Source organism: Acinetobacter sp. KB005 (genome assembly GCF_049949095.1).
In the GTDB taxonomy this organism is placed as follows: Bacteria; Pseudomonadota; Gammaproteobacteria; order Pseudomonadales; family Moraxellaceae; genus Acinetobacter; species Acinetobacter calcoaceticus.
This window is the reverse complement of sequence record NZ_CP188191.1, coordinates 402914-460584: the sequence shown is the minus strand read 5'-3', so window position 1 is coordinate 460584 and position 57671 is coordinate 402914. Positions and strand designations below refer to the sequence as shown.

Here is a 57671-nt window from a genome sequence, read left to right as displayed (position 1 = left end):
ATGGGATTAGAGCCAATAAGAAAGTAGCAATGGTGAGTACCATTGGGTTTGGTACACCCGCTACGAAATAACTTAATCCAGCTAAAACGGCTTGAGCAATTGCAGTTAAACCTACACCATAGACTACGGCACGAGTCGTTTCAGAAATCGTATCAAGATAGTGATGAACACGAAGGCCTATCACCATTTCTAAAGCTTTGCTCACCTGAGACAAAATCAGTTGCCCATCACGGTAGAAGAAAAAGAGGCTAAATACGGCAAAACCAAGTTTGACAATATTTTTACTAATTTCACCGAGCAGCACACGACCATAGCTTAAATGGCTTTGTACCCAAGCTGCAATATTTTGAATGGTACTATTAGGATCGTTATTTAACTCATTGAGTGTGCGAGAAATTTCTTTTCCAACAAAAGGAAGATCGCGAATAAAATCAGGAACGCTTAAATGACCTGAAAAAACCTGACGTTGTAAATCAAAATATAAGTTGCGGCCTTCATGCTGCAAAATAAAAATAGCGCATGTAAAAGGTATGCCAACAACCAAAATGACCAGACTAATCATTAGTGTTGCATTTAAAGTATTACGGGTTTCTCCAAAAAAACGCTGAATTCTTAAATAAATAGGCCAAGTCATATAAGCAATGATGGCAGCCCAAAGAACAGGAACAATAAAGTATTTCAGGATATTAAATCCTAAAAAAATCAAAATAAAAAACAGCCCAAACAATAAAACGCGCTGTAAAGTAGGAGCGTATGGATGCACGAACAATATTTCTCTAATTTTCTACGTAGAATAAAGTCATATTAACTGAAAAATAACCTGAGGCAAATTTTAAGGCCGTAATGTAAAGAACCTTATACAACTCTTTTTAGAGGCTAAAATTCACTTAAAACCACTCAGCTTTGTCTTCAACTAACTTGTTTAGAACGGGTTGCCATTGATCTTGAATACTAATAAAGTTTTTTTGTGGTTTATCAAAAACACTTAAACCTTGCATAGCGAGGCTACCATAAGCACTGCGTTCGGAAATCCATGCAACAGGTTCTTGTTCAATTTTTTCAAAAAACTGTTGAATATCTTTTGAGCTTGCACTGTTCGGTTTTACACGATTAGCAAGAAGTAAAATTTGTACTTTGCCTTTACGAATACGTTTAATATCTTGTAAATGCTTCAAAAAGCGACGAGTACTGTCTATATCAAAAAATGAAGGCTGAAGTGGAGTAATAATGGCATGAGCTTCGCTGATGAGTTGTTCAGCGTGTTCACCTGAAAGTGCACCAGGTGCATCAATAATTAAATAGTCCAGATGTTTAGGCGCATCACCAATTGATTTTTCATGACGCCAGTCTAAGCTCTGAATCGTTGCGACGGTATCAGGGCGTTGTTTTAACCACTGTAAAGCCGATTTTTGGTTATCGGAATCTGCTAATGCTACTTTATATCCTTTTTGTGCCAATGCCGTTGCCAACGTAATGGCCGTCATGGTTTTTCCGCATCCGCCCTTCTGATTTGCAATAAGTATCGTTTTCATAAATTCAATTATTTTCAGCAGCACATTTGTTTATGTTTTATACCTTAGCATCTTTTTATGTGAAGGAGATGACCGCATTTGACAAAAGTTTAAGCTGTTTCGTTATTTTAGATATGATTAGATCTGCAATGTTGATCTGTGCTTGTTAAGGAAAGTTTATGTCTGTATGGCTTGCCATGCTAATTGGAGCGGGTATTGGTATTATTATCACTACTATTATTTTATCAAATACTCGCAATGGCCGAATTAAGGCTGAATATGAGCAATATATTGCTGAACTTGAATTGGAGCACCAACAAGCTTTGACTCAAGCACAAAAGCGAAGCGTGAATACAAGTCGTGCGGTGTTGAAAGGGAAAATGGCAGAACAATTCGCTCCTATTTTGCCAGAATTTCAGTATCTACCGAGCGATGCAAAATTCATGGGCGATCCGGTGGATTATATTATTTTTGATGGATACACCGATTTTCGAGATGGTGATGGAACGGCGGAAGACATTAATATTATTTTACTTGATGTAAAAAGCGGTGGGGCAAGGCTGACCAAAGGCCAACAGGCAATTGCACAAGCTGTGCAACAAGGAAACGTCCGTTTTGAAACTTTAAGAGTGGATTTTGAAGATTAAATTTTAATTTTGAGAGCACAAAAATAGACGAAATTAATCTGTATTGTTACTAAATTCCGATATTTTTTTCATGGCTTGCGACTACTATAAATTGAAGATCTATTTAATTTGATCTAGCAATATTCGAGGTATAAAGCGATGAAAAAACAACGTTTGATGATGGGCTTACTGGCTGCTATTGGCATGAGTTCAGCATTTGCATCGACCTCAAGTGAATATAATATTGCCAACGGTCTGAGTCCCATAGAAAAAGACCAATCCATTTCTGTATTACAGCCTTTTCAAGGAAATTTCAGAATCTTGGGTTCAAAAGTTTATCAAAATGATGAACAAGCTAAGTTTTCACCTATTGACTATGCGGTAAGCTGGGGTTTGTTTGCTCAGCCTGAGATTGCGCGTCATATTTCAGTAAAACAATATGACCGTTATCTAAACTGGAAAATTCCTAAATTACCTGTTCCAGCAGATCAGGCGATGCAAATGGTGTCTAACATGCACATCATTCCTGCGAACCCGCAAATCGCCCAACAGATTAAACAGGTAAAACGTGGAGATTTGGTTTATTTAAAAGGTGATCTGGTCGAAATTAAAGATAAAGATCTAGTCTGGAAATCGTCGCTTACACCAACTGATACAGGTGATGGTGCTTGTGAACTATTTCGTGTGCAATCTATTCATTGGGTTGAAAAGCAAAATATATAATTTAAAAAAGCCTTCATAAATATGAAGGCTTTTTATTAAGGAATGTAGTACTTATTTCTGTTGCGTTGCTTTCCAATATTTTAATTGATTTTGTGCTTGTAAATAGTCAGCAAGATCATTGATCTGCTCATCTTTAGTCGCGTGCTTATCACTCAAGTGTTTTTCTTGGTTTTCCCAATATTGGTAGAGTAGGCCTTGTATATAACGGCCTTGCTCAGTTTTTAAATCCAAATCTTTTAACATGGTCAGAGAAGAGCGCACATTATCAAGCGTACGCTGTTGCTCAAACTCTGTTGTTAGTGTTCCAGCTTCATGCATTTTTGTTAATTCATTTTCCATCTCGTCGCTCATTTCTGTAAAGCGGCGGTCATAATCCTCTAGTAGCGCAATATCGTGTGCATCCTCAGCAGTGACAGGGAACGTCTTAACAGGTCTTTCATTCAGTTTTTCCAAAACCTGATCGGTAGATGAGGTGGCAGAAGGTTGTTCCGTCTTAGCAGGCTCATCCGCTTTTTTACAAGCAGTAAGAAATAGGCTAGAGCAAAGCAAAGACATTAATATGATTTGAGGTGTTTTCTTCTTCATAACTTTCAACCAAACCTATTCACTAATTATTTAACGGGTAACGTACTTTTCTGAAAGTGATATGCATACGTAACATATGGAAAATCAATCTGATCTTGAGGACCTAATCCCGTAAAATCATAAACAATTTTTTCAAACTGTGCTTTGAGTTGTAATTGATCTTTTTCAGTCATTGCAGCAATAAAACTTGTTGAGAGTAATCGCTTGCTCACCACTTGTTCGACGCTACCTCGTTGTGACTGTGTAAACGTTTGTAGACTGTCAAACACAAATAAATTTTGTTGTTCAAATACGATTTTCCACTTTTCACTATGATAACGGGGTGTCTCTCCTTCAAGTGGAAGTAGAAAATCAGCTAAAGCTTTGACCCAATCCGTACGCTCATCGCGTTGATTCCAAACCAGTCCTAAATGTCCTTGTGGTTTTAATATCCTATACATTTCTGTTAGGGTATCTATGTTGTCAAACCAATGAAAAGATTGCGCACAAATAATGGCGTCAACTTTATGGTCTGCTACAGGAATAGAATGGCTAAAAGCCTGTAATGTTTTGATATCAGGATAAACGTGTTGAAGCTGCTGTAACATCTCGCCAATTGGCTCAACTGCAATAATATCTGCATGTGTTTGTTTTAAGTAGGGTAAGAATTTGCCAGTACCCGATCCAAGATCGATAACAGTAGAGTTTTCCTGTATTTGGAGGCAATTTTGCAGCCAACTCACTATTTCTGCGGGATAATTAGGCCTAACTTGCTGATACAGTTCAGCAGCTGAGCTGAAGCCTTTTTGAGCGGCAGGATGTAAGGATTGTGTCATATTTTGCGCTTTTTAATCTGACTGGCATCTATAAAATAAGATACTCCGCAATCATAAATTGGCAAAACACCTATTTTGTTTCATTTTTGACGTTGTATGTGGGAGCAAATTTTCTTTCGGTGTGAGCATGGATAAGCAAATTATTTTTGAAGACGAACACATTAGAGCCATTTTTTTACCAGGCGATTCTAATACATTGGTTCTCTCTTTTGGCGATTTGATTACCCGAGCGAGTGGCTTATCTATCAATGCTGAAAAGTCCCTAATTAAATACCAATACAATGTTATTGGAATAATGCCAAAACAAAAATCATGGTTTCCTCAAGCGAGCATGATTGAGCTGGCGAAAACAATTTCGCCTGTTCTTCAGGGTTTTAAAAATATTGTGGGTTATGGCGGTTCGATGGGCGGCTATGCAGCAATCAAATATTCTAATTTATTGAATATGAACCGTGTGATTGCATTTGTACCTCAATATTCAATTGATCCTGACCATGTTGAAGATCGACGCTATGCTGAGTTTTTTGATGCGGTAGCAAACAAAGACATGCAGATCCAGCTGCAAGATGTGGATGCAGCGCGTGAATACGTCATTGTTTATGACCCTTATTTCTCGATTGACCGCGAACATTACCTAAAAATAAAAGAGCTATTGCCAAACTTACATACGATTCATTTGCCATTTACTGGTCATGAAGCATTGTCAGTATTAGCAAGTTCAAGTTTATTGCATGATTTTATTGAACATGAGTTTGACGAAATTTATTTCTATCAACAGGTTCGTAAAGTCAAAAAGCAAAGTAAATTTTATTTCCGTAATGTACTTGCACATGTTCTTTCGCATCATGACGACATGTTGTTAAAGATATTACGCCAAAATGATTTTCAGCTAGATGAACGTTATTTTGATAATCCACTTAAACAGGCTATTACCCGTAGCCTTATGAAAGCAAAGCAGGCAACTGAGTTAGACTTCCAAAAACTGGGTATTAAGGTACAACAAACTCAGCAAGAGGTGAGTTATAAAGAGGGATTACAGAATAGCTTTAATTCAATTTTGGTATTCAACCTCATTAATTCAAAGTTTGAGAGTTATGCTCTAGATGTTCTGTTGGCAAATAAATCTTATTTGATTCCAATTGTGGCTGAACACACTGGTGTAGTGCACATTGAATTAAATAATGAAACTTATTTGTTAGGGATGAATGATCGTAAAGTCATTAAATTGTTCAAGAGCAAAGAACCTTTAACATCTGACATGAGTCCGTTTGTAATCAAAAAATATTCCGACTTTTTTGCAATTAGCTATAAACAATTAAATTTATCTTGTGATGAACATGGGATGTGTGAATTTATAGAAGGTTCAATCAAGCCTACTGAACAAATGATCTCAATCACCTATTAAACCTTTCTGTTGGTTAAATAAAGCTCAAGTCTAAAGATTTGGGCTTTATTTTTTGCTTAAAAAATATTTTTTCATTAATTTATTTGTATATTAAATTCAAAGTCATTATTTAAATAAATGATGTGTTTGTTTTGTGGATGTCTGGCGTATTAAATACAAGCATTATAAATTAGGTGAAAAAATATCATGCTTTAAAGTAAATGATATTTGCGTATGTATAAAATAAATAAATGATCCAAGGCTAATTAAAATACAACTATAACTTTAAATTTTAATAAGTATTTGTTTTTTATTTATATGTTATTTATGTGGTGATAGGTTGTTTAAAATAAGTTCACTATTCAAAGATAATTGCATATTTATTTTTTTATCCTAAAATGATTTTTTACTAAATTGTCGTTACAGTTTTTTATATGCAATCATTAAATTATCGGAATAATGATGCATCGCAACATGGAAGTTCTGCACCTTTGAAACGAGCAATGAGTACTCGACATTTGGTGATGATCTCCCTTGGCGGTGCCATAGGTACAGGTCTTTTTTTAGGTTCTGGTGATGTAATTTCTCAAGCAGGCCCAATCGGGGCAATTATTTCTTATTTTTTGGGTGGTTTAATCGCCTACACCGTAATGCTATGCCTCGGTGAACTTGCAGTTCATGTACCTGAATCGGGTTCTTTTGGAGAATATGCCCGCCGTTATATCGGTCCAGGCACAGGATATATGATTACTTGGCTGTACTGGTTAACTTGGACGGCCACTTTGGGGACTGAGTTTACCGCCGCGGCTTTACTGGTTCAGGAGTGGTTTCCAACTACTTCGGTTTGGGCTTGGACTCTGTGTTTTGGTGCCCTAGTTTTTATTCTGAATGTGAGTTCAACTCGATTGTTTGCCGAGTCTGAATTTTGGTTGGCACTTGTCAAAGTTATCACGATTATCTGTTTTATTGGTTTGGGGTTGCTGGCAATTTTTGGTTTTATCCCTTACCAAGGGCATGAGACAGCGCCACTATTTAGTAATTTGACAGCACATGGTTGGTTCCCTCACGGTTTATTTCCAATTTTTGCAACTATGCTGATCGTTAATTTCGCATTTTCGGGTACAGAGTTAATTGGTGTGGCGGCTGGTGAGACTGAAAATCCTGCGAAGACAGTCCCAAAAGCGATTAATGCCGCCATTTGGCGTCTACTAATTTTCTTTGTTGGTACCATTGTTGTGATTACTTCGCTATTGCCATTTGAGCTTGCAGGTTTGAATGCAAACGAAGTAAGTAATAGCCCTTTTGTGACTGTGTTTAATTACATTGGTATTCCTTATGCGGAAGATATTATCCGCTTTGTAATCATTACGGCTTTACTCTCAGCTGCCAATTCTGGTTTATTTGCTGCTTCACGTATGATGTGGTCACTTTCAGTAAAAAACCAATTACCAAAAATATTTTCAAAGCTTACTCCTTCAGGAACACCGATTGTTGCTATTACTGTGACGATGTTTGGTGCAATACCTGGGTTGCTTTCAGAGCAGTTTGCCCCTGAGACGATCTTTAAAAATTTATTGGGTGTTGCAGCATTTACCATGGTGGTTGTTTGGATTGCAATTTGCGTATCTCAATTTAATTTCCGTAGACAGTGGTATAAATCTGGGAAAACTGCAAAAGATTTACGTTTTGCTGCTCCTTTATTTCCTTTGACTCCAATTGTGGGTGGTCTGTTCTGTGCTGTTACTTGCATTAGTATGGTGGTCGATCCTTCGATGCAAGTCGGCTTTATCTGTTGTATTGTTTTTATTCTTTTATGTTATGCGAGCTACTTCATTTTTTATCACAAGAAAGATGGGGTACAGAGCTAAGCATTGTATCCTTTTACAAGCGTAGTCTAAAGGTCCCATTTGGGGCCTTTTTTATGGTATGTAGGAAATTAAAAAGGATGGATTCTATATATTTTTTTTAAAAATGAATTTTTATTTTTAATCATGGAAACAAATGTTGTTTTATAAATTCACCATTTATCGGATTTTTATTAATATTTATTTATTATAAATATTTGATTAAGTCTATGTTTAGTCTTGTTATTTAATAAGGTGGTGTTTTTAGTTTTTTAGAATAGCAGGGTGGAATAGGATTAATATGGATTTAATGTGGAGAATAGATAATTTTTTGATGGTTTTTGAAAAGATTGAATTTTATAACTAATTGTTATTTATGGTTAAAAATATTTACATTTTTTATATTTATGGAAGTTTATTTTCTATAAGTTTTTTTTATTAGAGTTAAGGATTTTTTAATATTTGTTGTTTTTTTATTATAAATGTCAGTTCGATTTGATTATTTTTTCTCTGCTTATTTATTTTAAAATGTTCTAAATGAGCTTGCTCTATGCTATATTTATTGGAAGATTTTATATCTATGTTGCGGCTTAATTTTAAGCAGTATGTGTGGAAATAATTAATCTGTAGGATTATTGAACAAAGTTTATTTTAAAAAGACTAATGGAGGGATCTATCGATTAGTCAAAAAAATTTTATGGACTCATGGTTTTTGTAAATCATAGTTCTTTTTAACTCCCAAACGGTTATGTCACTTCTTTTGTATTCATATTTCAGCCGGCTGGTTTTAGTGGGTTGTGGCTAGTTTTTTGCTTTTATAAAACTCTCTTTATAAACAGCAATTTAGACAAAAGAAAACTTGTAAAAGATATCGGTATATAAAAGTAGATCGTACTTTTAGTACCAACAAATGGAATTTAAAAAATCTGATGCTTTAGAAGAGCAAAAGATTTAGTAAATAAACTAAGGCACTGTTATTTCAGGGTTTTAGTTGCTAAATAATAAAGATTACAGATTTATCAAATCTGAGTCTATGAAGGTATATAGGAAAAAAGATGTCAGATCTTTCATACGTAAACGAACACAGCGATGCTTGGCAAACTTACTTGGCACAAATTGACCGTGTTGCTCCGTACTTAGACCACTTAGCTGAGTTTATCGACACTTTAAAACGTCCAAAACGTGCACTTATTGTAGACGTGCCAATTGTAATGGATGACGGTTCTATTCAGCACTTTGAAGGCTACCGTGTACAACACAACTTGTCTCGTGGTCCTGGTAAAGGCGGTGTTCGTTACCATCCGAATGTTGATTTGAACGAAGTTATGGCGTTGTCTGCATGGATGACAATTAAAACTGCTGTTTTGAACTTGCCATTTGGCGGTGCAAAAGGTGGTATCCGTGTTGATCCACGTAAATTATCTAATCGTGAATTAGAGCGTTTAACTCGTCGTTATACGACTGAAATCGGTCACATTATCGGGCCTCAAAAAGATATCCCTGCTCCAGACGTTGGTACAAATGCCAATATCATGGGTTGGATGATGGATACTTATTCTACAAGCCAAGGTTACACAGTAACTGGTGTTGTAACTGGTAAGCCTGTTCACTTAGGTGGTTCTTTAGGTCGTGTAAAAGCGACTGGTCGTGGTGTATTCGTTACAGGTCGTGAAGTAGCTGCAAAAATCAACTTACCAATTGAAGGTGCGAAAGTCGCTATTCAAGGTTTTGGTAACGTAGGTAGTGAAGCTGCTTTCTTATTTGTTGAATCAAAAGCGAAAGTTACACACGTTCAAGACCATACAGGCACTATTTTCAATGCTGATGGTATTGATCTTGAAGCGTTACGTGATCACGTAAATGCAAATCAAGGCGGTATTGGCGGCTTCGCTGGTGCGCAATCAATTGCTGATGAAGATTTCTGGACAGCAGAAGTTGACATTATTGTTCCTGCTGCATTGGAAGGTCAAATCACTGTTGAGCGTGCTCAAAAACTTAAAGCTAAGTTGATTTTAGAAGGCGCAAACGGCCCGACTTATCCTAAAGCTGAAGACGTATTAGTTGAGCGTGGCATTGTTGTAGTACCTGACGTTGTATGTAACGCCGGCGGTGTAACTGTAAGTTACTTCGAATGGGTTCAAGACATGGCGAGCTACTTCTGGACTGAAGAAGAAATCAATGAGCGTTTAGACAAATTGATGGTTCAAGCTATGGATGACGTTTGGAACACAGCGAACAGCAACGCTTGTACTTTACGTACAGCAGCTTACATCTTGGCATGTGAGCGTATTTTAAAAGCTCGTAAAGAGCGCGGTATTTTCCCAGGCTGAATCTGCGGAAATTACTTTTAGGAAAAGTGGTCTGAGCAAATATTAAGGATGTTATAGGGTTATTTGTTCAGCCCCTTTTTCTGAATTATTCAAAATTAAGTGTTATCGAATATATTAAATAAATACTGAGGTAAGCATGGAACAGCCAATTTCTGTAACTCGAAGCAACTTTAACGACTGGATGGTTCCAGTTTTTGCACCGGCAAATTTCATTCCGGTACGTGGTGAAGGTTCACGTATCTGGGATCAAGAAAATAAAGAATATATCGATTTTGCAGGCGGGATTGCAGTAAACGCATTAGGTCATGCGCATCCAGTGGCAGTAAATGCTTTAACAGAACAAGCAACAAAACTTTGGCATGTAGGCAATGGTTATACAAATGAACCTGTTCTACGCCTTGCAAAACAGCTCACTGAAAATACATTTGCAGACAAGGTATTCTTCTGTAACTCAGGTGCAGAAGCCAATGAAGCTGCATTGAAACTAGCTCGTAAAGTCGGTCTAGACAGCGGCGTTGCTGGTAAAAGTGGCATTGTGGCATTTAAAAATGCTTTCCATGGTCGTACTTTATTTACCGTTTCAGCAGGCGGTCAGCCTAAATATTCACAAGACTTTGCACCGCTTCCAAATGGTATAAACCATGTTGCCTTTAATGATTTAGATGCAGCAAAAGCGGTGATTAATGAACAGACTTGTGCGGTTATTGTTGAGCCGATACAAGGTGAAGGTGGCGTTATTCCGGCTGACATCGAATTTTTAAAAGGTCTGCGCGCACTGTGTGATGAGTTTGGTGCCTTACTTATTTTTGATGAAGTACAAACTGGTGTAGGTCGTACAGGTTCACTTTATGCCTACATGAACACTGGTGTTATTCCAGATGTTCTTACAACTGCAAAAGCACTAGGTGGTGGTTTCCCCGTCGGTGCGATGCTAACGACAGATAAGTTTGCACCGCATTTTTCAGTCGGTACCCACGGTACAACTTATGGTGGTAACCCATTAGCAAGTGCGGTTGCAGGTGCAGTATTCGAATTTATTAATACACCTGAAGTCCTTGAGGGTGTAAAGCATCGTCATCAGTATTTCCTCGATGCCTTGAATACTTTAAATGCTGAATATCAGATTTTTGAAGAAATTCGTGGTCAAGGCTTACTCATTGGTTGTGTATTAAAAGCTGAGTATGCAGGAAAAGCTAAAGATATTACGACTTGGGCTGGTGAGGAAGGATTACTTGCTTTAATTGCAGGTCCGGATGTTGTTCGTTTTACTCCGTCTCTCATTATTCCTGAACAAGATATTGATGAAGGAATTGCTCGTTTAAAAAGAGCATTGGCAAAATTGGCTAAATAAAAAAAAGGAAGCTAGCCATGATGATTGTCCGTCATGCCGAGTTTCGAGACCTTGAAGATATTTATAAATTAGCAGGTAAGTCGGGTGTAGGCCTGACTTCCTTGCCACAAAATATGGATACACTTTCGGCTCGAATTTCACGTACTCGCAATACTTTAAATGGCAATGTCCATAAAAGTGAACAAGGCTATTTATTTGTTCTTGAAGATACAGAAGCTCAACGTGTTATTGGTTTAAGTGCAATTGAGGTTGCTGTAGGACTCATGGAGCCTTGGTACAACTTTCATGTTGGAACACAAGTACACGCTTCAAAAGCACTAAATGTTTATAAGTCATTACCAACCTTGTTTTTAAGTAATGACAGAACAGGTAGCAGTGAACTCTGTACATTATTTTTAGATCCAGAGCGTCGTGAAAACCAAAACGGTAAATTCTTATCGAAAATCCGTTTTATGTTTATCGCTGCCTTTAAGCAATATTTCGAGAAAAAATTAATTGCCGAAATGCGTGGTTTCTCAGACGAAAATGGATGTTCTCCATTTTGGGATGCGATTGGTCACCATTTCTTTAATATGGATTTCTCAACTGCCGACTACTTAAGCGGAATTGGGCAAAAAGTATTTATTGCAGAGCTTATGCCACGTTTTCCGGTCTATGTAGATCTCTTGCCAAAAGATGCGCAAGAGGTGATTGGAAAAATGCATCCACAAACTTTGCCTGCCTATCATGTACTTGAGTCGGAAGGTTTACGCTATCAGGGATATGTCGATATTTTTGATGCTGGCCCAACGGTTGAAGCCAATATTGATGAATTACGCGCAGTAAAAGAAAGTCAGTTATTAAACGTCAAAATTACAAGTGAAGCTGCGGTCGGTAAGACTCAATATCTCGTTGCCAATGATAATTATCATGACTATCGCGCAATGCTGATGAAGCTTGATCTTGTTGATAACACTATAAATTTAACGCATGAACAAGCTGAAAACCTCGGTGTACAAGAAGGTCATGTTGTTCGTGTGCTATCACTCAATCCAATGGAAGTATCCTGATGTCAAACTCTTTATTTATAAACGGTGTCTGGTTACAAGGCAGCGGCACAACATTTGAAAAAACAAATCCAGTTGATAACCAAACTGTCTGGTCGGGTGCTGAGGCTACTGCTGCTGATGTTGAGCAAGCTTGCCAAGCAGCACGTACTGCATTTCCAGCATGGGCACGTTTACCTTTTGTAGAGCGTGTGGCGATTGTTGAAAAATTTGCAGCTTTGCTTGAAGAAAATAAAAAGCACTTAGCGGAAGTCATTAGCCAAGAAACCAGTAAACCATTTTGGGAAACGTTAACTGAAGTTCAATCAATGATTGGTAAAGTTGCTATTTCAATTCGTGCTTATCACCAGCGTACAGGTGAAAGCTCAACTGAAATGGCTGATGGCGTGGCATCTTTACGCCACCGTCCACATGGTGTGCTTGCAGTTTTCGGGCCATATAACTTTCCGGGCCATTTACCAAATGGACATATTGTTCCTGCATTACTTGCAGGGAATGCTGTGGTATTTAAGCCAAGTGAATTAACGCCTTGGACTGCTGAAGAAACTGTAAAACTTTGGCAGCAAGCGGGTTTGCCAAATGGTGTGATGAACTTAGTGCAAGGTGGTCGTACCACGGGTGAAGCGTTAGCTGCTTCACATGAAATTGACGGTTTATTATTTACCGGAAGTGCGAACACAGGTTATCACCTACATAAACAAATGGCGGGTGCTCCTGAAAAAATTCTTGCGCTTGAAATGGGCGGCAATAATGCATTGATTATTGATGAAATTATTGATGTCGATGCTGTGGTTAATCTCACTATTCAATCTGCCTTTGTTTCGGCGGGTCAGCGTTGTACATGTGCACGTCGCATCTTGGTAAAAAATGGTCCAGAAGGCGATGCATTTATTCAACGTTTTGTTGAGGTTGCTAAAAACTTAAAAGTTGGTCGTTGGAACGACGAACAACAACCATTTATGGGTGGCGTTATCTCGTCAGTTGCCGCATCAAACATGATGCTTGCTCAGCAAAAATTGCTTGAGCTTGGCGCAAAAAGTTTATTGCCAATGACGCGTCCGCAAGAAGACAGTTCGTTACTTACCCCAGGCATTGTTGATGTAACAGGTGTGGCAGATATTCCAGATGAAGAATATTTTGGTCCACTTACGACCATTCAACGTTATGACAACTTTGATGAAGCATTGAAAATTGCAAATGCAACTCGCTTTGGTTTGTCTGTTGGTCTGGTTTCTCCAAAACGTGAATTGTTTGATCAAGTACTTATTGAAGCGCGTGCCGGTATTGTGAATTGGAACAAGCCATTAACAGGTGCTTCAAGTGCTGCGCCATTTGGTGGTGTAGGAGCATCGGGTAACCATCGTGCGAGCGCCTTTTATGCAGCTGATTATTGTGCTTGGCCAATGGCTTCACTTGAAAGTGACAGCTTAACCTTACCAGAAAAATTATCTCCAGGGATTGTGTTGCCTTAAACACTAGGGAAAGAAAAATGAAAGGATATGAAGTAAATTTCGATGGTTTGGTGGGACCAACACATCACTACGCGGGCTTGTCGTTTGGTAATGAAGCATCGACAAAAAACCGTAATAACGCCTCGAATCCAAAATTAGCAGCTAAACAGGGTTTGCTAAAGATGAAAGCCTTGGCTGACATGGGAATGAAACAAGGTGTGCTTGTTCCGCATGAGCGCCCACATGTTCCAATGTTACGCCGTTTAGGTTTTACAGGAGATGACATTAGTGTTGTTGCTCAAGCAATGCGTCATTCACCTGAACTCTTATCATCGTTAAGTTCCGCTTCGCCAATGTGGACTGCAAATGCGGCAACAGTTTCACCTTCGGCAGATAGCCAAGATGAACGTGTACATTTTACTGCAGCGAACTTAAATAATAAGTTTCACCGTTCGATTGAAGCGGAAACAACAAGCCAAGTTTTACAAGCAATCTTTAAAAATGAACGTCATTTTGTACACCATGAAGCATTGCCGCAAGTGGCTTTGTTTGGTGATGAAGGTGCAGCAAATCACAATCGTTTAGGTGGTGATTATGCTAAGCGTGGGGTTCAAGTTTTTGTTTACGGTCAACAACATTTAAATAATGGGTTGCTGGGACCAAAACGTTATCCTGCTCGTCAGACACGTGAAGCAAGCGAAGCAATTGCGCGTTTGCATCGTTTAGATGATGCACATACAGTTTTTGTTCAACAAAATCCGGATGTGATTGATCAAGGCGTTTTTCATAATGATGTCATTGCGGTCAGCAACCAACAGGTTTTATTCCATCATCAACATGCCTTTTTAAATCAAGATCAGGCTTTTGCTGAAATTCGTCAAAAAATGGCAAGCATCGGTGAAGACTTTATCTCGATTGAAGTTCCTGAAAATCGCGTTACCGTTGATGATGCAGTAGCAACATATTTATTTAATAGCCAGATTTTGACTCGTCCAGATGGTGGAATGACCATTGTTGTACCAGAAGAGTCTCGCCAAAATAAGGCAGTGTGGGGGTATTTGAACGATATGGTTCAGATGGGTACACCAATTGATGCTATTCAGGTTTATGACTTACGTGAAAGTATGCGTAATGGCGGTGGTCCTGCATGTTTACGTTTACGCGTAGCTTTAAATGAAACCGAGTTAAATGCTGTAAATCCAAAAGTATTAATGAATGATCAATTGTTTGGCACACTCAATCAATGGGTAGATAAACATTATCGTGATCGTTTAGCTCAAGAAGATTTAGCTGATCCGCATTTATTGATGGAAAGCCGTATGGCACTCGATGAGCTGACCAAAATTTTAGGTTTGGGTTCGGTTTATCCTTTCCAAAAATAAGGAGGAGGTGACATGCAAGATTTTCTAGCATTAACCTTACAAGGTGAGCAGCCTACAACACGTGAAGGAAAACAAGATAATTTTTCTTGGCGCTGGTTAGGTGAGGGAATTCTTGAATGTACGCCACATGCACAGTACGACAAAGCCGTCGTACTGTCAGCTGGAGTACATGGTAATGAAACAGCACCTATTGAATTGTTGTCTCATCTTTTCATAGATTTATTTGCCGGACGCTTAAACCTTGCTGTGAGGTTGCTGTTTGTATTGGGTAATCCATATGCAATGCGTCAAGGTAAACGTTATGTGCATGATGATGTGAACCGAATGTTTTGTGGTGGATATAAAACTCTGCCTGTGACCGAAGAATCAAAGCGAGCTGAGGTTTTAGAACAAGTTGTTACGACTTTCTTTCAAGAAAGTTCAAACCAAGCAAAACGTTATCACTATGATTTGCACACAGCTATTCGGGCTTCTTTATTGCCAACTTTTGCGTTGTTTCCATATCAAACGCATGCTTATGATGCGAATTTGACAGCGAGTCTTGAAGCGGCCGATTTAGATGCTTTGGTGTATCACAATGCGGTTGGTAAAACGTTTACACATTTTACCAGTGAGAATTTTAAAGCAGCCAGTGCAACTTTAGAGTTGGGCAAAGCTTTACCATTTGGACAAAATGACTTGAGTCAGTTTGCTGCAATTGATGAAGTTATTCGTCATGTCGTTTCTGAGCAAGCTTTACCAGCACGCAATAAAGCGAAAATTCGAGTGTTTAAAGTATCGGATTCTTTAATTAAAAAAGATGAAGATTTTCAGATGAACTTATCAGCTGAAGCTCCGAATTTTTCGACTTTTACAAAAGGTGAAATCATTGCGACACAACCTTCTGGTAATTATGTTGTTGAGCAAGATCAGGTCTGGATTTTATTTCCAAATCCAAATGTGAAGCTCGGTTTACGTGCAGGTTTAGTTTTAACTGAAATGAGCTGAATGATTGATTTTAAATAAATAAAAAAGGGCGATTAATCGCCCTTTTTGTGCATCACGTATTAGTTAGTACCGAAAAGACCTTTAATCCAAGATTTCTTTTCCGCTTTTTGTGTAGATGCTTGAGCATCTGCATTTACACTTGCATTAATTCCGACAGGAGCAACGTTAACACCAACATTTACACCAGTATTAGCATTGATTGCCGCTGGTTGAGCTGCATTTAACTTTGCCTGAGCATCTGCTTTAGTGTCTGCAACAAACTCTTTTTGCTCAGCTTGATTTTGAGCTACGCGAGTTTTTACAGCATCTACATGCGCTTGAGCATTAGCTTGTTTTTCAGCAGTAAATTCTTTTTGGTCAGCTTGTTTTTCTGCAACTTTAGTTTTTACAGCATCAAAACCTGCTTTTGTATCAGCTTTAGCCTCAACTGCTAGATTTTTAGTGCCATTTGCAGCTTTAGTCGCTACATTTTTAGTACCTGTTACTGCTTCGGTAGCAAAATGTTTAGTACTAGTTGCAGCTTTAGTCGCTACATTTTTAGTTCCTGTCGCAGCTTCGGTAGCAAAGTGTTTGGTACCTGTTGCAGCTTCAGTTGCTAAGTGTTTTGTACCATTTGCAGCTTTAGAAGAAAGTTCAGTCACTTTTCCTGTTGTTTTTTTAGTTGCTTTAACTGTAGTGTCAGCAGCAACATGACCCGCATGTTTTGCTGTGCTACCTACAGTATGTGCAGTATTTTTGACTGTGTTGGCTACGCCACTAACAAGACCGCCCGGTTGTACATTTACTTGAGCAGAAGCATCTGCATTAACGCCCGCACTTTGTGCAAAAATAGAAGCAGAAGCAAGAACACTTGCAGTAACGATAGCTGTTTTCATCATTTTCATTGCGATATCCTTCAAAGAATATACCCTTTTAGTGAGGTATTTCATAAACGCAAACGGATCATAGCTAACGCACTATGGGCTTGGGAACTCACTTCATCAAAACGTTACAACAGTGTTACGTTGAGTAAACAGACTAGGGATAAATTGTGGAGATTAATAAAAATTAATAATAAAGTGAAAAATAATGTTTATTTATTAGTTATTCTAATTAAGTTGGTCTAATTTTATCTTTTTATTTTTAAAAATTAAATTTCAAATTTTCTTGAAGTTTCTCTTCTTTTGATCAGGTACTTATATCTCTAATTATGATTTGAGTCTCACTATTTATTAGTGGGAACGGCATAGTTATTGCTTATTATGAGAATAAGATGCTTTTTAGCACTTTTTTGAACCATCTTCTGCCAGAAATATAAATGTACAGGGCAGAACAACATTTTTGCTTATTCGGGCGTGGATATTTCTACTTCTCTTGTGGGTATATATTTCATTCATTAAATTTTTCACATGAAATATATTTTAAGAAATACCTCTTTGTTTCGAATAATCAAAAATAAAAATAGATGTCTATAAACAAAAGAACAGAGATCTTAACTGATGAAAATTATTGCTTCCCTTCTTGTAATAGTCGGCTTGATCGCCGTTGTTCTCTATTTTAAGCCAACAAGTGGTGCATCTGATGTCTTCAATTCGGTTTTACATGAATCGAATTCGTCACAACCAGACACATCCTCTTTTCTTTCTAAACTTAAGGAGCCTACTCAAGCTAAAAATCTATCTTTAGATTCCACTCATCCTCAATCGGTGTCAGCTGATACCGTTCCTTTTTACAACACAAAAAGTGATCTTTCGATTCAACCGATTGATCCAGAAAAAGATCCAGCAAATGAAATAAAAGCGAAATAAGCAAATTGTTAGTTGAAAAACTACGGAGAAAATAATGCAAAGTAAAACGTTATTTCTATTAGGTCTATGTGCGATATTAAGTACAACTGCATCAGCCCTCCCTTTAGATTCTAAAGGTGCTAAGCAGCGGTTAAATCAGGCAGCAAAACAAAAAGTATTTCAGGGTAAAATCGATTTAGATGCTCTGGTCACTAACGATTCGAATGATTTAATTATTGAATACAATATTCCTTCGGTGAGCGTACCTTCTGGTTTAGAACGGCGGAGTTATATTGCAACAAATAAAAAGGATATACAGGCAAGATTTAACCGTGCTGGTGGTGTGCAAGTACTGAGGGACTACAATAATTTACCTTTAGCTTTTTATCGGATTAGTAACCGCGAAGCATTAGTCTCTTTATTAAATGACCCGAATGTTAAAGCGGTTTACCCAAATCGTATTAATCAAACCACGACCAATGAAAGTTTACCTTTAATTAACCAGCCACAAGTGAAAACCAATGGTTTCACAGGTGAGGGCTCTAGTGTGGCAGTGATTGATACGGGTGTGAATTATCTTCACTCTGATTTTGGTTGTACTGCAGTCAATACACCATCAAGCACATGTCGGGTGGTTTATTCTTTTGATAGTGCACCAGATGATGGGGCATTGGATGATGACGGACATGGCAGTAATGTTTCAGGTATTGTGTCTAAAGTCGCAACTAAAACTAAAATTATTGGTATTGATGTCTTTAGAAAAGTGAGGTCTCAAGGTAAGTGGGTCAGTACAGCCTATGATAGTGATATTCTTGCAGGGATTAACTGGGCCGTAAACAATGCACAAACTTATAATATTAAAGCGGTTAATTTAAGTCTTGGCGTTCCTGGCGTTAAATATACTTCAGAGTGTAGTGATAGTAGTTATGCAACGGCATTTGCCAATGCACGTGCTGCTGGTGTGGTGCCAGTTGTAGCCTCAGGTAATGATGCATTTGCAGATGGTATTTCATCTCCTGCTTGTGTTGCTGGTGCAGTGAGAGTCGGCGCTGTTTATGACAGTAATATTGGTGGTGTGTCATGGGGGAATCCAGTGAAATGTTCTGACCCAACCACAGCAGCAGATAAGGTAGCATGTTTTAGTAATGGTGGTAGCCTTGTGACTTTATTAGCACCAGGTGCAATGATTACCGCGGGTGGTTACACCATGGGCGGTACGTCTCAAGCAACACCACATGTGGCAGGTGCGATTGCTTTATTACGAGCGAATAGCGTGAGTCCAACAGAAAGTATTGATCAAACCATCAGCCGTTTAAAAACGACAGGTAAACCAATTACTGACTCAAGAACGGGCTTGGTTTTTCCGCGGATTGATTTACTGGCAGCAACAAATGGTTTAACCATTAATTAAATAGCTTATTTATAATTTTTTAAATTAGGTCCAAGAAATTTTAAATGGCTATAACTCGTTGCAAAAGAAAGCTTCTGCAACGAGTTTTTTTATGGAAAAGCCTTAATTACACTTTGCTAAATTAGCTGCATTAAAATTATTTTGGAGTTTTTTGAAGTTATTTTGAATTTCAGGATCTTGAATATTAAAGGTAGTAGAACTCTTAGTCGTAGAATTGGTTGCTTGATTTAATATGCCTGATTCATCAGGGTATTGTAGGGTCGAAGAAGTGGCTGAAATTAGACCTTTATTATTAAACGTCCAATGTTCGGTCACATGTCCTCCACCTAAATAACCTGTAAATTCAATCATACAAGCTTGATTATCTTGTTTAATGAGCTTGGCCACATTCCCTGTCGTAGACGGATAGGCTTTAATATTGGTGTCTTGCTCTAAAACTTGAGCTTGAGAATAAGAAGAAAGGGGCGTTGATGTTGCACATGCAGTTAATGCTAAGCAGCATAGTGTTGAAAAGAGAAGTTTTTGACTATTCATAAGGCAGATTCCTAGCTCTTTATAGTGAGTGGTATTTATGTCTAGATTGATATTTGTATTTTATATTAAAGCGCGAATTTATCGCGCTATCCAAGAAATTTAGTTAACCGTAGTGCTAGATTTACTTAACTCACCTTGTTCTATTGGGATGTTTTCACCGTTTCGGCTACTGGTAATATTTTGCTTAGCTTGATCTATTTTTGTTTCAGTAAAAGCTTTTGCTGTATCCGCTTTTTGTTGAACGACTTCTGCCTTTTCAGCAGTAAATTCTTTGGTGTTTTTCCACTTTTCACTAATTTTATTTGAGGTCTTTTCAGAAGCACCTTGAATATTGTCTCCTAAATTTTGTATGCCTTTTCCTGTTTTATATAACAGTACACGCCCTAGGCTTGGATTATCACCATAAGGTTGTGTTTTAGAAGCTATTTCATTCACTTGTTGAGGTTGTGTTGTTTCAGCAAATAAGCTTGATGAAGCCAATATAGAGGTCGCAATACATAGAGTTTTTAGGGTTTTCATTTTGGATAAACCTCCCCAACCAGAATCAAAAGATGAAGTGCTGATCTTACTGATAAAAATACAGCTTGTACTGCAATGAGATAAAACCCATACGATTTGATTACGATAAATCATCATTTCAAATATAATTAAATACCGTATCTAAATTTCTAGAATGATCTGGAGCCTCAAGTGATACAAAACATTGAATTAAAATGGTTATATGACCTGATTGTTCTAGAAAAATACCGAAATTTTACAGTCGCTTCTGATATTAGAAATATTTCTCAGTCTTCGCTGAGTCGTCGTATTCAAGCCTTAGAAAATAGTCTTGGTTTTGAAGTGTTTGATCGAGAAACTTCTCCTTTACAGTTAACGGAGCAGGGGAAGCTTTTTATATTGCATGCTAGAAATTTACTGGATGATTTTGAGTTTAATATAGATCAAATTAAAGGTGATAATCATGTGCGAAGCAAAGTCACGATTGCTTCTGCACATTCTTTGGCGGGATATATTTTTCCTAAAATTTTAGGGAATTTAAAAAATTACCAAGAAAAGATTTTTCATGTTGAAGCAATCAATGTGAATGAAACCGTAGATTCTCTTAAAAATGGTCAATGTGACTTTATTGCATCTTTTTATGATGATGACTTAATGAATCCACAATTTTTGTGCCATAAGTTGTTTTCAGCAAAACTTTATTTAGTCACGGCTCCAAATCATTTAGGTCGACCTAAATTTTCACTCGAAGACTCTTCAATTCCGCTCATGAACTATACCGATGACAGTTACATGGGGAAAAAGGTAAATAAATTTCTACAAGATCATCATTCGGCCAAGTTTGAGACAAATTTTGTGTCTTCAATGAGTCTATTACTTAAGGATATGATCAAAGGCGGTTATGGCGTAGGGTGGTTACCCGATTACAGCATTCAAGATGAATTAAAACAAAATCAGTTAATGATCGTACCAATGAAAGAGTCGGTACTATCTGTCGATATTTATTTATATCGCAGTAGTGCAAGGCTTAATGCAACTTCTGAAGGATTATGGAATTTTGTAAAGGCAATTGATTGGACCATTGCCTAAACTTAGTTATGCATAATTTGCATTAAATTTTATTTAATCATGCGGCTGATGCTGTTAATGAGTTCTGATACCACGCAATCGCATTTTTAATGAGTAAATCGGTCGCATCAACAAACAGTTCAGGATTGTCTTGGATACTGTCTTGTAAGATGAGCGGAATTTCAGTACATGCTAATAAGAATTTTATGCTTTTATTTTGTTTATAAAAATGAATAACCTCACTCATAAGTTGTTTTGATTTTTTGATATTTCCTGCTTTGTATTGATAAATACTTTGCATCACTTTGTGTTGCATCTCAACAGAAGGGGTAGAGAAACGAATATTGTTTTGGATGAACTGGCTTTGATAAAGCTGAGTGCTTATGGTGGCAGACGTCGCAAGAATACAAACTTCAGCAATTTGGCTGTCTTGAATAAAATGAACCGCAGATTCAATAATACTAATCATTTTGGTTTGGGTGCGTTGCTGTAACTGGTTAAACCAAAAGTGGGCAGTATTGCAGGGAATAATGATACAGCCGACCTGCGCTGCTTCTAAAATTTTAAGATATTCAGCCATTTTTTCGAGTGGTTTATCATCATGATTGATAATCGATTGTGTTCTATCTGGGATGTCTGGAATAGAAACCGTGATGACAGGAATATGCTCTTGATCGCAATGTGCTGGCGTATTTTTAATAATTTTATCCATGGCATCAATCGTGGCTTGTGGACCCATACCACCTAAAATTCCAATTGCTTTATTCATGTTGAATGACTCAAAAATACGTTATGTACTTAGCATCTGCTTCTTTTGAGTGAGGCCGTTGCAAAAAACGGATGGGTCATGCAGTTTATGTTTTTATAATTGATTCTTAATTTTTATTAGGATATTGTTTTATATCAATAAAATAAAAATATTTAAAATGCCGCGATGTGTTTTATGCATCATTGTTTTATGTAAAGCATAGCGTTTTACATAGATAATTTCATTCGAATGCACAGCTAAGCTATAAATTCTGACTTAATCAATTCTAAAAACATATCTCTCGCTTTGTGGTTACTCACATTTTTGTGCCAAAAAAACTGGTTCTGCATAAATGCAAGATGTTCAAATTTATAGCCTCGAATATTGGTTAAATTTTTATATTGCTCAAAAAGACTCTTTGGCACTAAAGACACACCGGAGCCTGCACTCACACAACCAATAATAGTGGCGTAACTGGTAATGCTGGTAATTGGAAGCGAGATATTTTTGAGCTTAAGCCATTCTTCAAGAGCAGCGCGGTAAGGGCAACCTTCAGTCCACATAAAAATTTCTTTACCAATCAGGTCTTCTTGGCAGTGGATTTCACCGAAAGATTCTGGGGCAATTAAAATAATTTCTTCTTGATAAATACCGAGTTTATTCAGCATAGGAAACTCAATATTACCAGCGACAATCGCACCATCGAGTTTATGCTGAGAAATATCAACTAATAGTTGTTTCCATGTGCCAGTAATAATTTGAATGGAAACTTCTGGATAGCGTTGATGATATTTCGCGAGTAAGTTAGGTAAACGGGTTGTGGCAGAAGATTCAATAGCGCCAATTTTTAATGGACCAGAGGGCGGTGCATCAGGATGAATGCTTCGTTTTGCTTCATCACAAAGCGCTAAAATTTTTTGGCAGTAATTAAGAAAGATTTCTCCAGATGGGGTGAGCTTTAAACTTTTCCCCTCCCGATAAAACAGAGGTGCGCCGAGTTCTTCTTCAAGTTGTTTAATGCGTGCCGTGATGTTAGATGGAACGCAATGCAACTGCAAAGACGCCTTGGTCATCGTGCCGCATTCAACCACGGTTTGGAACATTTTTAACTGAGCGATATCCATGTTTTATCATTCACTTTTAATGAATATTAGACTCAATATAAGTTAATTTTATTCAACTATCCATGCGCATATGATGAAAGAGTTCCATTTCATTAGCGTAGATTTAACATGGCAATTTCACTTGCTGTCGAAACACAGCCTCCGGCATTTAAGCTTTATTTGTGTATTGCTATTACCGTCTTTTGTTGGGGTTATTCACCTATTGGTGTACACAGTGCTTTGCATTCATACACACCGCAGCATATTGCCTTGCTTCGCTTTTTGATTGCATCTGTTTTCTTACTACTTTTGGTCATGAAAAAAGGCATTCAGCCGTTAAAGTGGAAAGATGTTCCGGCACTTGGTGTGTTAGGATTTTTCTCTGTAACGTTGCATCATTTACTTATAAATACGGGGCAGCAATATGTCAGTGCGGTTGCATCCAGCATTTTGAGTCAATCTATTCCGCTATTTACCTTTATTGTTTCAGCTTTCTTTTTTAAAGAGCAAATCCGTTTCAAACAGTGGTTGTGTATTTTATTAGGTCTTTGTGGCGCCGTTTTAGTGGTTAGCGGTGATCATGGTCTTGGTGTACCAAGCCCTTATAGTTTGTTGATTGTTTCGGCAGCAATTGCATGGGCGATTTACTTTAATTTATATAAAAAATTTGCCTTAAATTATGATGCGTTGAGCATGATGTGCTACATCATTTGGTTCGGAACCATTCCTTTACTGTTCTATAGCGCGCAGTTGTCTGTTGAAATTTTACATGCCACTTGGCAGGCTAATATGTCGGTTGTGTTATTGGGTATTTTCCCCAGTGCGATGGCTTATGTGCTTTGGGGATATGTACTTAAAAATATGCCGTTAACGATTGCATCGAATTTTTTATATTGCTCGCCGATTGTCGCAATGAGTTTGGCAGTTGTTTTTTTAAATGAAAAACCATCAATGATTGTGCTGTTAGGTGGTGTGATTATTGTAGGGAGTTTGGTGTGGATGAATTGGGGGAATCGGCGTACCATCGAATAAACTATAGATAAGCTATCAGTAGTTTAACCCTTCTATGTCATGTGCTACTTCCTTTAAGAGAATGAAATGATTGTTGTTACCTTGACCTATAAAAAACCATTAGCCGAAGTTGATGCTGTACTGAAAGGGCATATTGCATTTTTAGACCATTACTATGAGCAAAAGAAATTTTTGGCATCGGGGCGTCGAGAAAATAGGGTAGGTGGAGTGATTTTAGTTTTAAGCTCTTCGATTCAGGAGGCCGAAGAAATCATGAAAAATGATCCGTTTTATATTCATGATGTGGCTGATTATGATTTTATGTGGTTTGAGCCATCGAAAAGTTTAGAAGAAATTAAAGAGTTTGTTTAACGTAAAAAATAAAGGGATCTATAAAAGATCCCTTTATTTAGTAATAAGCTAATTAACCCTGCAACACACTCACATCAGCCACAGCAGTAAACAAGTTACGCAACTGAGCTAATAAACGTAAACGGTTTGCTTTTAGATCAGCATCATCTGCCATTACCATTACACCATCAAAGAAGGTATTGTTAGGTACACAAAGTATTACAAGCTCAGCATCTTTACTTAAACCATTTCCTAAAGCTCTGGCAAAAAGAAGAACAGCACAATAGCTCCAAAAATTCCGCTTAAGATCAGCCAGTCTTTTTTACGCATATCTGCAAGGCGAATCACCGAAAGATAAACACTGCTGAAAAAAACCAAAACAAAAACCAGCAAAACTAGCGGATTATTGAAGAAGAATTTGCTGATGCCAAATAGCACGAAAATAATGGTACTAGAAATCCAATACAACAGAGCCAAAATAAATTTGTTCACTGATAAATTACGAACAAAACGATCTAAACGAGGCAGAGTTACAGCTAGCATAATCAGCCCTGCAAAACCGCCTAGAATAGAGATAATCATAAAGAACAGGCCGCTCATATCTGGTTTGGTCTGTATATGAGGATATAGCTTCCATAGACCATAACCGAATGCCAGCAAAAGGGTGTGGCAAAGAACAAGGTAAGCATCTATACGATAAAACTTTTTAATTGAAGTGGGATTCATTATGATGACTGCTGATTTATTCTTAATATTAAAAAACCCCACTAATTTATAGAGGGGTTCTCATTAATTTACAACCAATTAAGGCTTAGCCTTGTAATACACTTACATCAGCGATAGCAGTAAACAAGTTACGTAACTGAGCCAATAAGCGTAAACGGTTTGCCTTCAGGTCAGCATCATCTGCCATAACCATTACACCATCAAAGAATGCATCAATCGGCGCGCGAAGTGCTGCAAGCTTAGAAAGGGCAGCAGTGTAGTCTTTTGCCGCAAGTAATGGCTCAACAACTGGAGTAACTGCTTGAAGCTCAGCAAATAATGCTTTCTCAGCATCTTCAACCAAGTTCGCTTCAACTACAGAACCTTCTGGTGCTGCTTCTTTTGCAAGAATGTTAGCAACACGTTTGTTTGCAGCAGCAAGTGCAGCAGCTTCAGGTAGTGCACGGAAATGGTTTACAGCATTTACACGCTTGTCAAAATCAAGTGGAGATTTTGGTGCAAGTGCTTGAACCGCTTGAAGCACATCAACAGCAACGCCTTGGTCTTCATACTTGGCACGGTAACGACCTTCCAAGAATGCAACAGCATCAGCACGCGTTTTATCGTGGTCTTTAACGATGTCGCCATAACCTTGAAGTGCAAGATTAACTAACTCTTCAATCGTTACATCTAATTCATTTTCAATGATTAAACGTAAGATACCAATTGCTGAACGACGAAGAGCAAACGGGTCTTTAGAACCTGTAGGTGCTTGTCCAATACCGAAAATACCAACAAGTGTATCTAAACGGTCAGAAAGGGCAATCGTTGTACCAGTTTTGGTTTTTGGTAAAACATCGCCAGCAAATTTTGGTAAATATTGTTCACCTAAAGCTTCAGAAACTTCAGTGTTTTCGCCTTCAATGCGTGCATAGTAAGTACCCGCAATACCTTGAAGTTCTGGGAATTCACCTACAAGCTCAGATGTTAAGTCGCATTTAGCAAGTAACGCAGCTTTTTCAGCGTCGGCTGGGTTTGCACCAGTGATTGAAGATAATGCAACAGCAAGTTTAGCAATACGTGTCGATTTATCCCAAAGCGTACCCAGTTGTGCTTGGAATACCATGTTTGCCAGTTTTTCTTTACGAGATGCAAGCGGTTGCTTTTGATCTTGTAAGAAGAAGAATTCAGCATCAGATAAACGAGGGCGAACAACTTTTTCATTACCTTCAATAATCTGGATCGGATTTTTAGACTCAATATTTGAAACAGTAATGAAGTACGGCTGTAATTTACCTTCGCTATTGATCAAACAGAAATACTTCTGGTTGTCTTGCATTGTCGTAATGAGTGCTTCTTGAGGAACAGCAAGGAAGCGCTCTTCAAAGTTTGCACGAAGAGCAACTGGCCATTCAACCAGACTTGTTACTTCATCAAGTAAGTCACTTGGAACAATCGCAGTTGCGTTAACTTCATCAGCTAACTTTTTCACTTGTTCTTGAATGGTTGCTTGACGTTTTTCAAAGTTTGCAACGACATATGCTTTTTCTAAAGCAGCTAAATAGTCATTTGCATGCGCTAAAGTCACAGCTTCAGGTGCATGGAAACGGTGACCATAAGTCACATTACCAGCTTTATGATCTTGAATAGTTGCGTCAACGATTTGGTCATCTTTCAGTAAGAGAACCCATTTAACTGGACGTACAAACTCGGTACGGCTTGCAGCAGAACGCATACGCTTAGCAATTGGTAAATTGTCTAATGCAGTTTGTAAAATCTGCGGAAGTAAAGCATCAAGGCTTTGACCTTTCACATCTTTTAAATAACAAACTTTTTCAACTTTACCTGCTTGGAAAGTTGAAAGCTGATCAACAGTAATCCCTTGACCACGCATAAAGCCTTCGAGTGCTTTAGTTGGTTTACCTTCAGCATCGTAAGCCGCTTGAACAGCAGGGCCATCAAAACGTTTTTGTGTATCAGCTTGAGCAGCATCGATATCAACAATTTTAAGCGCTAAACGACGTGGAGCTGCATAAGCTTCGATAGATGCGAAATTTAAGCCAGCATCTTTTAAGCCTTTTACCGTTTCTGCCTGTAATGCATCACGTAAGTTTTTTAAGCTTTTCGGTGGAAGTTCTTCACAGCCAAGTTCGAATAAAACAGTATGTTTGCTCATTAGTTTTTCTCCGCCTTTGCTGCTTCACTTTCAGCTTGTGCTTTTAGCTGTGCCAATACTTCATCACGTAAGTGTGGTTCTGCCATTGGGAAGCCAAGTTCTGCACGTGCTTGTACGTAACTTTGTGCAATTGCACGCGCCAAAGTACGTACACGTAAAATGTAACGTTGACGCTCAGTTACAGAAATTGCGCCACGTGCATCAAGCAAGTTAAAGGTATGAGACGCTTTAACCACTTGCTCATAAGCAGGAAGAGAAAGTTTTGCTTCAATTAAACGGTTTGCTTCTGACTCGTAAAAATCAAAGAGTTCAAATAGTTTTTCAACTGGAGCGTATTCAAAGTTATAAGTCGATTGCTCAACTTCATTTTGATGGAATACGTCGCCGTAAGTCACAGTACCGAATTGGCCTTTCGTCCAAACAAGGTCATAAACCGAGTCAACACCTTGAAGGTACATTGCAAGACGTTCTAAACCGTAAGTGATTTCACCTGTTACTGGGTAACATTCAACACCACCGACTTGTTGGAAGTAAGTGAACTGAGTTACTTCCATACCGTTAAGCCAAACTTCCCAACCTAAGCCCCAAGCCCCAAGCGTCGGAGATTCCCAGTTGTCTTCTACGAAACGAATATCGTGAGTAAGCGTATCAATCCCAATTGCTTTTAAAGAATCAAGATAGAGCTGTTGGATGTTGTCTGGATTTGGCTTAAGCACCACTTGGAATTGGTAGTAGTGTTGCAAACGGTTTGGGTTTTCACCATAGCGACCATCTTTTGGACGACGTGAAGGTTGAACGTATGCAGCATTCCAAGTTTCAGGCCCTAAAGCACGTAAGAATGTTGCGGTGTGGAATGTTCCAGCGCCCATTTCCATGTCGTAAGGTTGTAGTACGACGCAGCCTTGTTCGGCCCAATAGTTTTGTAGGGCAAGAATTAAGCCCTGAAATGTATCAATGTGCGAGATGGCGCGACTCATGTAGCATCCACGAATTTATGAGAAAAATTGCCCCTAAGTATAAGGATTTTGTAGGGGAGTGGCAAAGGCTAGTTTGGGAATTTCAGATTTGATCATTTAGCAGCTTTTTTCATACTTTTGAGTAGTAAAATCCAATAAGTGATAGCGAAAATTAAAGAAAAGAAACTGACCATAAATATGATTTCTATTGGAAGGATTTGCCATGGGGCGATAAATAAAATTGCTAAAATATTTGGAATTAAAAAGCTAAGAAAAATTGCGCTAACAAGAATAGAGAAGAAATTAAGGAAATTGAATTTCAATAAGAATAGTTGTAAAAAATAAACGGGTATAAAAACTAATATGTAATAAATGGCTGCAATAAAGAGTAGTCCGACAGGGGTGTTTAATAGAATCTCAAAAGAAAAATCTTTATGGATGATTAAAGAACTTAAAAATATGAATAAAGCAACTATGTATAAATAGATTGGTGTCATGACTAGACAATGCCAAATTTGATCTTTATCTGGATCTAAATTTTGAATGAAGATTTTTAAAAAATTAAAAGACATTTTTGTACCCTGTAATAAAGGTTTTTTTAGAAGATATAAGAGAAATTTTAATCTTGAGATTTTTCTGATTTTTTTATACTTCTGAGTAGTAATATCCAATATGTAATAGCGAAAATTACAGAAAAATAACTGAAGAAAATGATCATTTCTATTGGGGCGAATTCTAAACACATTAAACTAAGGATTAGCGTAGTCAGTATGATCGCACTAACAATAATTGAGAAAAAATTTATGAAATTATACTTTTGCAAGAAGAGTTGAAATAGATAAGCGGGAACAAATGCGAGTATGTAATAAGTCATTGCAACCATAAAAAGCATCAATGGCATATTCACAGCAGTTTTTAGAATTTCTAAAGTGAACCCTTCATATAGCATTATGGTGAAGATCCATAGAAACCAAGCAGGTATAAATAGATAGAGCGGGACTTTTAAAAGACTATATAAAATTTGATCTTTATCTGGATCTAAATTTTGAGTGAAGATTTTAAAATTATTAAAGATAGCTTTCTTCATATAAATCAATGTAAATTTGATTCTTATAATTATATATAACATGAATGCAAGTTAATGTATTTAAGAATGCGATCAAATCAAAATGTCTAATTAATATATTTCAGCTTATAAGGATTTTATATTCGATTAGCAGAGTGTTCATTCAATGTTTATGTTCTAATCTTTGAACATGGGCTAATAGGCAACTGTTACAGAATTTTTGTTATATTGAAGCATATTAAAAATTATAGAAGTGAGAGTAAGTTATGCTGAAATTTTGCTGCAAACTCATTGTTTTATCCAGTCTTTTTTGTAGTCCATGGCTATACGCACAAACCGACACTGATGAGCAAGATGAATATAACCAATGTGTTGATCAGACGATTAAAGAAATGAAGCTTGAAAGCATTAATAACATGGTCGTGCATAGCTGTTCTGAACAAGCTAAAAAGACTTATGAAGAAAAAATTGTTGCTTTGATTGATCAAATTCGTACACAAAGCGAAGAATATCAACAGCCAGAGCGTTACCAAGATATTTTAAAGTCTCAGAGACTTTGGAAAGCTTATGTAGATCAAGAATGTAATAATGCAGGTTCATACATTGGCTCACCGATGTATTCATATTGCCCAATGCAAGAGTATGCAGCGCGTGTAAAGCAACTAGAAGAATACGTTAATTAAGACGGATTATTTTAAACGTCACCTCATGACGCTTAGCGTACTTCACTAGATTAAATTTAAGAATGCAAAATGATATTTTTTAAGCGATGCCATAAATGAGTCGTTTGATATGTCTGATCGCATTCGAGAAAAACTACAGATTCTTGCTGATGCTGCTAAATATGATGTGTCTTGTTCATCAAGTGGCAGTGACCGTAAAAACAAAGATAAAGGCCTAGGCGATGCCAGCCATTCAGGAATTTGCCATAGCTATACCGAAGATGGCCGCTGTGTATCTCTCTTAAAAATTTTATTTAGCAACGTATGTATTTTTGACTGCGCTTATTGTGTTTCACGTCGTTCTAATGACGTCCAGCGTGCAGCATTTACGGTGCAAGAGGTGGTGGACTTAACCATTAATTTTTACCGCCGTAATTATATTGAAGGCTTATTTTTAAGTTCAGGTATTTTTAAATCGGCCGATCATACGATGGAGCGTATGCTTCAAGTCGTGAAGAAGTTGCGCCTTGAAGAAAACTTTAATGGCTATATTCACCTAAAAACCATTCCGGGAGCATCGCCTGAACTGATTCATGAAGCAGGTTTATATGCTGACCGGATGAGTATTAATTTAGAGATGCCGACCGAAATTGGGCTAAAGACTTTTGCACCAGAAAAATCTCATCAGGAAGTGCAAAAAGATTTAGGGTTAGTACGTGACAGGCTCATCCAGCTTAAAGACGAACGTCAAATTATTAAGCATGTACCGAAATATGTGCCAGCAGGGCAGACCACCCAAATGGTGGTGGGTGCTCATCAAGAGTCAGACCAAGATGTCTTGTTTATGGCAGATAAGCACTATAAAGAATTTAAGCTCAAACGGGTCTATTTTTCAGGGTACATTCCAATTAATACCGAAAATAATTACTTGCCAGCAGTGGGTTCTGCGCCGCCATTACTGCGGGAAAACCGACTCTATCAAAGCGATTGGCTCATGCGCTTTTACGGTTTTCAGGTCAATGAAATCGTCAATGAGAAATTCCCAAACTTAGATCTTGATGTAGACCCAAAATTAAGCTGGGCTTTAAGGCATCCTGAGCAGTTTCCAGTAGATCTAAACCGTGCAGATTATCAAATGATTTTGCGTGTACCCGGCATTGGGGTGAAATCGGCTAAGAAAATTGTGCAGGCTCGCCGTTTTGGTAAGATCCACATCGATTTACTTAAAAAGTTAGGTGTTGCCTACCAGCGAGCAAAATTCTTTATCCATTGTGAAGACAGTCCAAAATTTCAAAAAGAATTGTCTTCAAACTTTATCCGACAGCAAATTTTAACGCAGGGTTCATCGAAATATGTGCAGCAGCTTTCGCCACAATTAAGTCTTGGGTTTTAGTTATGTTTAATGATGAAGTCGCTTACTATTTTGATGGCTCAATGGTGGGGCTACTGAGCTGTGTTTTTCGTGCATTTCAATTCAAAGAATTACAGGTCAGACTTTGTTTAAATGATTCGGCTCAACATGGCTTATTTGCTGATAAAATTGAGGTTTCAAATAATGAGCAACATGCCGAACGTGTGTGGTCCGCGCTGCAAAAAAAGCTTTCTTCGTCTTCTTTAAGGCAATTTTATTTTGCCTATTTATCTGAGTCTTTAGATGTCTATCAGCATTTATTTAATTACTGTATTTACGTTTTTACTAGTCACTCATCGATAGAAAAAGATTATTCGCACCCAAGTGTTTTGGCAATTTCGCAGTGGACGAAAAAGGTCGGGCGAGAAAAGCATCGGATGGAAGCTTTTATCCGTTTTAAGAAAACCAAAGATGAGCTGTTTTTAAGCTTGGTACGTCCCGATTTTAATGTTTTACCGCTCATTCAGCCGCATTTTAAACGGCGTTATCAAGATCAGCGTTGGCTCATTTATGATGAGAAACGTAAGTTCGGTCTTTATTATGATTTAAGGGAAATACATGAGGTTTCACTCAAAGCACGCGACATCGATCGTAATTTAAATAACGGAAGGAGCCAAAGCTTTCAGCTGGAGTTAGATGAGCAAGAAGTCTTATATGACCAGCTTTGGAAAGATTATTTTAAGAGCGTGAACATTACGGAACGTCAGAATATAAAACTTCATGTGCAATATTTGCCGAAACGTTATTGGCGCTACTTAAATGAAAAATTAATTGAATATTAAAGTTTTAAAATAACAAAAGATAATTCAGCAGGGTTTCTTATCTTTGAAAGATATAATTTAAATGCATTTTATGTGGCTTTGAGCGTATACTTTTGCCCGTTATAAATAACGGCATATCCCCAAAGGTGTACTGTGAGTGTTATACAGCGAGAATGGTTACAGATTTTAAAACCAAATTTTAAGGTTTTGCCTTTAAAAGAACGGTTGCTTTGTGGTGTTGGAGCACTGTGTGGTTTAGCAATTTCTTCCTTAATTAGCTGGTATGTTTTAGGTGGAATTAATGCCTGGTACATTGCACCCATGGGAGCTTCATCTGTTCTCTTATTTGCTGTGCCAACTAGTCCATTGGCTCAACCATGGAATGTGATTGTTGGTAATACGCTAGCCGGAATTATTGGAGTTGCCTGTGCACAGTGGATTCCTGATTTAACCACTGCTTTTAGTGTCGCAGTAGGCTTTGCCATATTCTTAATGATGACCACTGACTCTTTGCATCCACCAAGTGGTGCAGTCGCGATTACGGCTGTGTTAGGCGGTGCTGCAATTCATAAATTAGGCTTTTATTTTATTTTTTATCCGGTTCTGCTCAACTCGTTACTTTTACTCGGTTTTGCCGTCTTTTTTAATAGATTAATTGGAAGACATTATCCAGTTACCGCACGTCTCAATGAGCGTAGTAAAGATCCAACACCGACTCAAAAAGTATCGATTCAACCGAAAGATATTGAATACGCTTTAGAGCACCACACTGAATTGCTAGATATTAGCCAGTACGATTTAGAAAAAATTATTTTAGATGCACAAGAACATGCCAACGAACGCATAGTCAATCAATATACCTGTCAGGATATTATGAGCCGTGATGTGATTAAGCTGCATGAAGATGATGATATTCATCAGGCATTGGATAAGTTCAAGCATATTAACCTTATGAGCTTACCAGTGGTAAATGCTGACAATCATCTAGTAGGAACTTTAGCTTTATATGAAGTTGTGGAATGGTTTAAAGGTGCAGCGGACCCAAGAAACTCTTGGCAGCATTATGTGAAACAGATTATGAGTCATAGAGTGGTGACAGTATTGCCAACACAGCCTATTCAAGATCTAGTGCCTTATTTTGTCGAAAAATCTTTTAATTATATTCCAGTGGTCGAAGAGCGGAAGTTAATCGGAATGATCAGCCGCGCAGATATGATTGCTGCTTTACAACAACAGTTAAACCGTAAAATATAATCTAAAAAAACAGAGCAAAAAAAAGCTACGGTTGATTAGGGGATGCAACCGTAGCGACCAAAATTAATTAACGTGTTTGCTCTTCATGTACAGTTCGGACGGATTGTCGATAGCCTTCAATATGTTCTGGCTGTTTTTTCGGAATGACTAACCACAAAACCAGATAAACTAAGATTCCGGGAAAGGCCGCACTCATGATTGAAATCACAACAAAAATAATGCGTAGTAAAGTTACGTTCCAACCAAAACGTTCAGCAATACCACCCATTACACCGGCGATCATGCTATGTCGGTTCGAGCGATATAAACCAGAACTGGCCATCTAATTCTCCTTAAAAATAAAAAGTTACAAGGAATTATTTATTCTCTTGCTTAATAAAAATATGGAGACGAAATAACGGGTTTAAAGTCTTCTAAAAAGTAAAATGGTTAAAATATGTAAAGGATTGGAATGAAGGAAACTAACATCAACTAAAATGCACCTTTTCAGGGCTTAAGGGTTTATGGCAGCAATTGGCTCGTGCCTGAAATGAATATAAACATGGTTGTTGCTGTTATCTGTGAATAATGTATATGTCTTTGAAGCGGTCTAGGTTTTTAGTTAAGCATTTGGTTGTAGGGACTATGATGTGCCTGACACTTAGTGCTTGCGACATAAACCACACCAACTCAAAAGATCACTCTAGTCCAAGTTCTAGTTCTATCGATGAAGAAAATTTAATAAAAAATAGTACATCTACAAAAACATTAGATTATGTGGCAGGTCGTACTTTTTTACCTAAAGAAAATTTAGATCAAACCAAAAAATTGAGCGCAATCTCATTGCAATATGTAGGGCGATATCACACCCGAATTTCATGTGAGGATGCGTTTGCCGATTGTGAGTCTGGAGAGGCAGAGTACATTTTAAATTTATTACCCAATGGATCAGCTTATTGGAATGTTATTCATTTTGGCCGAGTGGGAAGTAAGGATGGAGCCAAAAGTACTGCTATAAATCAGTTGTGTCCTGATTTAAATTGGAAAGTACATGAAAGAGAGCATGAGTTAACCATTCACTGTCCTTTATCTAATGTTAATTTTTATTTTAATGTTGATTCAAACAAAAGATTGATCGTGAATCTAGAAAAACTGTTTTATAGCGACTACGGTAAAAACCGTGAGTTTTTGGAACAAAACTATTTTGTTCCGAAGCAAGCTTATATCCTGACTAAAGAATAAATATTAAATTTTTACTTGAATAAAAAAGAGCGCAATATGAATTGCGCTCTTTTCATTTCACGATTTAAAAATCATTAGTAGTCGAAGCTAAAGTGTTCAACTGGTAATGATGTTAATGTGCGAGAGGTTGTCACCATTGACTCGGCGTGACCTTGAGTACGAGGTAACATACGGTCAAAGTAGAAGTCTGCAACTTTGATTTTTGCCTTATAGAATTCAGGCGTTTCTGCACCATCACCTGCTTCAAGTTTCTCAGAAGCAATGACTGCTTGTTGCGCCCAGAAGTAAGCCATCATCACGTAACCTGAGAACATCAAGAAATCTACAGAAGCAGAAGATACGATGTCACGGTCTTTACGTGCAGCAAGCATAATACGAACTGTTAAAGTGTTCCATTGAGCACAAAGCTTAGTTAAATCCCAAGCAAAACGACGTAAGTATTTATTACGTGCGTGTGCAGCACAGAATTTTAAGATTTCAGCAGTGTAGTCACGAACCACTTTACCTTTTGAGCTAAGCAATACTTTACGACCAATCAAGTCAAGTGCTTGAATGCCTGTTGTACCTTCGTATAGCGTTGAGATACGAGCATCACGAGCGATTTGTTCCATGCCCCATTCTTTAATGTAGCCATGACCGCCGTAAACTTGCATACCGTTGTTTGCGGCTTCTAAACCAAGTTCAGTCAAGAAACCTTTCAAAATTGGTGTGTAGAAACCAAGTTTATCATCGTAGTCTTCGTAAGCAGCTTGGTCACCACGTGTTAATGCATCTGTCATTTTGTCTGCAAGTTTTGCAGCATGATAGATCATTGAACGGCCACCTTCAGCAATTGCTTTTTGAGTCAACAACAGGCGACGTACGTCAGCATGATGAATGATGGCATCTGCAACTCTTTCAGGTTCTTTTTTACCAGAAAGCGCACGCATAGACATACGATCTTTCGCATAAGGTAATGCACCTTGGAACGATAACTCAGCGTGCGCAATACCTTGAACAGCAGTACCAATACGTGCTGTATTCATGAAGGTAAACATTGCATGTAAACCTTTGTTGACTTCACCGATTAAATAACCAGTGGCATTATCAAAGTTTAGTACAGCAGTTGCAGAAGCACGGATCCCCATTTTGTGTTCGATTGAACCACAGGTCACTGCATTACGTTCACCGATACCACTATCAGCAGTAGGTATGAATTTAGGTACGATAAATAATGAAATACCACGAGTACCAGCAGGCGCATCTGGAAGACGTGCAAGTACGATGTGAATAATATTTTCAGTTAAATCATGTTCACCAGCAGAAATGAAGATTTTTGTACCAGAGATTTTATAAGTGCCATCTGCTTGAGGTTCAGCTTTAGTTTTAACTTGTCCCAAGTCTGTACCACATTGAGGTTCGGTTAAGCACATTGTGCCGCTCCAAGTTCCTTCAACAAGTTTAGGCATATACGTTTGTTTTTGCTCATCGGTACCGAATTGCAAAATGGTGTTCATACAACCCGAACTTAAGCCAGGGTACATGGTAAATGACCAGTTTGCAGTACCCATCATTTCTGATTTGATGAGGTTTAAAGACATTGGTAGGCCTTGACCACCAAATTCTTCTGGATAAGAAAGACCTTGCCAACCACCCATAACGAACTGGTCATAAGCTTCTTTAAAGCCTTTAGGTGTAGTTACTTCGCCGTTGTCAAAATGGCAACCTTCTTCATCACCAGACTGGTTAAGTGGCGATAATACGTTTTCACAATAATCTGCCGCACCTTCAAGAATCATATCAACGGTATCTGGATCTGCATTTTCACCATTTGATAAAGTTTTGTAGTGAGCAGGGTAATCTAATACTTCATTCATTAAGAAGCGAATATCGTGTAGCGGGGCTTTATATGCTGGCATGGCTTTAATCCTAATTTTGAATCATTGTGGGATTATCTGAATCGATGATTTGATTATTCACTCGCATGATAAAAATACAATGATAATCACATCCGAAAGAAATGTCAGAAAAGCGAATTTTGTCGAAAATAAATACACCTGAAAATACATTTTCTGCTACATTCAGGACTTATACTTTTATGTGAAAAAACAACTATTTTTTTATTTTTAGCAAGTTTTGCTAAAAAGATAAAGCGATAAGGTTTTAAAAAAGTTATGCATTTAAAATATCTCAGTTTATGTTTATTCAGTTTGGGTTTGACCGCATGTGCGCAGCATAGCCTACGTCCATCAGTGGCATCTGCTCATTTAGATCAAAAAGTCATTCAGGGTATGAATGCAATGTATGAATACCCAAGCTATGACTACCGCGGGCATTTTAAAGTTAATGTTGATTCAAATCAGCCCAACAAAATAAGCACTGTAGAGAAGAGTGCTCAACTTGATGCTGAAGTGCAAAAAAAAGTAGATCAATATTTACGTGAACAAAAAATTAATTTGAATAAAAAACAGAAGCAGGCGCTTTATGCCGCAATTGCAAATGAGCAATCTGTTTCAGGTGTATCTGGCGAATCACGTTCAGAAAAAGTAAATGCCGTATTAATCAATTTATTAAATGATCTCCAATTTAGTTACGATGGTTCAGTTCATTATCGTCAAAAAATGGGGTCTTTCAACCTCACTGCAAGATATGAAAAACCGACTTTGCTCGTGCAGGCAAAATTGCCAATGGTGCTTGATCTAAAGGATTATAAATTTTACGTTAATTATTTCGGATTAATGCCTTATTTAGTTAATAAAGATAATCAAAACAACTTAGCCTATGTCGATTTTTCGAAATATAAAGATCTGTTTACGAACGTCGATATGAAGAAGTTCGTTGAATATGCGAAGGCTTCTGGCGCCGTGTCTTATCGTTTGGCTGATCCGCAAAATTTACAACGTTTACCAATTACAGATGCTGACCGTAAGGCAGGAATTGTAGAAAAAATTCGTTTAAAGGATACGGTTGAGGAGTTACTGCTACAAGTCGATCTATATGGTCAAGTCAATGAAAAATACCTGCAAAAAAGTGTTTTAGGATTTGATGACCAAAAGATTGCTGAATCTATAGCAACTGAACTCGCAACGTCTGAAGCTAAGAAAAAGTCGGGTGGTGCCGAAGAGCAGAAGGTTTCTTCTGAAGATGCGGCAGCAGTCAGCCAACAACTTTACTCACTTATTAATGCTCATTTTGGCGGTACATTGGCTTCTGAGGAAGGTGATGAAGAACAATCAAGTGCAGCTCAAGATGCAGCGGTAGCAGCAGACGAGGCTTCTGCTTCAGGCCAAGATGAGGATGCTGCTGATGTTGCGGTAGAGGATGCCGAACAAACTACCCAAGATGAAGAAGGCCCAACCCTTACAGAAGAACAATGTGTTGAATTACAGACCCTTAAAAAACCAGTAGTTTTAGGGGATATTAATTACTGTCAAATATATGGTGTTGATGTTCTTGATCAAAGCACAGAGAGTACCCAAAAAACTCAGATCAAGTCTCGTCAAGCTGCACTAAAACAAACTTTTGCCGCTTATGATCAGAACCAGTTTGTGAATGATGAAGCATTCAAAGCTTTATGGATAAAACATAAGGCAGAAATTGAACAAGCTTTACCAAAACAAAGAAATCCAATTACGATTGATGTTGGACTCGATGAAAAAGGCCGTGTAGTCAACGTAGATTACGATATTGCATATACACCAGCTGAATTTAACCATCGCTTTAATATTAAAGCAGACATGCAAATTCTAAATTATGGTAAAGCAACCTCAATTAATCAGCAGCAACTTAAACAAGCTAAATCAGTTGCAGAGGCAAGCAAAGGTTCTTTATTTGAAAACTTCGTAAAAGGTTTTAGTGAAAAACTTGGGCAGAGTGATGTTTCTGAACATCCAGTTGGCTCACATAGTGATGTACAAGATTTAGATTCGAATCTGGCGCTGTTGGCTAACCAAACTTATGATGCAACACGTGCCTATGACAAAACGTATAAGGCTGTGTTTATTGCAAAATTGACTGCCGAAAAACCGTCATATATTAATTATTATTCAGTTCAACAGTTGCAAGAAATTGCCGAAGTTTATGCTTATTGGTTCTCTGAAGAAGAAACCTATAATCCTCAAGGTAAGGCTTTAGAGCGTATCGAGGCATTGCAGAAAAAGCATCATCTTGAACAAGAAGACCAGTTTGATAATGATTTAGGCCGTGCTGTAGACCATATTGTGATTACAACAATGCAAGGTAAGGCAGGGCGTGAAGCATGGCAAAAATTACAGAAACAATATAAGCAGCCTGAGCAGCTTTTCTCGAAACAATATCAATTAAAATTTGAACAACAAAATGGTGCTTCTGCTGAAGAAAAACCATTGTTATCACAAACTGCTGATATTCTAGGTAAGGCTTATGTCGCTGCACGTAAACAGCAACTTACGGAAAAAACAATTCAGAATTTAAAACCTGAGCATAATGAATTTATTGATTATGAGATTTTCCGAGATGTTTATCAGCAAATGGTTACAACCAAAAAATAATAAATGAAGTAAAAAAAGAACCTACATCATGTAGGTTCTTTTTTTATATTTATAGAAAATCTTTTAATTCAGGTCTTACGCCATTCCAGATAGAAAAGGATTCAATAGCCTGACCGACTAGCATTCCAAAACCTTCAGAAGAGGGCACATTACGTTGTTTAGCTTGATCAAGGAAGCTAGATGGTTTCCCATATGCCATTTCATAGGCATGTTCGAATTGTAAATTTTCAGGAAGCTGTAGAGCATCGCCTGAAAGGCTTGCAGAAGTCGCATTAATTACAATATCAAATTTCCCTTCTAGCTCATTTAGAGAAATTGCTTGTAATTGAGCTTGCGGGACGGCTACTTTTAGGTCATCTATAAGTTGTTCGGCACGAGCTAGAGTACGGTTTGCAATCACAATCTTTTTTGCGCCAGCTTGTACTAGTGGATAAATAACACCACGAGTTGCACCGCCAGCTCCTAAAATTAAAATAGTCGTATTTTCTAGGTTCCAGTCTAAAGCTTGAATCGCGGCTACTAAGCCTTGGCCATCAGTGTTATCGCCGTGCAATTTGCCATTTTCCATCCATAACGTATTAACTGCTTTTGCAATCTGAGCACGCTCGGTTAGCACATCGCACAAAGCGAAAGCCTGTTCTTTAAACGGCACAGTAACGTTCATGCCACTTCCGCCATTTGTAAAGAAACTACGCATACTCGACTCAAAACCATCAAGAGGGGCAAGACGTTTTTGATAGTCGAGATCAACACCTGTTTTTTGAGCGAAAGCATGATGCAATTCAGGAGAGCGTGATTGTTCGATTGGGTTGCCAATTACTGCAAACTGTTTGGTCATTCTTATATCCAAAATTTTAAAATGGCATAAAGCAGTTAAAAACGTGTGCTGAATATTCAGCAGGCCTCACTATAAGCCAAATTGGAATAAGAAAAAATATTTGAATGAGGTTCAGAAAAGTGAAAATAAAAAAGGAGATTCTCTAGGGTGGAAGCCAAAGAATCTCCAAAAAGCAAAAAATTAAGCGACTTTTTCTTTTAGATTTAACCAGTCACGTGGTTTTAGGTAATAGTCGGTTAAACGTTTCTCTGGCGAGTCTTCATCCCATTCTGGGCGATACGACCAACCTGCAAGGTTAGGGAGGCTGACTAAAATAGATTCGATACGTCCGCCTGTTTGTAAACCAAACAATGTCCCGCGGTCATAGACTAAGTTGTATTCGACATATCTGCCGCGACGATAAAGCTGAAACTCTCGTTGTGCTTCGGTGTAAGGTTGTTCACGGTGTTTTTCAAAAATTGGCAGAATGGCATTTAAATAGCCATTACCCACAGCTTGAATATATTTAAAGCAAGTTTCGAAATCCCAACCATTGAGATCATCAAAAAATAAGCCACCGACACCGCGTTGCTCATCGCGATGTTTTAAATAGAAATAATCATCACACCATTTTTTATGTTCAGCATAGACACTGTCACCAAAAGGCTGACACAGGTCGTAAGCGGCTTGATGCCAATCGACAACATCTTGCTCATCTGGATAGAACGGTGTTAAGTCAAAACCACCGCCAAACCACCAAATTGGATCTTGTCCTTCAGGCTCTGCAACGAATAAACGTACATTGGCATGAGAAGTTGGGATATTGGGGTTTTTAGGATGAATTACTAATGAGACACCAAGTGCCTGCGCTTTAGCACCAGCAATTTGAGGGTGTCTTTCTGTAGCAGAAGCGGGGAGTTTACTAATGTTGATGTGAGAAAACATCACACCACCTTTTTCAATCACTGTGCCATTTTGCAAAACTCGTGAACGCCCACCACCACCTTCAGGACGCTCCCAATCATCAATAATAAATTCACTCGTACCACCGCCAGCTTTTTCTTGTTGTTCTAAACCCGCACATATATGGGCTTGTAAATCTAGGAGAAATTCGCGGACACGTTGAATATCTGTTGAAGTCGGATGTTGCATAGTGACCCTCAAAGATGATTGAGATAGGAGATAGATACATCAAAGCATAAAACCATAAAAAAAGTAAGGGATTTTTAAGAAATGTCTTAAAAATCCCTTCCAATTATTTTTAAATTTATAATTTGGGCTTAAAAATCATCTTTTTGATAAAGATGATCCATACGTTCACGTTTGGTTTTTAAATATTGTTCATTAAAAGGGTTGCGTCCAACCGTTAATGGAACACGGTCAACCACATTAATTCCTTGATCTTTGAGTGCCTGAATTTTCAAAGGATTGTTGGTAATTAATTTAACTTCTTTCACTGCTAAGTGATCGAGCATAATGCTACACATGTCATAACGACGTGCATCGGCAGGTAAATTTAAAAGTAAATTAGCATCTACTGTGTCATGACCCTGATCTTGTAAAGCATAGGCGCGAATTTTATTTGTAAGCCCAATACCACGGCCTTCTTGACGTAAATATAAAATAACGCCTTGACCTGCTTCGTTGATGAGCTTTTGAGTTGCCTGCAATTGAGGACCACAGTCGCATTTTAATGACGCAAAAGCATCACCTGTTAAACATTCTGAATGTACACGAACCAAAACAGGGCCTGTAGGTGGATTTTCTAACCCTTTAGAAAGTGCCACATGTTCTTCACCTGATACTGGATCTTGAAACACAGAAATATTGAATTCACCAAAAGCGGTCGGGAGTTTTGATGTTGCAATGAACTCTATAGGCACAGATTAACTCATCTTTTAACCGAAAACGGTTTAAAGTATAGCGTAATGCTGGGAGATTGGTCGAATTGTCATAATCATTTTGCACACTAAGGTTTTCTTTTTTGTATAAAGATGACGATAATAGTTGATAAATAGTCAGATTATTCAGGATAATCTGCCAACCATACCCATGATGTATGAGAGACTGCTTTGCATGACCTCGTTCGCAAATGTGGCTGATTGAAGGTGACTTCATTCGATTGTATGATCGACCCATTTTGACCCAGCTTAGGATTTGCCAGGCTTATAAAGGCTTTGCCACATATGTTGTATACCGAAATTCCAACTCAACGCCCTGTTACGCCATTGTTAGATGCAATTGATCATCCTCAACAATTACGTCAGCTCGAGCATAGCCAATTGGTTCAAGTGGCTGATGAGTTGCGTCAATATATTTTATATGCAGCAGGCCAGAGTGGTGGCCATTTCGGTGCTAATCTCGGCGTGGTTGAGCTGACGGTTGCGCTGCATTATTGCTTTAATACACCAAATGACCGATTAGTTTGGGATGTAGGACATCAGGCCTATCCGCACAAAGTCCTGACAGGTCGTCGTGAACAAATGACGACGATTCGTTCTAAAAATGGTTTAGCGGCATTTCCTGCTAGAGAAGAATCGGTTTTCGATACATTCGGCGTAGGACATTCATCAACAGCAATTTCGGCTGGTTTAGGAATGTCATTAGCACGTCGTTATCAAAACGACCCATGTGAAGTGGTTTGTATTGTAGGTGATGGTGCAATGACAGCGGGTATGGCATTTGAAGCCATGAATGATGCTGTTGCACATAATGCCGATTTAATTGTTGTGCTCAATGACAATGACATGTCAATTTCTTGTAGTACAGGTGGCTTTGCTAAACATTTGGCTGCAATTTGGGAAAAAGGTCATTTAGTTAACGTTAATGAAGATGGCGAAGCGTATATACAGCCACATCCAAAATGGACTTATAACTCTCGTTTGCATCAATCAGCAACAGATGCGGCCGATAATTTATTTAAAGCAATTGGTTTTGATTACTTTGGTCCATTTGATGGCCATGACGTAAATCAACTGGCCCAAGTATTTAATGCTCTGAAGAAGCGTAAAGGTCCACGTTTAGTTCACGTCTATACTAAAAAAGGTAAAGGTTTTACTCCTGCAGAAGCGGATCCTATTACCTATCATGCAATTAGCAAAATTAATGCGACTTCAGCAGGTAAAACACCACCTAAATATTCTGATGTATTTGGCCAGTGGTTATGTGATGAAGCGGCGCAAGATGAGCGTCTACTCGCGATTACACCTGCGATGTGTGAAGGTTCAGGCATGGTTCAGTTTGCTAAAGAATTTCCACAGAGATTCTTTGATGTTGCAATTGCTGAACAGCATGCTGTAACACTTGCAGCAGGAATGGCTTGTGAAGGCTTAAAACCTGTTGTTGCAATCTATTCGACGTTCTTGCAGCGTGGTTACGATCAGTTTATTCATGATGTTGCATTACAAAACCTTGATGTGACATTCGGGATTGACCGTGCTGGTTTGGTTGGTGAAGATGGTCCAACTCATGCAGGTGCATATGATTATGCATACATGCGTACAGTTCCAAACATAGTCATCATGGCGCCAAAAGACGAAAATGAATGTCGTCAGATGCTTCATACAGCCTATGTCTATAATGGACCAGCTGCGGTACGTTACCCACGTGGTGCTGGTGTAGGTGTGGAAATTCAGCAAGAGTTGACCACTATTGAATTAGGGAAAGCTGAAATCGTTGCTGAAATAAAAACTAGCTGTGAAGAGCAGATTACAATTTTGGCATTTGGCAGCAGAGTGATGGTTGCTATAGAGGCTGCTGAACAATTTGCACAAAAACATGATGTGGGTGTGCGTGTTGTAAATATGAGGTTTGTGAAACCCCTTGATGAAAAAATGATTCGTGATTTAGCTGAAAATACTCATTTATTTGTCACAGTTGAAGAGCATGCCGTTATGGGTGGTGCAGGTAGCGCTGTCAATGAGTTTATGGCGCAAGAACAAATTGTGAAACCTATCATTAATTTAGGATTGCCAGACTTGTTCCTACAACAGGCTTCACACGGACAAATGTTACAAGACTGCGGGTTGGATGCTAAAGGTATTCTGAGCTCAATTGAGAGAGTTTGGCTTAAGCTCAATCAGGTGGTTTAGGCCTCCAATAAAATTTTTGAAACATTTTCCCCCTAAAAGCGCATATATTTGCTAAAATATCTGCGCTTTTATGCATTATTCTTTGTCAAAATCTTCAAATTTGTCTAGTGGGTGTTCAATGGAACCTATGGTGGTTATGGCTGCGCGTGCGGCTCAAACAGTTGGTCAAGAGCTTTTAAAAGCGCATCAAAATCGTCATAAACTCGATTTACAAGTTGAAGAGAAAGGCATTGATGGCCCGGTAACACGTGTAGATCGTTATTTAGAACAATTAGCGATTGATACGTTACGTAAAAGTTATAAGAACCATAGCTTCTTAGGTGAAGAGTTTGGTTTGCAAGAAGGCAAAGGCCATGATGCAGAGTGGTGCTGGGTAATTGACCCGCTTGATGGCACACAAAACTTTATTAATGGTTTCCCTCATTTCTGTATTTCTATTGCAGTTCAACATAAAGGTGTTACTCAACACGGCGTAATCTACGATCCAGTACGTGATGAGTTATTCTCTGCTAGCCGTGGTCGCGGTGCAGTTATGAATCAACGCCGTATTCGTGTAAATGTAAAAGATAGTTTAGAAAATACATTCTTGGCAGTAGGCCATCCTTACCGTGCTAAACGTGCTGGCGAAATCGTATCTTACGCAGAGCAGCATTTCGCATCATTATTAGCTGTTACTGAAGCAGGTGCACAAATCCGTCGTGGCGGTTCAGCTGCTCTAGATTTAGCGTATGTAGCTGCAGGTCGTTTTGATGGTTTCTTTGAGCTTGGTTTAAAGCCATGGGATATTGCTGCTGGTGAGCTTATTCTTAAAGAAGCAGGCGGTGTGGTTGTTGACGCGCGTGGCGGTAATAACTCATTTGAAAATGGTCAAGTACTCGCATGTTCGCTTAAGTTGTTAAAACCTTTAATGCAAACTGTTGTTCCAGCTTGGGATAAAGCTGCAAAATAATTTAGCTTATTATAAATAAAACCCTCTTTAATCAGAGGGTTTTGTGTTTTAAGTAAAGAGTAAATTAAATTAATTCAAGAAATATAGATAAAGTTGATTAAAACACATGACTTTTAATTTATTTCTGCTATAATCCGCCAACGCACTTAAATTTCCGTTCATTACCTGAACATTCTGTTCTATTCATTGTAAGCGCACGCTGTCCATAGAGAGGACCATTTCTTGCGCCCCGATCGCTCAGCGATTCTTCAGGTTCGGCCGTAATCAAGCGTGCGTTTAGTCCACATCGTCGTTACTCGGATTGCTGCTGAATAAAAGTTTTCAGCTAATTTTGCTTTGCCGCTTTTTGCCGATGTCTATTTTGTATTTATTAAAAATGGAGCACCCACAAGGGTGAAACTCTCTATGAGCAAATCTTTTGCCGAATTTTCTTTGCATGAAACCTTACAACAAGCGCTTGAAGGTTTAGGTTTTACTACCCCGACTGCTGTGCAAGAACAAGCAATTCCTGCTGCTTTAGAAGGTAAAGACCTTCTCGTATCAAGCCAAACTGGTTCTGGTAAAACTGCAGCATTCTTACTCCCAACATTAAATGCTTTAGCTGGTCAAGAGTCTGTTGTACCGTTCAAAGACCGTATGAAAGCAGTGACTCAACCGAATATTTTGGTAATTTCACCAACTCGTGAATTGGCACAGCAAGTAAGTCAAGATGCAATTGCACTTGTACGTCACATGAAAGGTGTTCGTATTGCTGCCATTATGGGCGGTATGCCATTTGCAAAACAAATTCAACAATTAAAAGGCGCGCAAGTTGTTGTTGCAACACCTGGTCGTTTACTTGACTTGGTGAATCGTCGTCAAATTAAATTAGATCAAGTAGATGCTTTAATCGTTGATGAAGCGGACCGTATGCTTGACCTAGGTTTCTCTGAAGACTTAGAAGCAATTAGCGAATTAGCAGCTAACCGTAAACAAACATTAATGTTCTCTGCAACATTTGCTGATCGTATCATTCGTCTTGCATCATGCATGATGAAAGATCCTATGCGTATCGCAATTGAAACAGGTCATTCAACCAATACAGATATTACGCAAACATTGCATTGGACTGATGGCTTCGAACATAAGAAAAAATTACTTACACATTGGTTAAGTGATGAAAACTTAGATCAAGCTGTTGTTTTTGCTAGCACGCAAGAAGATACAGATATGTTGGCAGAAGAACTTGCTGAAGCAGGTCATTCTGTTGTTGCACTTCATGGTGCAATGCCACAAACAGTTCGTAACCGTCGTTTACGTAGTATTCGTGAAGGTCGTGCAAAAATCCTAGTTGCAACTGACGTTGCTGCTCGTGGTCTTGACGTTCCGACTATTTCTCACGTAATTAACTTCGGTCTTCCGATGAAGCATGAAGATTATGTACACCGTATTGGTCGTACTGGTCGTGCTGGTCGTACTGGTCAAGCAATTACTTTAGCGACTTATCGTGAACGCGGTAAGATTCGTGCACTTGAAGAATATTTAGAAGCACGTTTGAGTGTTTCTGAAATTGAAGGCTTAGAGCCATCTCCACCTCCTGCTCGTTCAGGTCGTGATGGCGGTGGTCGTGGCCGTAGTGGTAATGGCGGCGGTGGTCGTGATGGTCGTCGTAGTGGCGGTGGTGGTTTTGGTGGTGGTCGTCGTTTTGAAGGCGAAAGCAACTTTAAACGCCGTGAAGGTGGTCGTGATGACCGTCCACGTCGTAGCTTCGATGATAAACCACGTGGTGAACGTCCAGCGTTCGGTGGTGAAGATCGTCCGCGTCGCGAATTCAATTCAGACCGTCCACGTCGTGAAGGTGGTTTTGAAGATCGTCCACGTCGTGAGTTCACTTCAGATCGTCCACGTCGCGAAGGTGGTTTCAATGATAAACCGCGTTTTGAATCGAATGATGACAACCGTGGTAATCGCGTAGATTATAAACCACGTCGCGAAGCTGGTTTTGGTGATCGTCCAAAACGTAGCTTTGGTGGTGAAGATCGTCCGCGTCGTAGTTTTGATGATAAACCACGCGGTGAGCGTCCAGCATTTGGTGGTGAAGATCGCCCACGTCGTAGTTTCGATGACAAACCACGTGGTGAACGTCCAGCGTTCGGCGGTGGTGATGATCGTCCAAAACGTAGCTTTGGTGGTGAAGATCGTCCACGTCGTAGCTTCGATGATAAACCACGCGGTGAGCGTCCAGCGTTTGGCGGTGAAGATCGTCCGCGTCGTAGTTTTGATGACAAACCACGTGGTGAACGTCCAGCGTTCGGCGGTGGTGATGATCGTCCAAAACGTAGCTTTGGTGGTGAAGATCGTCCGCGTCGTAGCTTCGATGATAAACCACCGCGTCGTAAATTCGACCGCTAATCAATATTTAGTTTGAAAAAAAAGGCCAGTAAAAATACTGGCCTTTTTTATTTTTCAGTTTTGTTATAAACTAACAAAATGTGAATTGGTTCAATTTTTTATTTAATAATGCGTAAAAGTAAGCGAAAAGAAACAATAATGGCACAATTGAAGAACCTTTTGGTTCAGCATGGTTTGCCTTATCTCTTTATTGCACTCGTTTTGTGTAATGGTGTTTACTTCGCCTACGCTTTTACAAATGGAAGTTCTGTTGAGCAATTCCAAGCTTCTGAATTGACCTCTTTTTACGAACATACCTCTTCTATTTCTATAAAATAAGTTAGATTTGCTTTTGTTAAAATTACAACAAGTTTGCTAATTTTCAGTGTTATAGTATGCGTGCATAAAAGTGCAGGAACGATTGCCATTATGAATAATAAAACTCCTCTCTCGACTCAACCACTTATTGAAGTGAAAAACTTGAGTTTTAATCGAGGGGAACGCGTCATTTATGACAATATTAGTTTAAATATACGTCGAGGCCAGATTACGGCCATTATGGGACCTTCTGGTACAGGTAAAACAACTTTATTACGTCTGATTGGTGGGCAGCTTGTTCCAGATCAGGGGGAAGTTTTACTCGACACAAAAGATATTGCCAAAATGTCTCGTCAGGAACTTTTTTCCGCCCGTGCACGTATGGGAATGTTATTTCAGAGTGGAGCTTTATTTACGGATATGTCCGTTTATGAAAATGTTGCGTTTCCAATTCGAGCGCATACTAAGCTTCCTGAAAATCTCATTGCTGAACTGGTTGCGTTAAAACTTGAATCAGTGGGTCTACGTGGTTCTGAACAATTAATGCCGACAGAACTTTCAGGTGGTATGAGTCGTCGTGTAGCGTTGGCTCGCGCGATTGCACTTGATCCAGATTTAATCATGTACGATGAACCTTTTGCTGGTCAAGATCCGATTGTAAAAGGTGTTTTAACACGTTTAATCCGTTCGTTAAGAGAAGCTTTGGATTTAACAACAATTATTGTTTCGCATGATGTCGCAGAAACATTATCGATTGCTGACTACATCTATGTGGTAGCTGAAGGAAAAATTCAGGGTGAGGGTACACCTGAAGATTTGCAAAAACATGCTTCTCCATTTGTACACCAATTCTTAACAGGTTCGGCAGAAGGACCAGTTGAATACCAGTTTAGTCCTCAAGCCTATTTAAATAACGAGGTTCGTCCATGAATACGATTGCCTGGTTAGGTAGACTCGTTATTGAGCGGATTCGAGGCATTGGTGCTGCGGCACATATGCTCTTGCAGATTATTTTTTCATTTCCTACCAAGGGTGGTTTTGGTCGTTTTGGTTACCAAATGCACCGCGTAGGTGTGATGTCCTTACTTATTATTACCGTTTCTGGTTTGTTTATTGGTGCGGTTCTTGGCTTGCAGATGTATAGCATTTTGGTTACTTTCGGTGCTGAGTCGATGTTGGGTACAGCGATTTCGTTAACCCTACTCCGTGAGCTTGCTTCTGTAGTTGCTGCATTGCTATTTGCAGGACGGGCCGGTTCTGCATTGACTGCCGAAATTGGTTCAATGAAGCAAAGCGAACAGCTTGCCAGTATGGAAATGATCGGGGTTGACCCTTTAAAGCAAATCGTATCACCACGTCTTTGGGCAGGTATAGTCAGTTTGCCAATGTTAACTGTGATATTTGCTGCGATTGGTATTATTGGTGGCAAGATGGTCGGTGTTGACTTTTTGGGTGCTGATGAAGGCTCCTTCTGGAGTGGTATGCAAAATACAGTGCGTTTCTGGCATGACATTTTCAATGGCACGATTATTAAAAGTATTGTTTTTGCTTTGATTTGTACATGGGTCGCTGTTTATCAAGGCTATGCCTGTGATCCGACACCAGAAGGCATTGCAACGGCAATGACTCGGACGGTTGTGTATTCTTCATTATGTGTTTTAGGTTTTGATTTCGTGTTGACTGCGGTCATGTTCGGAGGGATTTAATGAAATCACGTAGTAGTGAACTGGCCGTTGGTATCTTTGTTATCATCTTCGGTATTGCGTTGTTTTTTTTAGCGATGAAAGTCAGTGGTCTTGTTGGTACGAACTTAAGTGATAGTTATACCATGAAGGCTCAGTTTGATAACGTCAATGGTCTAAAGCCTCGTGCTAAAGTAACAATGAGTGGTGTTACAATTGGTCGTGTTGATTCGATTACGCTTGATCCGGTTACGCGTTTGGCTACCGTAACATTTGGTTTAGATGGAAAGTTGACAAGTTTCAATCCTGAACAATTAAAAGAAGTTCAGAAGAATGCACTGGAAGAGTTACGTTATAGCTCAGATTATACTCAGGCTTCTCCAGAGCAACAAAAAGCAATGGAACAGCAACTGACCAGTAACATGACCTCCATCACAAGTATTGATGAAGATGCTTATATAATGGTAGCAACGAATGGTTTGTTGGGTGAGAAATATTTGAAAGTTGTACCTGGTGGTGGTGTGAACTACCTGAAACGAGGTGACACGATTTCAAACACTCAAGGAACTATGGACCTAGAAGATTTAATTAGTAAATTTATTACTGGTGGTGGGGCTGGTAAAGTTGCTGCCGGTTCAGGCTCAACAGAAGCAGATGCTCCTGCAAGCACTAATAAAGATAGTGCACAAGCATCATTTGTTGAGTAAAAGATTATTTGAAGGAGTGGTTCCTAGTGAATACGTTGTTTAAACAAACCCTGACAGCAAGTCTTTTGTCTACCATGATTGCAGGTACAGCTTTTGCTGCGCCTTCAGAAGCACCACCTGATTTTATCAAGCGTGTTGCTGATGGTTTGATTGCTCGTTTAAAAGCTGATCATGCTAAATTGCAAGCAAACCCTGCTTTAGTGAAGGCTATCGTACGTCAGAATTTAGACCCGTATGTTGATTCACAAGCATTTACACGTATTGTAATGGGTACTTATGCGACTAATCAGTATAGTACAGCTGCACAACGTGCTCAGTTTGAAACAAACTTCCGTAATACGTTAATTGAAAATTACGGCAGTGCATTTGCTAAGTATACGAACCAAAGCTATACAATGCGTCCTTATAAAGCAACTGCGGGTAAAAACCCTGTAGTGACATTGGACTTTAATCACAATGGTGAAAAAATTCCTGTGTCTTTCCAGTTAGCTGATAAAGGTACTCAGTGGAAAATCCGTAATATCAATGTTTCTGGTATTGATTTAGGATTGCAGTTCCGTAACCAGTTTGCTGCAACTGTGAAGCGTAATGGTGGCGATTTGAATAAGGCAATTGCAACCTTCCAACCGGATGCAGATGCTGCTGTTAATCAGAATAAACAGAAATAAGTAGGTGAATAGTGGTTCAGTATCTCAACCAACAATTGGTTGTTTCGGGAAAAATTGATTTTCAAAATGCCGAACAACAGTATAAAGCTGGGTTAGATATCATTAAGAAGCAACAAAGCTTTCCTTTAGTGGTAGATTTAACACAGCTTGAGCATGGTAGTACCTTGGCATTGGCTGTTTTAGTTCAATGGCTACGTGTTACTCCGCAGAATACTGGTTTACATTTTAAAAATGTACCCGAAAAAATGCTGAAGATTATTCAAGCCTGCCATTTGCAGGAAGATCTACATCTGATTTGATCTGTAAAATATAAAAAAGCACCTAAATATAGGTGCTTTTTTATGCTTGGAATTAGCATTTTATTACAAAGCTTAGATCCATTTTTTCCAGCGGAAGTAAATAATAGGACCAATAAAGAAGCCCATAATAATGAGTAAAACAATAAAGAAACTAGTCGTACCATGTGCAAAAGGTAGCACATCTGTGTTCATACCATAGATACTGGCAATGAGCATCGGAGGAGCCAACATACTTGGTAAAATCGAGAATCGACGGATCGTGTCATTCTGCTCGGTATTAATGAATCCAGACGTTGTATCAAGCAAGAATCGTACTTTTTGGAATAAGAAGGCATCATGTTCTACGAGTGAGCGAACATCTTCACTAAGTTCTCGAATATCTGCATCGTAAATATGACTGCCTAATGCACGTGGACGTGATAAAAAAGTAAGTACACGTCGCAAATCAATTAAACAGAGCTGAGCTTTTCCTAGCATATCTTCTTGTTGAGCTAGGCGTGTAATCATATCGTCAAGATCTAGAATTTGTTCACGCTGGTGGTTATTTAGAACTTCAGTAGAGTATTTTTCTAAATCTTTGTGGATATCTTCTAAGATATCCGCAAGCTCATCAAGCTTTGCCTCAAGAAGGCCTAATAAAATCCATGTTGGATCTTTATAGTCCATGTCATAGTCATTTCGACGGGCACGTGCACGGAAGGCACGAAAGGCAACTAATTTTTCTCCCCGCATCGTAAAGAGACGGTCTTTATGTAAAATAAATGCAACCGTTTGTACCATCGCTAAAATGTGTGAAGAGTCTTCTGCATCACCATCAACTTGATAATTTTTATTTTTCGTTAAAAAATAGGTGCTGATATGCAAAATACCGTCATCATCACGGTAAAATCGTGCTGAGGATGAAATATCTTCAAGCGACTTTAGTGTGGGTAAGTTTTGATCATAGGCATCTAAGACCCATTGTTGCTCTTCTTGCGAGGGGGCAATTAGATCAAGCCAGACTAATTCGGGATGTAGATCAAATCCACCATTGATGGTGGCATCTTCCAGACTTCCGCGTTCTGTGGCATAAAAGGCTTCAAGCATGTGTCTTTTTTCCTCACGCAGTCTGATGGAAATGGATGGGTGTATTTTAGACAAGGATTTGCCGAAAAACACTTGCTAATACGCTATTTTGCAAAAAAAAACTTTATCAATAGTTTAGTTTGTCAGCATGACAGTTCAATAAAACGGTTTTTTACACTATGAATTCAATTTGTATTTTCTGTGGTTCATCTCTTGGTTCAAACCCAATTTTCCAACAAGTTGCCCAAACTACAGGCGAGGCTATTGCAAAACAAGGTAAGACCTTGGTTTATGGTGGTGGTCGCTCAGGCTTAATGGGCGTTGTCGCTGATAGTGCCTTACGGGCAGGTGGACAAGTCATTGGAGTAATACCTCGTGCTTTGGTCGATCGTGAGTTAGCTCATCCGGGCTTAACCAAATTATATGTTGTCGAAAATATGCATGAGCGTAAGACCAAAATGGCAGATCTTTCCGATGGCTTTATTGCTTTACCTGGTGGTGCGGGTACATTGGAAGAAATCTTTGAACAATGGACGTGGGCGCAATTAGGTATTCATCAAAAGCCATGTGCTTTCTTAAATGTAGCTGGCTTTTATGAAGATTTACTTAAAATGATTCAAGGAACGGTAGATAATGGATTTAGCCAAGCACGATTCGTTGATAAATTGATCGCATCAGACAACGTTGAAAATATTCTTCAACAATTTGAACAATATCAGGCCCCTGCTCCAAAATGGGCAAATGCTGATGTACAGCCATAAAGAGGATAAATAGGTGAAAACAATTACGGTCGCTGCTGCAGTGATCTTGAACGAGCAAAATCAGTTATTGCTCGTAAGAAAGCGTAATACCCATGCTTTTATGCAAGTGGGTGGTAAGCTGGAACCTAATGAGGCACCAGAGATCACCATGCAGCGAGAAATTCTAGAAGAAGTTGGAAGTTCTTCTGTAATTGAGCAATTTCTTGGTCGTTTTGAAACAGCAGCGGCGAATGAACCTGATCATATTCTGGTCAGTCATTTATATCTGGTTCAACTTGATCAGGCTCCTAAAATTGCTGCCGAAATTGCAGAAATGAAATGGGTGGATTTAAATGATTCAGAAACTCACCTCGCACCATTAACCCGTGAAATTGTTATTCCTTGGTGTGAGCAGCATTTATCTACAGTTTAATCATCTTAGCTCGTTAAAGTTGCCGCTAAACAGGCGGCATGAATGGTTGTACATCCTAGTTGCTTTAATACCTGATTAAGGGCGTAAATTGAACTTCCGGTGGTAACGACATCATCAATAATCAGAACACGGCGATAACGCCGTTTTTCTTGAGTAAATGCAATGAATTGTTGTTCGATGTTCTCAAAGCGTTCCAGTCGAGAAAGCCCTTTTTGTGAATGCTCAGCAAGGCGTTGCACTGGCTGCCAAACAGGTATTTTTAATTGCTTGCTTAAGATATTTGCGAGTAATAGTGACTGATTAAAACCACGTTCAATTAAGCGTTGATTCGAAATTGGCATAGGTACAATAGCCTGTGCCTTAGGAAATTTGAGTTGTTGTAAAATTTCACCTAATAAGATTTGATAATGTAATTTTTGTTCATATTTAAACTGCTGAATGATCCGATTGATTGGATATGCATAATCACAGGCCACAAGAACGGTTTGATCATTACGTTGAATTATTTGTTTAAGCCATGGTAACTGTTCCCAACAGTCCTTACAGAGCGAATCTTTTTCTCGCACACCTGACTCACACAACAAGCAAGGTGAGAGTGAGTGGATAAGATGCTGCGGATTTAAGAAACTAAACATATGCATAACGAGGCGCTTCTGGAAGCCAACGTTTTAATAGCGCATCTGCTTGTTCTGGATAATCTTTTAACACTTGCTGAGCTACATAATGAGCTTGACTCAGTAAGTGGTCATCTCGCTCTAGACGAGCAACTCTAAAACCCATATCTCCAGTTTGTTTAGTACCTAGTAGTTCACCGGGCCCGCGTAACTCAAGATCTTTTTCTGCAATCACAAAGCCATCATTACTTTCTCTTAAAATAGAAAGTCTCTCTTGGCCATTTTGTGAAAGAGGTGTTTTATATAAAAGTACGCAAAAGCTGGCTTGAGCACCTCGACCGACACGACCACGTAATTGGTGTAACTGAGAAAGTCCTAAACGCTCGGCATTTTCAATCACCATAATAGAGGAGTTGGGAACATCTACTCCAACCTCAATGACTGTCGTTGCAATAAGAAGCTGTAATTCATTATTCTTAAATGCTTGCATGACCGCTTGTTTTTCGTCGGCTTTCATTTTGCCATGTACTAAGCCAATATTGAGCTCTGGAAAGCGCTCTTTCATTTCTTGATAAGTTGCTTCTGCTGCTTGAGCATCTAAAGTTTCAGATTGTTCAACCAGTGTGCACACCCAATATGCTTGTTTTCCATCTCTGCAATTCGAAGCAATTCGTTGGAGTACTTCCTCACGACGATCAAGCGGAATCGTAACTGTTTGAATTGGGGTACGCCCTGGTGGTAACTCATCAATAATTGATGTGTCTAAATCACCATACGCACTCATTGCCAGTGTTCGTGGAATCGGAGTAGCTGTCATCACGAGTTGGTGCGGGGTGAACTGCTCAGCACCTTTATTACGCAGAGCTAGGCGCTGATCTACGCCAAAACGATGCTGTTCATCAATAATCACTAGACCTAATTTGGCGAAGCCAACATTGTCTTGAAATAACGCATGTGTACCAATAATAAGTTCAGCATGACCTTCTTTAATTTGTTGCTCTGCTTGTGCGCGAGCTTTACCTTTTTGTTTTCCAGACAACCATGCCACAGTAATGCCTAAGGGTTCAAACCAACGCTTAAAATTTAAGTAGTGCTGTTCTGCAAGAATTTCAGTAGGAGCCATTAATGCAACTTGCCAATCAGCTTCTAAAGCATGGCAAGCAGCTACAGCTGCAACCAAGGTCTTTCCAGCGCCTACATCACCTTGCACTAATCGAAGCATTGGTTGGTTCTGCTTCAAATCATTCAAAATTTCTTTAGATACACGTTTTTGTGCATTGGTCATTTGAAAAGGTAAAGCTTCTAATAGTTTTTTGGCTAATATTTTGCTGCTTGAAAAAGCAGGAGACGCAATTTGGCGAATATAAGCACGTCGATTAAGTAGGCTAATTTGATGTGCAACCAACTCTTCAAAAATAAGCCGTTGCTGTGCGGGGTGTGAACCTTGAGCCAATTGGACCATATTGGCATCAACTGGAGGCTCATGAATGTAATACAAAGCCTCTTTAAGCGCATAGCCATTGGTATATTGTTTAGGAAGCAACTCGGGTAATGCATCACTATGATGCTTTAATGCTTGTTTTACATATTCGCGTAATTTCGGTTGAGTCAGCCCATCCGTACTTGGGTAAATTGCTGTAAGTTGGGTCTTGGGTAGGGGTGTGTGTTCATTAATGAGTTGAATTTCAGGATGATACATCTCAAGGCCGCGAGCACCTACGCGAACTTCACCAAAAATACGTAAGCGATGACCTGGTTTTATTTTGTCAGTCAGGTTTTTATAAATATGATAAAAGCGTAAGGTGACTTTACCGAATTCATCTTGAACCAAGGCTGCCATAGATTTTCGTTTTCCCGGAGGGAAATCAATTGATCTGACCTCACCTTCGAGTAAATAGCTACGCCCAACCACAAGTTGATTCATTGCAATAATCGTGCTGCGGTCTTCATAATCACGTGGCAGATGAAACAGTAAATCATCTGTGGTAAAAATATTTAGTTTTTCGAGCAGGGCTGCTGAAGCCGATCCAACGCCTTGTAACTGATGGACTGAAGTCATGTCCCCTCAACGAGTTTTCTATGCATATATTATTTATCGGTTATGGTAAAACATCTCAGCGTGTTGCTAAACAACTATTTGAGAAAGAACATCAAATTACCACAATCAGCCGTAGTGTAAAAACAGATAGTTACGCAACCCATCTTGTTCAAGATATCTTTAAACTCGATTTAAGTAAAATTGAACCTGTAGATGTTGTATATATTTTACTTTCCCCGACAGAAGGTACGGTTGAGGGCTATCAGCATACTTATGTAGATAGTATTGAACCGATTCGAGAAGCATTAAAACCACATCCGGTAAAAAAAATAATCGTAGTCTCTTCTACGCGGGTATATGGTGAAAATGCAGGGGAGATCATTGATGATTTTAGTGAAATTCAACCAAGCGATGCACAAGGCCGTATCTTACGTAATATGGAGTTGCTTTGGCAGGAGCATTATCCAAACCAATGTGTAATTGTTCGTCCTACAGGTATTTATGGAACTTCCGTTGCCCGTTTGAAAAAAATGGCTGAAAATAGTCAAAGCTATCCAAATATACATTATAGCAATCGAATACATATTGATGATTTAGCAAGATTTTTGGCTTTTATGGCTGATTATGAAACTCATCAAGCGAGCTATATTGTGACTAATAACCAACCATTGCCTTTGCATGAAGTTATCGTGTGGTTCCAAAAACAATTGGGATTACCAGAGTTAACTTTAGAATCGAACCAAACTTCAGGTAAAAGAATATATGCGAAACATCTGCCTGAAACGGGTTTTCAATTAGAGCATCCAATTTGCTTTAATGACTATTTATTATGTTTAAATGTTCATAGTACTAAATAAAATTTTGATTAAACTTTAAATAAGAACATAAATACCTGATGAGGCAGCCAAATTGCCGATAAAGATAAAAAGGTTGAAAGTGAAAAAAATTTGTTTAGCTCTTATTTTGAGCGTAACAGCTGTTGCGAGTTGGGCCGAGGATCAGGTGTGGTGTGCATATGATCCGATTGGTTCCCAAGGCGATATCACACGTCGTTTAAATGACATTCGATTATATGCTCAGCAATATCAAGTTAAATTTAAAGTGGTTACCTATCAAAAAGAACAACAGGCTATACAAGCATTTGACGAGGGTAAATGTTCAGGTTTAGCTGCATCTAATTTTAATACTTATCGTTATAACCAGTTTATGGGGAGCACCGCAGGTATCGGACTGATTCCAAATAATCGTACAGCTAAAAGCTTATTGCAGCTTTTGAATCATCCAACAGTCGAGAAAAGGCTAATTTCTAAGGATTATGAAGCTGTAGGGATGATTCCAATTGGCACTGCCTATATGGTCCTAAAAAATAAGAAAATCTCTAGAGTTGCTCAATTAAGAAATCAGCGTATTGGCGTGTTACCCAACAACCCACCACAGCAAGCATTGGTACGAAGTGTGGGTGGTCAGCCAGTTTATGTTGATTTATCTAATGCGATTGTTCAGTTTAAACAAGACAAAATCGATATTGTTCCTGCCCCCATATATGGACTATTACCATATAACTTGCAAAAAGAATTTGGACCAGATGTTCAAGTCATTAACTTTCCTTTGGCATATTTCGGCGTCAATTTAATT

General features: G+C 38.7%; 56 protein-coding genes and 1 pseudogene (2 of these 57 running past the window's edge). 34 read left to right on the top strand and 23 right to left on the bottom strand.

All coding sequences use genetic code 11. From position 1 onward, the window contains the following. Together ACPF64_RS02340 and ACPF64_RS02335 are read right to left on the bottom strand one after the other, a co-directional pair. On the bottom strand, positions 1-763 hold the 5' portion of the coding sequence (locus tag ACPF64_RS02340) for an AI-2E family transporter (protein ID WP_045433287.1). Its footprint begins 356 nt before the window's first position; the window shows 763 of its 1119 coding nt (coding positions 1-763); its start codon is at positions 761-763; its stop codon lies off the left edge, out of view. A gap of 124 nt (positions 764-887) precedes the next feature. Further along, on the bottom strand, positions 888-1532 hold the full coding sequence (locus ACPF64_RS02335; RefSeq protein WP_017390979.1) for a ParA family protein: 645 nt from the start codon (positions 1530-1532) through the stop codon (positions 888-890). A 158-nt stretch (positions 1533-1690) separates the two neighbouring features. On the opposite strand from ACPF64_RS02335, the gene ACPF64_RS02330 reads away from it, so the two are divergent. Beyond that, entirely contained in the window at positions 1691-2158 is a 468-nt protein-coding gene (locus tag ACPF64_RS02330; RefSeq protein ID WP_004639641.1) for a Holliday junction resolvase-like protein, read from the top strand. A 138-nt stretch (positions 2159-2296) separates the two neighbouring features. After that, on the top strand, positions 2297-2860 hold the full coding sequence (locus ACPF64_RS02325) for a hypothetical protein (protein WP_004639639.1): 564 nt from the start codon (positions 2297-2299) through the stop codon (positions 2858-2860). Positions 2861-2911: 51 nt separating this feature from the next. Here ACPF64_RS02325 and ACPF64_RS02320 read toward each other — a convergent pair whose 3' ends face one another. Both ACPF64_RS02320 and ACPF64_RS02315 read right to left on the bottom strand, forming a co-directional pair. After that, the gene (locus ACPF64_RS02320) at positions 2912-3445 is read right to left on the bottom strand and encodes a hypothetical protein (RefSeq protein ID WP_426455476.1); all 534 of its coding nucleotides are present in this window, start codon (positions 3443-3445) and stop codon (positions 2912-2914) included. Between the two features lie 26 nt (positions 3446-3471). Next, positions 3472-4260, bottom strand: coding sequence for a class I SAM-dependent methyltransferase (locus tag ACPF64_RS02315; protein WP_426455474.1), 789 nt, complete (start codon positions 4258-4260; stop codon positions 3472-3474). Between the two features lie 127 nt (positions 4261-4387). Between ACPF64_RS02315 and ACPF64_RS02310 the strand changes: the two genes are divergently transcribed. The 8 genes from ACPF64_RS02310 (at position 4388) to astE (ending at position 16035) form a co-directional block, all read left to right on the top strand. Further along, positions 4388-5665 (top strand): hypothetical protein, encoded by a 1278-nt coding sequence (locus tag ACPF64_RS02310; RefSeq protein ID WP_017390981.1) that lies wholly within the window; start codon positions 4388-4390, stop codon positions 5663-5665. A 413-nt stretch (positions 5666-6078) separates the two neighbouring features. Then, positions 6079-7512 carry an amino acid permease gene (locus ACPF64_RS02305; protein WP_005038383.1) on the top strand — a complete coding sequence of 478 codons (1434 nt, stop codon included), beginning with the start codon at positions 6079-6081 and terminating at the stop codon, positions 7510-7512. A 1031-nt stretch (positions 7513-8543) separates the two neighbouring features. Then, entirely contained in the window at positions 8544-9818 is a 1275-nt protein-coding gene (locus ACPF64_RS02300) for a Glu/Leu/Phe/Val family dehydrogenase (RefSeq protein WP_005038387.1), read from the top strand. A gap of 136 nt (positions 9819-9954) precedes the next feature. Then, positions 9955-11169 carry an aspartate aminotransferase family protein gene (locus ACPF64_RS02295; protein WP_416658836.1) on the top strand — a complete coding sequence of 405 codons (1215 nt, stop codon included), beginning with the start codon at positions 9955-9957 and terminating at the stop codon, positions 11167-11169. A 17-nt stretch (positions 11170-11186) separates the two neighbouring features. Next, the gene (gene astA, locus ACPF64_RS02290; RefSeq protein ID WP_003653733.1) at positions 11187-12218 is read left to right on the top strand and encodes an arginine N-succinyltransferase; all 1032 of its coding nucleotides are present in this window, start codon (positions 11187-11189) and stop codon (positions 12216-12218) included. Further along, positions 12218-13687, top strand: a complete 1470-nt coding sequence (astD, locus tag ACPF64_RS02285; protein ID WP_045126010.1) for a succinylglutamate-semialdehyde dehydrogenase — start codon at positions 12218-12220, stop codon at positions 13685-13687. The genes astA and astD overlap by 1 nt, the downstream gene beginning before the upstream one ends. Before the next feature lie 17 nt (positions 13688-13704). Beyond that, positions 13705-15048, top strand: coding sequence for an N-succinylarginine dihydrolase (astB, locus tag ACPF64_RS02280; protein ID WP_426455469.1), 1344 nt, complete (start codon positions 13705-13707; stop codon positions 15046-15048). 12 nt (positions 15049-15060) lie between these two features. Then, positions 15061-16035, top strand: coding sequence for a succinylglutamate desuccinylase (gene astE / locus ACPF64_RS02275; protein ID WP_426455467.1), 975 nt, complete (start codon positions 15061-15063; stop codon positions 16033-16035). Between the two features lie 59 nt (positions 16036-16094). Here the strand turns inward: astE and ACPF64_RS02270 are convergent, their stop codons facing one another. After that, positions 16095-16919 (bottom strand): hypothetical protein, encoded by an 825-nt coding sequence (locus tag ACPF64_RS02270; protein ID WP_198079349.1) that lies wholly within the window; start codon positions 16917-16919, stop codon positions 16095-16097. Between the two features lie 594 nt (positions 16920-17513). On the opposite strand from ACPF64_RS02270, the gene ACPF64_RS02265 reads away from it, so the two are divergent. Beyond that, a complete protein-coding gene (locus tag ACPF64_RS02265; protein WP_151744448.1) occupies positions 17514-17822 on the top strand; it encodes a hypothetical protein in 309 nt (102 codons plus the stop codon). Between the two features lie 34 nt (positions 17823-17856). Next, on the top strand, positions 17857-19212 hold the full coding sequence (locus tag ACPF64_RS02260; protein WP_426455464.1) for a S8 family peptidase: 1356 nt from the start codon (positions 17857-17859) through the stop codon (positions 19210-19212). A 102-nt stretch (positions 19213-19314) separates the two neighbouring features. On the opposite strand, the gene ACPF64_RS02255 is transcribed toward ACPF64_RS02260, so the two are convergent. Both ACPF64_RS02255 and ACPF64_RS02250 read right to left on the bottom strand, forming a co-directional pair. After that, the gene (locus ACPF64_RS02255) at positions 19315-19746 is read right to left on the bottom strand and encodes a hypothetical protein (RefSeq protein ID WP_017388531.1); all 432 of its coding nucleotides are present in this window, start codon (positions 19744-19746) and stop codon (positions 19315-19317) included. A 99-nt stretch (positions 19747-19845) separates the two neighbouring features. Then, positions 19846-20265, bottom strand: a complete 420-nt coding sequence (locus tag ACPF64_RS02250) for a hypothetical protein (RefSeq protein ID WP_005038406.1) — start codon at positions 20263-20265, stop codon at positions 19846-19848. 171 nt (positions 20266-20436) lie between these two features. Between ACPF64_RS02250 and ACPF64_RS02245 the strand changes: the two genes are divergently transcribed. Continuing rightward, positions 20437-21333, top strand: coding sequence for a LysR substrate-binding domain-containing protein (locus tag ACPF64_RS02245; RefSeq protein WP_426455461.1), 897 nt, complete (start codon positions 20437-20439; stop codon positions 21331-21333). Positions 21334-21370: 37 nt separating this feature from the next. Here the strand turns inward: ACPF64_RS02245 and ACPF64_RS02240 are convergent, their stop codons facing one another. Then, complete coding sequence (locus ACPF64_RS02240; protein ID WP_017388528.1) at positions 21371-22081, bottom strand: aspartate/glutamate racemase family protein; 711 nt, start codon at positions 22079-22081, stop codon at positions 21371-21373. 236 nt (positions 22082-22317) lie between these two features. After that, on the bottom strand, positions 22318-23184 hold the full coding sequence (locus ACPF64_RS02235; protein WP_005043945.1) for a LysR family transcriptional regulator: 867 nt from the start codon (positions 23182-23184) through the stop codon (positions 22318-22320). Positions 23185-23292: 108 nt separating this feature from the next. Here ACPF64_RS02235 and ACPF64_RS02230 point away from each other — a divergent pair, with 108 nt between their 5' ends. Further along, complete coding sequence (locus ACPF64_RS02230) at positions 23293-24195, top strand: DMT family transporter (protein WP_426455458.1); 903 nt, start codon at positions 23293-23295, stop codon at positions 24193-24195. Positions 24196-24261: 66 nt separating this feature from the next. Beyond that, positions 24262-24546, top strand: a complete 285-nt coding sequence (locus ACPF64_RS02225; RefSeq protein ID WP_003653718.1) for a YciI family protein — start codon at positions 24262-24264, stop codon at positions 24544-24546. 52 nt (positions 24547-24598) lie between these two features. Here the strand turns inward: ACPF64_RS02225 and ACPF64_RS02220 are convergent. The 6 genes and pseudogenes from ACPF64_RS02220 to ACPF64_RS02195 form a co-directional block, all read right to left on the bottom strand. Next, a pseudogene (locus ACPF64_RS02220) lies at positions 24599-24799 on the bottom strand (hypothetical protein); the annotation flags it as partial. Then, positions 24778-25251, bottom strand: a complete 474-nt coding sequence (locus ACPF64_RS02215; protein ID WP_426455455.1) for a hypothetical protein — start codon at positions 25249-25251, stop codon at positions 24778-24780. The gene ACPF64_RS02215 and the pseudogene ACPF64_RS02220, both read right to left, overlap by 22 nt. Before the next feature lie 85 nt (positions 25252-25336). Further along, positions 25337-27406, bottom strand: a complete 2070-nt coding sequence (glyS, locus tag ACPF64_RS02210) for a glycine--tRNA ligase subunit beta (RefSeq protein ID WP_426455453.1) — start codon at positions 27404-27406, stop codon at positions 25337-25339. Further along, complete coding sequence (gene glyQ / locus ACPF64_RS02205; protein WP_002044989.1) at positions 27406-28383, bottom strand: glycine--tRNA ligase subunit alpha; 978 nt, start codon at positions 28381-28383, stop codon at positions 27406-27408. Before glyQ ends, glyS begins: the two co-directional genes overlap by 1 nt. Before the next feature lie 92 nt (positions 28384-28475). Next, positions 28476-28934 carry a hypothetical protein gene (locus ACPF64_RS02200; RefSeq protein ID WP_426455450.1) on the bottom strand — a complete coding sequence of 153 codons (459 nt, stop codon included), beginning with the start codon at positions 28932-28934 and terminating at the stop codon, positions 28476-28478. A 47-nt stretch (positions 28935-28981) separates the two neighbouring features. Next, on the bottom strand, positions 28982-29491 hold the full coding sequence (locus tag ACPF64_RS02195) for a hypothetical protein (RefSeq protein WP_426455448.1): 510 nt from the start codon (positions 29489-29491) through the stop codon (positions 28982-28984). Positions 29492-29694: 203 nt separating this feature from the next. On the opposite strand from ACPF64_RS02195, the gene ACPF64_RS02190 reads away from it, so the two are divergent. The 4 genes from ACPF64_RS02190 to ACPF64_RS02175 all read left to right on the top strand — a co-directional run bounded on the left by ACPF64_RS02190 (position 29695) and on the right by ACPF64_RS02175 (position 33516). Further along, the gene (locus ACPF64_RS02190; protein ID WP_426455446.1) at positions 29695-30111 is read left to right on the top strand and encodes a lysozyme inhibitor LprI family protein; all 417 of its coding nucleotides are present in this window, start codon (positions 29695-29697) and stop codon (positions 30109-30111) included. 109 nt (positions 30112-30220) lie between these two features. Next, positions 30221-31483, top strand: a complete 1263-nt coding sequence (locus ACPF64_RS02185) for a putative DNA modification/repair radical SAM protein (protein WP_231762466.1) — start codon at positions 30221-30223, stop codon at positions 31481-31483. A gap of 2 nt (positions 31484-31485) precedes the next feature. Beyond that, on the top strand, positions 31486-32283 hold the full coding sequence (locus ACPF64_RS02180) for a TIGR03915 family putative DNA repair protein (RefSeq protein ID WP_426455444.1): 798 nt from the start codon (positions 31486-31488) through the stop codon (positions 32281-32283). A gap of 132 nt (positions 32284-32415) precedes the next feature. Beyond that, complete coding sequence (locus ACPF64_RS02175) at positions 32416-33516, top strand: HPP family protein (protein WP_198078135.1); 1101 nt, start codon at positions 32416-32418, stop codon at positions 33514-33516. 67 nt (positions 33517-33583) lie between these two features. Here the strand turns inward: ACPF64_RS02175 and ACPF64_RS02170 are convergent, their stop codons facing one another. Next, positions 33584-33838 (bottom strand): PspC domain-containing protein, encoded by a 255-nt coding sequence (locus ACPF64_RS02170; RefSeq protein ID WP_004639576.1) that lies wholly within the window; start codon positions 33836-33838, stop codon positions 33584-33586. Positions 33839-34089: 251 nt separating this feature from the next. Here ACPF64_RS02170 and ACPF64_RS02165 point away from each other — a divergent pair, with 251 nt between their 5' ends. Continuing rightward, complete coding sequence (locus ACPF64_RS02165) at positions 34090-34737, top strand: hypothetical protein (protein WP_426455441.1); 648 nt, start codon at positions 34090-34092, stop codon at positions 34735-34737. Between the two features lie 74 nt (positions 34738-34811). Here the strand turns inward: ACPF64_RS02165 and ACPF64_RS02160 are convergent, their stop codons facing one another. Continuing rightward, positions 34812-36635: an acyl-CoA dehydrogenase C-terminal domain-containing protein gene (locus ACPF64_RS02160; RefSeq protein WP_003653705.1), complete on the bottom strand. Its 1824-nt coding sequence runs from the start codon at positions 36633-36635 to the stop codon at positions 34812-34814. 255 nt (positions 36636-36890) lie between these two features. On the opposite strand from ACPF64_RS02160, the gene ACPF64_RS02155 reads away from it, so the two are divergent. Next, the gene (locus ACPF64_RS02155) at positions 36891-39245 is read left to right on the top strand and encodes a hypothetical protein (protein ID WP_426455438.1); all 2355 of its coding nucleotides are present in this window, start codon (positions 36891-36893) and stop codon (positions 39243-39245) included. 49 nt (positions 39246-39294) lie between these two features. On the opposite strand, the gene aroE is transcribed toward ACPF64_RS02155, so the two are convergent. The 3 genes from aroE to ribA all read right to left on the bottom strand — a co-directional run bounded on the left by aroE (position 39295) and on the right by ribA (position 41945). Further along, positions 39295-40083: a shikimate dehydrogenase gene (gene aroE, locus ACPF64_RS02150; RefSeq protein WP_132070379.1), complete on the bottom strand. Its 789-nt coding sequence runs from the start codon at positions 40081-40083 to the stop codon at positions 39295-39297. Between the two features lie 180 nt (positions 40084-40263). Further along, complete coding sequence (gene hemF / locus ACPF64_RS02145) at positions 40264-41214, bottom strand: oxygen-dependent coproporphyrinogen oxidase (protein ID WP_426455436.1); 951 nt, start codon at positions 41212-41214, stop codon at positions 40264-40266. Positions 41215-41342: 128 nt separating this feature from the next. Next, a complete protein-coding gene (gene ribA, locus ACPF64_RS02140; protein WP_003653698.1) occupies positions 41343-41945 on the bottom strand; it encodes a GTP cyclohydrolase II in 603 nt (200 codons plus the stop codon). Positions 41946-42248: 303 nt separating this feature from the next. Here ribA and dxs point away from each other — a divergent pair, with 303 nt between their 5' ends. From dxs to ACPF64_RS02095, 9 genes are all read left to right on the top strand, one after another. Continuing rightward, on the top strand, positions 42249-44153 hold the full coding sequence (gene dxs, locus ACPF64_RS02135; RefSeq protein ID WP_004639565.1) for a 1-deoxy-D-xylulose-5-phosphate synthase: 1905 nt from the start codon (positions 42249-42251) through the stop codon (positions 44151-44153). A gap of 118 nt (positions 44154-44271) precedes the next feature. Then, positions 44272-45102 (top strand): inositol monophosphatase family protein, encoded by an 831-nt coding sequence (locus tag ACPF64_RS02130; RefSeq protein WP_005038449.1) that lies wholly within the window; start codon positions 44272-44274, stop codon positions 45100-45102. Positions 45103-45507: 405 nt separating this feature from the next. Beyond that, positions 45508-47493, top strand: coding sequence for a DEAD/DEAH box helicase (locus ACPF64_RS02125; RefSeq protein WP_132070377.1), 1986 nt, complete (start codon positions 45508-45510; stop codon positions 47491-47493). A 108-nt stretch (positions 47494-47601) separates the two neighbouring features. Continuing rightward, positions 47602-47811: a hypothetical protein gene (locus ACPF64_RS02120; protein ID WP_026057109.1), complete on the top strand. Its 210-nt coding sequence runs from the start codon at positions 47602-47604 to the stop codon at positions 47809-47811. Between the two features lie 90 nt (positions 47812-47901). Continuing rightward, positions 47902-48720, top strand: a complete 819-nt coding sequence (locus ACPF64_RS02115; RefSeq protein ID WP_426455431.1) for an ABC transporter ATP-binding protein — start codon at positions 47902-47904, stop codon at positions 48718-48720. Then, positions 48717-49496, top strand: coding sequence for a lipid asymmetry maintenance ABC transporter permease subunit MlaE (gene mlaE / locus ACPF64_RS02110; protein WP_005038455.1), 780 nt, complete (start codon positions 48717-48719; stop codon positions 49494-49496). Before ACPF64_RS02115 ends, mlaE begins: the two co-directional genes overlap by 4 nt. Continuing rightward, on the top strand, positions 49496-50179 hold the full coding sequence (locus tag ACPF64_RS02105; protein WP_005038457.1) for an outer membrane lipid asymmetry maintenance protein MlaD: 684 nt from the start codon (positions 49496-49498) through the stop codon (positions 50177-50179). The genes mlaE and ACPF64_RS02105 overlap by 1 nt, the downstream gene beginning before the upstream one ends. Positions 50180-50205: 26 nt before the next feature. Then, a complete protein-coding gene (locus ACPF64_RS02100; RefSeq protein ID WP_005038459.1) occupies positions 50206-50847 on the top strand; it encodes an MlaC/ttg2D family ABC transporter substrate-binding protein in 642 nt (213 codons plus the stop codon). An 11-nt stretch (positions 50848-50858) separates the two neighbouring features. Beyond that, a complete protein-coding gene (locus ACPF64_RS02095; RefSeq protein WP_017390219.1) occupies positions 50859-51146 on the top strand; it encodes an STAS domain-containing protein in 288 nt (95 codons plus the stop codon). A 72-nt stretch (positions 51147-51218) separates the two neighbouring features. Here the strand turns inward: ACPF64_RS02095 and ACPF64_RS02090 are convergent, their stop codons facing one another. Beyond that, a complete protein-coding gene (locus tag ACPF64_RS02090; RefSeq protein ID WP_004639553.1) occupies positions 51219-52232 on the bottom strand; it encodes a magnesium and cobalt transport protein CorA in 1014 nt (337 codons plus the stop codon). 158 nt (positions 52233-52390) lie between these two features. Here ACPF64_RS02090 and ACPF64_RS02085 point away from each other — a divergent pair, with 158 nt between their 5' ends. Beyond that, positions 52391-52972 (top strand): TIGR00730 family Rossman fold protein, encoded by a 582-nt coding sequence (locus tag ACPF64_RS02085; RefSeq protein WP_056482599.1) that lies wholly within the window; start codon positions 52391-52393, stop codon positions 52970-52972. A 13-nt stretch (positions 52973-52985) separates the two neighbouring features. Beyond that, positions 52986-53384, top strand: a complete 399-nt coding sequence (locus ACPF64_RS02080) for an NUDIX hydrolase (protein WP_003653680.1) — start codon at positions 52986-52988, stop codon at positions 53382-53384. 5 nt (positions 53385-53389) lie between these two features. Here ACPF64_RS02080 and ACPF64_RS02075 read toward each other — a convergent pair whose 3' ends face one another. Further along, the gene (locus ACPF64_RS02075) at positions 53390-54019 is read right to left on the bottom strand and encodes a ComF family protein (protein ID WP_426456097.1); all 630 of its coding nucleotides are present in this window, start codon (positions 54017-54019) and stop codon (positions 53390-53392) included. Further along, positions 54012-56057 carry an ATP-dependent DNA helicase RecG gene (gene recG / locus ACPF64_RS02070; protein WP_426455426.1) on the bottom strand — a complete coding sequence of 682 codons (2046 nt, stop codon included), beginning with the start codon at positions 56055-56057 and terminating at the stop codon, positions 54012-54014. Before recG ends, ACPF64_RS02075 begins: the two co-directional genes overlap by 8 nt. 20 nt (positions 56058-56077) lie before the next feature. Between recG and ACPF64_RS02065 the strand changes: the two genes are divergently transcribed. Both ACPF64_RS02065 and ACPF64_RS02060 read left to right on the top strand, forming a co-directional pair. Then, positions 56078-56893, top strand: a complete 816-nt coding sequence (locus ACPF64_RS02065; protein ID WP_426455424.1) for an SDR family NAD(P)-dependent oxidoreductase — start codon at positions 56078-56080, stop codon at positions 56891-56893. A 79-nt stretch (positions 56894-56972) separates the two neighbouring features. Beyond that, positions 56973-57671, top strand: the 5' portion of a protein-coding gene (locus tag ACPF64_RS02060; protein WP_424610003.1) for a putative solute-binding protein. It continues 285 nt past the right edge of the window; only the first 699 of its 984 coding nucleotides appear in the window; it begins with the start codon at positions 56973-56975; its stop codon lies beyond the right edge, outside the window.

Excerpts from the sequence above, each read along its gene's own strand:
- ACPF64_RS02335 (WP_017390979.1), bottom strand. The coding sequence starts at position 1,532 with ATGAAAACGATACTTATTGCAAATCAGAAGGGCGGATGCGGAAAAACC.
- ACPF64_RS02330 (WP_004639641.1), top strand. The coding sequence starts at position 1,691 with ATGTCTGTATGGCTTGCCATGCTAATTGGAGCGGGTATTGGTATTATT.
- ACPF64_RS02325 (WP_004639639.1), top strand. The coding sequence starts at position 2,297 with ATGAAAAAACAACGTTTGATGATGGGCTTACTGGCTGCTATTGGCATG.
- ACPF64_RS02320 (WP_426455476.1), bottom strand. The coding sequence starts at position 3,445 with ATGAAGAAGAAAACACCTCAAATCATATTAATGTCTTTGCTTTGCTCT.
- ACPF64_RS02315 (WP_426455474.1), bottom strand. The coding sequence starts at position 4,260 with ATGACACAATCCTTACATCCTGCCGCTCAAAAAGGCTTCAGCTCAGCT.
- ACPF64_RS02310 (WP_017390981.1), top strand. The coding sequence starts at position 4,388 with ATGGATAAGCAAATTATTTTTGAAGACGAACACATTAGAGCCATTTTT.
- ACPF64_RS02305 (WP_005038383.1), top strand. The coding sequence starts at position 6,079 with ATGCAATCATTAAATTATCGGAATAATGATGCATCGCAACATGGAAGT.
- ACPF64_RS02300 (WP_005038387.1), top strand. The coding sequence starts at position 8,544 with ATGTCAGATCTTTCATACGTAAACGAACACAGCGATGCTTGGCAAACT.
- ACPF64_RS02295 (WP_416658836.1), top strand. The coding sequence starts at position 9,955 with ATGGAACAGCCAATTTCTGTAACTCGAAGCAACTTTAACGACTGGATG.
- astA (WP_003653733.1), top strand. The coding sequence starts at position 11,187 with ATGATGATTGTCCGTCATGCCGAGTTTCGAGACCTTGAAGATATTTAT.
- astD (WP_045126010.1), top strand. The coding sequence starts at position 12,218 with ATGTCAAACTCTTTATTTATAAACGGTGTCTGGTTACAAGGCAGCGGC.
- astB (WP_426455469.1), top strand. The coding sequence starts at position 13,705 with ATGAAAGGATATGAAGTAAATTTCGATGGTTTGGTGGGACCAACACAT.
- astE (WP_426455467.1), top strand. The coding sequence starts at position 15,061 with ATGCAAGATTTTCTAGCATTAACCTTACAAGGTGAGCAGCCTACAACA.
- ACPF64_RS02270 (WP_198079349.1), bottom strand. The coding sequence starts at position 16,919 with ATGAAAATGATGAAAACAGCTATCGTTACTGCAAGTGTTCTTGCTTCT.
- ACPF64_RS02265 (WP_151744448.1), top strand. The coding sequence starts at position 17,514 with ATGAAAATTATTGCTTCCCTTCTTGTAATAGTCGGCTTGATCGCCGTT.
- ACPF64_RS02260 (WP_426455464.1), top strand. The coding sequence starts at position 17,857 with ATGCAAAGTAAAACGTTATTTCTATTAGGTCTATGTGCGATATTAAGT.
- ACPF64_RS02255 (WP_017388531.1), bottom strand. The coding sequence starts at position 19,746 with ATGAATAGTCAAAAACTTCTCTTTTCAACACTATGCTGCTTAGCATTA.
- ACPF64_RS02250 (WP_005038406.1), bottom strand. The coding sequence starts at position 20,265 with ATGAAAACCCTAAAAACTCTATGTATTGCGACCTCTATATTGGCTTCA.
- ACPF64_RS02240 (WP_017388528.1), bottom strand. The coding sequence starts at position 22,081 with ATGAATAAAGCAATTGGAATTTTAGGTGGTATGGGTCCACAAGCCACG.
- ACPF64_RS02235 (WP_005043945.1), bottom strand. The coding sequence starts at position 23,184 with ATGGATATCGCTCAGTTAAAAATGTTCCAAACCGTGGTTGAATGCGGC.
- ACPF64_RS02230 (WP_426455458.1), top strand. The coding sequence starts at position 23,293 with ATGGCAATTTCACTTGCTGTCGAAACACAGCCTCCGGCATTTAAGCTT.
- ACPF64_RS02225 (WP_003653718.1), top strand. The coding sequence starts at position 24,262 with ATGATTGTTGTTACCTTGACCTATAAAAAACCATTAGCCGAAGTTGAT.
- ACPF64_RS02215 (WP_426455455.1), bottom strand. The coding sequence starts at position 25,251 with ATGAATCCCACTTCAATTAAAAAGTTTTATCGTATAGATGCTTACCTT.
- glyS (WP_426455453.1), bottom strand. The coding sequence starts at position 27,406 with ATGAGCAAACATACTGTTTTATTCGAACTTGGCTGTGAAGAACTTCCA.
- glyQ (WP_002044989.1), bottom strand. The coding sequence starts at position 28,383 with ATGAGTCGCGCCATCTCGCACATTGATACATTTCAGGGCTTAATTCTT.
- ACPF64_RS02200 (WP_426455450.1), bottom strand. The coding sequence starts at position 28,934 with ATGTCTTTTAATTTTTTAAAAATCTTCATTCAAAATTTAGATCCAGAT.
- ACPF64_RS02195 (WP_426455448.1), bottom strand. The coding sequence starts at position 29,491 with ATGTTATATATAATTATAAGAATCAAATTTACATTGATTTATATGAAG.
- ACPF64_RS02190 (WP_426455446.1), top strand. The coding sequence starts at position 29,695 with ATGCTGAAATTTTGCTGCAAACTCATTGTTTTATCCAGTCTTTTTTGT.
- ACPF64_RS02185 (WP_231762466.1), top strand. The coding sequence starts at position 30,221 with ATGTCTGATCGCATTCGAGAAAAACTACAGATTCTTGCTGATGCTGCT.
- ACPF64_RS02180 (WP_426455444.1), top strand. The coding sequence starts at position 31,486 with ATGTTTAATGATGAAGTCGCTTACTATTTTGATGGCTCAATGGTGGGG.
- ACPF64_RS02170 (WP_004639576.1), bottom strand. The coding sequence starts at position 33,838 with ATGGCCAGTTCTGGTTTATATCGCTCGAACCGACATAGCATGATCGCC.
- ACPF64_RS02165 (WP_426455441.1), top strand. The coding sequence starts at position 34,090 with ATGTCTTTGAAGCGGTCTAGGTTTTTAGTTAAGCATTTGGTTGTAGGG.
- ACPF64_RS02160 (WP_003653705.1), bottom strand. The coding sequence starts at position 36,635 with ATGCCAGCATATAAAGCCCCGCTACACGATATTCGCTTCTTAATGAAT.
- ACPF64_RS02155 (WP_426455438.1), top strand. The coding sequence starts at position 36,891 with ATGCATTTAAAATATCTCAGTTTATGTTTATTCAGTTTGGGTTTGACC.
- aroE (WP_132070379.1), bottom strand. The coding sequence starts at position 40,083 with ATGACCAAACAGTTTGCAGTAATTGGCAACCCAATCGAACAATCACGC.
- hemF (WP_426455436.1), bottom strand. The coding sequence starts at position 41,214 with ATGCAACATCCGACTTCAACAGATATTCAACGTGTCCGCGAATTTCTC.
- dxs (WP_004639565.1), top strand. The coding sequence starts at position 42,249 with ATGTTGTATACCGAAATTCCAACTCAACGCCCTGTTACGCCATTGTTA.
- ACPF64_RS02130 (WP_005038449.1), top strand. The coding sequence starts at position 44,272 with ATGGAACCTATGGTGGTTATGGCTGCGCGTGCGGCTCAAACAGTTGGT.
- ACPF64_RS02125 (WP_132070377.1), top strand. The coding sequence starts at position 45,508 with ATGAGCAAATCTTTTGCCGAATTTTCTTTGCATGAAACCTTACAACAA.
- ACPF64_RS02120 (WP_026057109.1), top strand. The coding sequence starts at position 47,602 with ATGCGTAAAAGTAAGCGAAAAGAAACAATAATGGCACAATTGAAGAAC.
- ACPF64_RS02115 (WP_426455431.1), top strand. The coding sequence starts at position 47,902 with ATGAATAATAAAACTCCTCTCTCGACTCAACCACTTATTGAAGTGAAA.
- mlaE (WP_005038455.1), top strand. The coding sequence starts at position 48,717 with ATGAATACGATTGCCTGGTTAGGTAGACTCGTTATTGAGCGGATTCGA.
- ACPF64_RS02105 (WP_005038457.1), top strand. The coding sequence starts at position 49,496 with ATGAAATCACGTAGTAGTGAACTGGCCGTTGGTATCTTTGTTATCATC.
- ACPF64_RS02090 (WP_004639553.1), bottom strand. The coding sequence starts at position 52,232 with ATGCTTGAAGCCTTTTATGCCACAGAACGCGGAAGTCTGGAAGATGCC.
- ACPF64_RS02085 (WP_056482599.1), top strand. The coding sequence starts at position 52,391 with ATGAATTCAATTTGTATTTTCTGTGGTTCATCTCTTGGTTCAAACCCA.
- ACPF64_RS02075 (WP_426456097.1), bottom strand. The coding sequence starts at position 54,019 with ATGTTTAGTTTCTTAAATCCGCAGCATCTTATCCACTCACTCTCACCT.
- recG (WP_426455426.1), bottom strand. The coding sequence starts at position 56,057 with ATGACTTCAGTCCATCAGTTACAAGGCGTTGGATCGGCTTCAGCAGCC.
- ACPF64_RS02065 (WP_426455424.1), top strand. The coding sequence starts at position 56,078 with ATGCATATATTATTTATCGGTTATGGTAAAACATCTCAGCGTGTTGCT.